The 53800-nt window shown below is 61.3% G+C and carries 57 protein-coding genes and 1 tRNA gene (2 of these 58 only partly in view); 25 read left to right on the forward strand and 33 right to left on the reverse strand.

Annotation, left to right across the window (positions count from 1 at the left end; genetic code table 11):
* The 4 genes from AEYBE204_RS32510 to AEYBE204_RS32525 all read right to left on the reverse strand — a co-directional run.
* Positions 1 to 47, reverse strand: partial view of a Thivi_2564 family membrane protein gene (locus AEYBE204_RS32510; protein WP_023462753.1) — the 5' portion only. The gene continues 142 nt to the left of window position 1, outside the view; the window shows 47 of its 189 coding nt (coding positions 1-47); it begins with the start codon at positions 45 to 47; its stop codon lies off the left edge, out of view.
* A gap of 116 nt (positions 48 to 163) precedes the next feature.
* The gene (locus tag AEYBE204_RS32515) at positions 164 to 2290 is read right to left on the reverse strand and encodes a bifunctional diguanylate cyclase/phosphodiesterase (RefSeq protein ID WP_023462754.1); all 2127 of its coding nucleotides are present in this window, start codon (positions 2288 to 2290) and stop codon (positions 164 to 166) included.
* 172 nt (positions 2291 to 2462) lie between these two features.
* Entirely contained in the window at positions 2463 to 3089 is a 627-nt protein-coding gene (locus AEYBE204_RS32520; protein WP_023462755.1) for a histidine phosphatase family protein, read from the reverse strand.
* A gap of 126 nt (positions 3090 to 3215) precedes the next feature.
* Positions 3216 to 3647, reverse strand: a complete 432-nt coding sequence (locus AEYBE204_RS32525; RefSeq protein ID WP_023462756.1) for an HIT family protein — start codon at positions 3645 to 3647, stop codon at positions 3216 to 3218.
* Between the two features lie 71 nt (positions 3648 to 3718).
* Here AEYBE204_RS32525 and crcB point away from each other — a divergent pair, with 71 nt between their 5' ends.
* The 4 genes from crcB (at position 3719) to AEYBE204_RS32545 (ending at position 6712) form a co-directional block, all read left to right on the forward strand.
* Positions 3719 to 4087, forward strand: coding sequence for a fluoride efflux transporter CrcB (gene crcB / locus AEYBE204_RS32530; RefSeq protein ID WP_023462757.1), 369 nt, complete (start codon positions 3719 to 3721; stop codon positions 4085 to 4087).
* Positions 4088 to 4096: 9 nt separating this feature from the next.
* Complete coding sequence (locus tag AEYBE204_RS32535; protein ID WP_023462758.1) at positions 4097 to 5107, forward strand: RluA family pseudouridine synthase; 1011 nt, start codon at positions 4097 to 4099, stop codon at positions 5105 to 5107.
* A gap of 41 nt (positions 5108 to 5148) precedes the next feature.
* Complete coding sequence (locus AEYBE204_RS32540; RefSeq protein ID WP_023462759.1) at positions 5149 to 5859, forward strand: HAD-IA family hydrolase; 711 nt, start codon at positions 5149 to 5151, stop codon at positions 5857 to 5859.
* A 106-nt stretch (positions 5860 to 5965) separates the two neighbouring features.
* A complete protein-coding gene (locus tag AEYBE204_RS32545; protein WP_023462760.1) occupies positions 5966 to 6712 on the forward strand; it encodes an ATP12 family chaperone protein in 747 nt (248 codons plus the stop codon).
* Between the two features lie 137 nt (positions 6713 to 6849).
* Here the strand turns inward: AEYBE204_RS32545 and AEYBE204_RS40370 are convergent, their stop codons facing one another.
* From AEYBE204_RS40370 to AEYBE204_RS32555, 3 genes are all read right to left on the reverse strand, one after another.
* Positions 6850 to 7200, reverse strand: a complete 351-nt coding sequence (locus AEYBE204_RS40370) for a hypothetical protein (RefSeq protein ID WP_155908400.1) — start codon at positions 7198 to 7200, stop codon at positions 6850 to 6852.
* A gap of 31 nt (positions 7201 to 7231) precedes the next feature.
* Positions 7232 to 8371: a GNAT family N-acetyltransferase gene (locus AEYBE204_RS32550; protein WP_031230881.1), complete on the reverse strand. Its 1140-nt coding sequence runs from the start codon at positions 8369 to 8371 to the stop codon at positions 7232 to 7234.
* Between the two features lie 165 nt (positions 8372 to 8536).
* A complete protein-coding gene (locus tag AEYBE204_RS32555; RefSeq protein WP_023462762.1) occupies positions 8537 to 8998 on the reverse strand; it encodes a RidA family protein in 462 nt (153 codons plus the stop codon).
* Positions 8999 to 9251: 253 nt separating this feature from the next.
* On the opposite strand from AEYBE204_RS32555, the gene AEYBE204_RS32560 reads away from it, so the two are divergent.
* Both AEYBE204_RS32560 and AEYBE204_RS32565 read left to right on the forward strand, forming a co-directional pair.
* Entirely contained in the window at positions 9252 to 9620 is a 369-nt protein-coding gene (locus AEYBE204_RS32560) for a response regulator (RefSeq protein WP_023462763.1), read from the forward strand.
* Between the two features lie 19 nt (positions 9621 to 9639).
* Positions 9640 to 11004, forward strand: a complete 1365-nt coding sequence (locus AEYBE204_RS32565) for a PleD family two-component system response regulator (RefSeq protein WP_023462764.1) — start codon at positions 9640 to 9642, stop codon at positions 11002 to 11004.
* A 38-nt stretch (positions 11005 to 11042) separates the two neighbouring features.
* On the opposite strand, the gene AEYBE204_RS32570 is transcribed toward AEYBE204_RS32565, so the two are convergent.
* From AEYBE204_RS32570 to topA, 7 genes are all read right to left on the reverse strand, one after another.
* Positions 11043 to 11588, reverse strand: a complete 546-nt coding sequence (locus AEYBE204_RS32570; RefSeq protein WP_023462765.1) for a hypothetical protein — start codon at positions 11586 to 11588, stop codon at positions 11043 to 11045.
* Between the two features lie 156 nt (positions 11589 to 11744).
* Positions 11745 to 11912, reverse strand: a complete 168-nt coding sequence (gene rpmG, locus AEYBE204_RS32575) for a 50S ribosomal protein L33 (RefSeq protein ID WP_004620056.1) — start codon at positions 11910 to 11912, stop codon at positions 11745 to 11747.
* Between the two features lie 239 nt (positions 11913 to 12151).
* Positions 12152 to 12634: a DUF4385 domain-containing protein gene (locus AEYBE204_RS32580; RefSeq protein WP_023462767.1), complete on the reverse strand. Its 483-nt coding sequence runs from the start codon at positions 12632 to 12634 to the stop codon at positions 12152 to 12154.
* A 282-nt stretch (positions 12635 to 12916) separates the two neighbouring features.
* Positions 12917 to 15307, reverse strand: a complete 2391-nt coding sequence (gene rnr, locus AEYBE204_RS32585) for a ribonuclease R (RefSeq protein WP_023462768.1) — start codon at positions 15305 to 15307, stop codon at positions 12917 to 12919.
* Between the two features lie 73 nt (positions 15308 to 15380).
* Entirely contained in the window at positions 15381 to 15941 is a 561-nt protein-coding gene (locus AEYBE204_RS32590) for a hypothetical protein (protein WP_023462769.1), read from the reverse strand.
* 106 nt (positions 15942 to 16047) lie between these two features.
* Positions 16048 to 16485, reverse strand: coding sequence for an endonuclease domain-containing protein (locus AEYBE204_RS32595; protein WP_369751898.1), 438 nt, complete (start codon positions 16483 to 16485; stop codon positions 16048 to 16050).
* A 27-nt stretch (positions 16486 to 16512) separates the two neighbouring features.
* Positions 16513 to 19158: a type I DNA topoisomerase gene (gene topA / locus AEYBE204_RS32600; RefSeq protein WP_023462771.1), complete on the reverse strand. Its 2646-nt coding sequence runs from the start codon at positions 19156 to 19158 to the stop codon at positions 16513 to 16515.
* A 188-nt stretch (positions 19159 to 19346) separates the two neighbouring features.
* Between topA and AEYBE204_RS32605 the strand changes: the two genes are divergently transcribed.
* Together AEYBE204_RS32605 and AEYBE204_RS32610 are read left to right on the forward strand one after the other, a co-directional pair.
* A complete protein-coding gene (locus AEYBE204_RS32605) occupies positions 19347 to 19538 on the forward strand; it encodes a hypothetical protein (protein ID WP_155908402.1) in 192 nt (63 codons plus the stop codon).
* Between the two features lie 52 nt (positions 19539 to 19590).
* Entirely contained in the window at positions 19591 to 19977 is a 387-nt protein-coding gene (locus tag AEYBE204_RS32610) for a hypothetical protein (protein WP_023462773.1), read from the forward strand.
* A gap of 4 nt (positions 19978 to 19981) precedes the next feature.
* On the opposite strand, the gene dprA is transcribed toward AEYBE204_RS32610, so the two are convergent.
* The 8 genes from dprA to ruvX all read right to left on the reverse strand — a co-directional run bounded on the left by dprA (position 19982) and on the right by ruvX (position 29287).
* Entirely contained in the window at positions 19982 to 21130 is a 1149-nt protein-coding gene (gene dprA, locus AEYBE204_RS32615; RefSeq protein ID WP_023462774.1) for a DNA-processing protein DprA, read from the reverse strand.
* Positions 21131 to 21769, reverse strand: coding sequence for a glycerol-3-phosphate 1-O-acyltransferase PlsY (plsY, locus tag AEYBE204_RS32620; RefSeq protein ID WP_023462775.1), 639 nt, complete (start codon positions 21767 to 21769; stop codon positions 21131 to 21133).
* A 13-nt stretch (positions 21770 to 21782) separates the two neighbouring features.
* Positions 21783 to 23081 (reverse strand): dihydroorotase, encoded by a 1299-nt coding sequence (pyrC, locus tag AEYBE204_RS32625; protein ID WP_023462776.1) that lies wholly within the window; start codon positions 23079 to 23081, stop codon positions 21783 to 21785.
* Positions 23082 to 23322: 241 nt separating this feature from the next.
* Positions 23323 to 24318: an aspartate carbamoyltransferase catalytic subunit gene (locus AEYBE204_RS32630; protein WP_023462777.1), complete on the reverse strand. Its 996-nt coding sequence runs from the start codon at positions 24316 to 24318 to the stop codon at positions 23323 to 23325.
* Positions 24319 to 24359: 41 nt separating this feature from the next.
* Positions 24360 to 26513 carry a family 16 glycoside hydrolase gene (locus AEYBE204_RS32635; RefSeq protein ID WP_081724705.1) on the reverse strand — a complete coding sequence of 718 codons (2154 nt, stop codon included), beginning with the start codon at positions 26511 to 26513 and terminating at the stop codon, positions 24360 to 24362.
* Between the two features lie 122 nt (positions 26514 to 26635).
* The gene (locus tag AEYBE204_RS32640) at positions 26636 to 27679 is read right to left on the reverse strand and encodes an NAD(P)-dependent alcohol dehydrogenase (protein WP_023462779.1); all 1044 of its coding nucleotides are present in this window, start codon (positions 27677 to 27679) and stop codon (positions 26636 to 26638) included.
* Between the two features lie 86 nt (positions 27680 to 27765).
* Positions 27766 to 28704: an AEC family transporter gene (locus tag AEYBE204_RS32645; protein WP_023462780.1), complete on the reverse strand. Its 939-nt coding sequence runs from the start codon at positions 28702 to 28704 to the stop codon at positions 27766 to 27768.
* Between the two features lie 112 nt (positions 28705 to 28816).
* Complete coding sequence (gene ruvX, locus AEYBE204_RS32650) at positions 28817 to 29287, reverse strand: Holliday junction resolvase RuvX (RefSeq protein ID WP_023462781.1); 471 nt, start codon at positions 29285 to 29287, stop codon at positions 28817 to 28819.
* 113 nt (positions 29288 to 29400) lie between these two features.
* On the opposite strand from ruvX, the gene AEYBE204_RS0120455 reads away from it, so the two are divergent.
* The 7 genes from AEYBE204_RS0120455 (at position 29401) to AEYBE204_RS32680 (ending at position 34327) form a co-directional block, all read left to right on the forward strand.
* A complete protein-coding gene (locus AEYBE204_RS0120455; RefSeq protein WP_023462782.1) occupies positions 29401 to 30270 on the forward strand; it encodes a class I SAM-dependent methyltransferase in 870 nt (289 codons plus the stop codon).
* Positions 30271 to 30715: 445 nt separating this feature from the next.
* On the forward strand, positions 30716 to 31090 hold the full coding sequence (locus AEYBE204_RS32655) for a UrcA family protein (RefSeq protein WP_023462783.1): 375 nt from the start codon (positions 30716 to 30718) through the stop codon (positions 31088 to 31090).
* A gap of 157 nt (positions 31091 to 31247) precedes the next feature.
* A complete protein-coding gene (gatC, locus tag AEYBE204_RS32660) occupies positions 31248 to 31535 on the forward strand; it encodes an Asp-tRNA(Asn)/Glu-tRNA(Gln) amidotransferase subunit GatC (RefSeq protein WP_023462784.1) in 288 nt (95 codons plus the stop codon).
* An 18-nt stretch (positions 31536 to 31553) separates the two neighbouring features.
* Entirely contained in the window at positions 31554 to 33038 is a 1485-nt protein-coding gene (gene gatA / locus AEYBE204_RS32665) for an Asp-tRNA(Asn)/Glu-tRNA(Gln) amidotransferase subunit GatA (RefSeq protein WP_023462785.1), read from the forward strand.
* 71 nt (positions 33039 to 33109) lie between these two features.
* On the forward strand, positions 33110 to 33451 hold the full coding sequence (locus tag AEYBE204_RS32670) for a hypothetical protein (protein ID WP_023462786.1): 342 nt from the start codon (positions 33110 to 33112) through the stop codon (positions 33449 to 33451).
* A complete protein-coding gene (locus tag AEYBE204_RS32675) occupies positions 33448 to 33771 on the forward strand; it encodes a hypothetical protein (protein ID WP_023462787.1) in 324 nt (107 codons plus the stop codon). Before AEYBE204_RS32670 ends, AEYBE204_RS32675 begins: the two co-directional genes overlap by 4 nt.
* Before the next feature lie 235 nt (positions 33772 to 34006).
* Positions 34007 to 34327 (forward strand): hypothetical protein, encoded by a 321-nt coding sequence (locus AEYBE204_RS32680; protein WP_023462788.1) that lies wholly within the window; start codon positions 34007 to 34009, stop codon positions 34325 to 34327.
* A 140-nt stretch (positions 34328 to 34467) separates the two neighbouring features.
* Here AEYBE204_RS32680 and AEYBE204_RS32685 read toward each other — a convergent pair whose 3' ends face one another.
* On the reverse strand, positions 34468 to 37509 hold the full coding sequence (locus AEYBE204_RS32685) for a TonB-dependent receptor (RefSeq protein ID WP_023462789.1): 3042 nt from the start codon (positions 37507 to 37509) through the stop codon (positions 34468 to 34470).
* 348 nt (positions 37510 to 37857) lie between these two features.
* On the opposite strand from AEYBE204_RS32685, the gene AEYBE204_RS32690 reads away from it, so the two are divergent.
* The 5 genes from AEYBE204_RS32690 (at position 37858) to AEYBE204_RS32710 (ending at position 42747) form a co-directional block, all read left to right on the forward strand.
* Positions 37858 to 39846 carry an OPT family oligopeptide transporter gene (locus AEYBE204_RS32690; protein WP_023462790.1) on the forward strand — a complete coding sequence of 663 codons (1989 nt, stop codon included), beginning with the start codon at positions 37858 to 37860 and terminating at the stop codon, positions 39844 to 39846.
* A gap of 23 nt (positions 39847 to 39869) precedes the next feature.
* Entirely contained in the window at positions 39870 to 40463 is a 594-nt protein-coding gene (locus AEYBE204_RS32695; RefSeq protein WP_023462791.1) for a TetR/AcrR family transcriptional regulator, read from the forward strand.
* 236 nt (positions 40464 to 40699) lie between these two features.
* Complete coding sequence (locus tag AEYBE204_RS32700) at positions 40700 to 41074, forward strand: DUF1801 domain-containing protein (RefSeq protein WP_023462792.1); 375 nt, start codon at positions 40700 to 40702, stop codon at positions 41072 to 41074.
* A gap of 80 nt (positions 41075 to 41154) precedes the next feature.
* On the forward strand, positions 41155 to 41574 hold the full coding sequence (locus tag AEYBE204_RS32705) for a RidA family protein (RefSeq protein ID WP_023462793.1): 420 nt from the start codon (positions 41155 to 41157) through the stop codon (positions 41572 to 41574).
* 48 nt (positions 41575 to 41622) lie between these two features.
* Positions 41623 to 42747, forward strand: coding sequence for a serine hydrolase (locus AEYBE204_RS32710; RefSeq protein ID WP_235068206.1), 1125 nt, complete (start codon positions 41623 to 41625; stop codon positions 42745 to 42747).
* A 144-nt stretch (positions 42748 to 42891) separates the two neighbouring features.
* Here AEYBE204_RS32710 and AEYBE204_RS32715 read toward each other — a convergent pair whose 3' ends face one another.
* From AEYBE204_RS32715 to AEYBE204_RS32735, 5 genes are all read right to left on the reverse strand, one after another.
* The gene (locus AEYBE204_RS32715) at positions 42892 to 43536 is read right to left on the reverse strand and encodes a helix-turn-helix transcriptional regulator (RefSeq protein ID WP_023462795.1); all 645 of its coding nucleotides are present in this window, start codon (positions 43534 to 43536) and stop codon (positions 42892 to 42894) included.
* A gap of 57 nt (positions 43537 to 43593) precedes the next feature.
* Positions 43594 to 44019, reverse strand: coding sequence for a hypothetical protein (locus tag AEYBE204_RS32720; RefSeq protein WP_023462796.1), 426 nt, complete (start codon positions 44017 to 44019; stop codon positions 43594 to 43596).
* Positions 44020 to 44096: 77 nt separating this feature from the next.
* Entirely contained in the window at positions 44097 to 44459 is a 363-nt protein-coding gene (locus AEYBE204_RS32725; protein ID WP_023462797.1) for a hypothetical protein, read from the reverse strand.
* A 142-nt stretch (positions 44460 to 44601) separates the two neighbouring features.
* Positions 44602 to 45015, reverse strand: coding sequence for a PaaI family thioesterase (locus AEYBE204_RS32730; RefSeq protein WP_023462798.1), 414 nt, complete (start codon positions 45013 to 45015; stop codon positions 44602 to 44604).
* On the reverse strand, positions 45015 to 45464 hold the full coding sequence (locus AEYBE204_RS32735) for a PaaI family thioesterase (protein WP_023462799.1): 450 nt from the start codon (positions 45462 to 45464) through the stop codon (positions 45015 to 45017). The genes AEYBE204_RS32730 and AEYBE204_RS32735 overlap by 1 nt, the downstream gene beginning before the upstream one ends.
* 249 nt (positions 45465 to 45713) lie before the next feature.
* Between AEYBE204_RS32735 and queC the strand changes: the two genes are divergently transcribed.
* Complete coding sequence (gene queC, locus AEYBE204_RS32740) at positions 45714 to 46448, forward strand: 7-cyano-7-deazaguanine synthase QueC (protein WP_023462800.1); 735 nt, start codon at positions 45714 to 45716, stop codon at positions 46446 to 46448.
* Positions 46445 to 47095: a 7-carboxy-7-deazaguanine synthase gene (gene queE, locus AEYBE204_RS32745; RefSeq protein ID WP_031230897.1), complete on the forward strand. Its 651-nt coding sequence runs from the start codon at positions 46445 to 46447 to the stop codon at positions 47093 to 47095. Before queC ends, queE begins: the two co-directional genes overlap by 4 nt.
* Before the next feature lie 53 nt (positions 47096 to 47148).
* On the opposite strand, the gene AEYBE204_RS32750 is transcribed toward queE, so the two are convergent.
* On the reverse strand, positions 47149 to 48156 hold the full coding sequence (locus AEYBE204_RS32750) for a Ppx/GppA phosphatase family protein (protein WP_023462802.1): 1008 nt from the start codon (positions 48154 to 48156) through the stop codon (positions 47149 to 47151).
* Positions 48157 to 48668: 512 nt separating this feature from the next.
* Between AEYBE204_RS32750 and hspQ the strand changes: the two genes are divergently transcribed.
* Entirely contained in the window at positions 48669 to 49067 is a 399-nt protein-coding gene (hspQ, locus tag AEYBE204_RS0120460; protein WP_023462803.1) for a heat shock protein HspQ, read from the forward strand.
* 219 nt (positions 49068 to 49286) lie between these two features.
* On the opposite strand, the gene AEYBE204_RS32755 is transcribed toward hspQ, so the two are convergent.
* Positions 49287 to 49363, reverse strand: a tRNA-Lys gene (locus AEYBE204_RS32755).
* Between the two features lie 148 nt (positions 49364 to 49511).
* On the opposite strand from AEYBE204_RS32755, the gene AEYBE204_RS32760 reads away from it, so the two are divergent.
* A complete protein-coding gene (locus AEYBE204_RS32760; RefSeq protein ID WP_023462804.1) occupies positions 49512 to 50216 on the forward strand; it encodes a hypothetical protein in 705 nt (234 codons plus the stop codon).
* A gap of 15 nt (positions 50217 to 50231) precedes the next feature.
* Here the strand turns inward: AEYBE204_RS32760 and tgt are convergent, their stop codons facing one another.
* Positions 50232 to 51353, reverse strand: a complete 1122-nt coding sequence (gene tgt / locus AEYBE204_RS32765) for a tRNA guanosine(34) transglycosylase Tgt (RefSeq protein ID WP_023462805.1) — start codon at positions 51351 to 51353, stop codon at positions 50232 to 50234.
* Positions 51354 to 51390: 37 nt separating this feature from the next.
* Positions 51391 to 51900, reverse strand: a complete 510-nt coding sequence (locus AEYBE204_RS32770) for a GNAT family N-acetyltransferase (RefSeq protein WP_023462806.1) — start codon at positions 51898 to 51900, stop codon at positions 51391 to 51393.
* 57 nt (positions 51901 to 51957) lie between these two features.
* Here AEYBE204_RS32770 and AEYBE204_RS32775 point away from each other — a divergent pair, with 57 nt between their 5' ends.
* Entirely contained in the window at positions 51958 to 53088 is a 1131-nt protein-coding gene (locus tag AEYBE204_RS32775; protein WP_023462807.1) for a pyridoxal phosphate-dependent aminotransferase, read from the forward strand.
* Between the two features lie 104 nt (positions 53089 to 53192).
* Here AEYBE204_RS32775 and queA read toward each other — a convergent pair whose 3' ends face one another.
* Positions 53193 to 53800: the 3' portion of a tRNA preQ1(34) S-adenosylmethionine ribosyltransferase-isomerase QueA gene (gene queA, locus AEYBE204_RS32780; RefSeq protein ID WP_023462808.1), read on the reverse strand. 436 nt of this gene lie beyond the right edge of the window; only the last 608 of its 1044 coding nucleotides appear in the window; its start codon lies off the right edge, out of view; the stop codon is at positions 53193 to 53195.

A 53800-nucleotide genomic window follows, 5' to 3' on the forward strand; every position in this document is an offset into this window, starting at 1 on the left:
AGGACACCGACGACGATCAAGATGACGACGAGCGAGATAAGAGACATGACAGGTTCCTTTTGAGATTACTCAGAATTTGGAACTAATGTCGCCTGTCGGTCGGGGGTTTTAAATGCAGGGTTCGGCGCTAAAAAATAAATAAGCGGTGGCGTTTATCCGGCCATTACGCGCATTTCGGCAGGGCATAGGCCTCGATGCCGGGGGCGGGGCGACCGATCAGGTAGCCTTGCGCCTCGCGGCAGTTCATGGCCTTGAGCGTGTCGAGTTGGGCCGGGGTTTCGACGCCTTCGGCGGTGATTTCGACGCCCAGTGAGCGGGCCATTTCGGTGATGGCGCGGATGATCGAGGTGGCGTTGCGGTCGTGCGGCAGGTCGCGGACGAAGGACTGGTCGATCTTGATCTTGTCGAAGGGGAAGGTCCGCAGATAGGACAGGGACGAATAGCCGGTCCCAAAGTCGTCCATGGCGATGCGCACGCCCATGTCCTTTATCTGGTTGAGGACTTTCAGGTTGTGGGTCTCATCGGCCAGCAGCACGCTTTCGGTGATTTCAAGCTCCAACCGGCGCGCATCGAGGCCGGTGGCTTTCAGCGTCTTGCGCACCAGACCCGGCAACGAGCCGTGGCGGAATTGCAGCGGCGAGATATTGACGGCGACGCGCCACGGCTGCGGCCACAAGGCGGCTTGGCGACAGGCTTCACGCAGCACCCATTCACCGAGAGCGCCGATCAGGCCGCAGTCCTCGGCCAGGGGGATGAAGACGGCGGGCGAGACCATGCCGGTGAACGGGTGGTGCCAGCGCAGCAGGGCTTCGAAGGAGACGATATCGCCGCTGTCGAGATTGAGCAGGGGCTGGAAATAGAGCTGAAACTGGCCTTCGGTCAGGGCGGTCTTGAGGTCGCGCTCCATCTCGACGCGGGCCTGAAGCTGCTCGTCCATCTCGGCGCGGTAATAGCACCAGCCGTTGCGGCCGTCGCCCTTGACGCGATACAGCGCCATGTCGGCGCGCGACAGCAGGCTGTGGGCGTCGACGCCGTCGTCAGGTGCCAGCGCGATGCCGACGCTGAGGCCGATATCGAGGCGGGCGTCCTTGACGGTGAACGGGTCTTTGACCGCGTCGATCAGGCGTTCGGCGAGGTACTGGGCGTCTTCGGGGTGATTGATATTCTGGATGATGGCGAATTCGTCGCCACCCATACGGGCGATGAAGTCGCCCTTGCGCAGGCACAGTTGCAGGCGCTCGGTGACCTGACATAAAAGCGCGTCGCCGGTCAGATGGCCGTGGGAATCGTTGACGGCCTTGAAACGGTCGAGGTCGAGGCAGAGGAGGGCGATCTTGTGGCCCTGCCGCTGGACGCGGGCGAGGGCCTTGTCGATTTCGGTGGCATAGAGTGCGCGGTTGGCCAACCCGGTCAGCGGGTCGAAATGCGCCAGTTGCGCGATCTGCGCCTGAGCGTGTTTCTGCTCAGTGAGGTCGATGCCCAGCGTCAGGATGGCGTCGGCTTCGCCTTCCGGGGTGCGCAGGACGGTCTTTTTGAGCTGGACGACGCGCTCGCCGCAGCCGTTATAGATAGCTTCTTCCTCGATCATCACGGCCTCGGCGCTGTCGAGCGCGCGGCGGTCGGAACGGGCGAACTGCGCCGCCTGATCCGGGGCGAAGATGTCGTGGCTGGTCTTGCCGATCACCGCGGCGCTGGTGACGCCCAGCATGGTTTCGCCGGCGGGATTGATCAGGCGGATTTTGGAATCGTGCGCGCCCTTGACCAGCACCATGGCAGGGATGGTCTGGATGATAGTGTTGAGGAAGGTCTGGTGGCGTTGCGACTCGGCGCTGACGCGGATCAGGTCGGCCATCATGTCGCGCTGCTGGGTCAGGGTGTCCTGAAGGTCCTGACTGATCGCCTTCATGATCGACAGGGTGGTGCCGACGCCTTCGTAGCGCCCGTCGCGGGTGACGATGAAGCCGCGCATCAGTTCCGACGGATGGTCGGCGAGGCTGGCCTGCGTAAAGTCGCGCAATGGCGTCGCGACATCGACCGTCAGGGGGGCGGCGTCCATCATGGTCGTGACGGGCTTGGCGCCGAACAGGGCGCGTCCGTACTCGGCGGCCATTTTAAGATTAAAGTCGTGGCGTTCCATCAGGCCAAGGACGCGGCCCTGCGCATCGGCGACGGCGACAACCATCAGGTCGGGCTGGTCGCGGAATAAATCGTAGAGTTGTGAGTTGGTAAAGGACGGCAGAACAGGGTCTATGCGATCCGTTACATCCGATATCGTGGAAACGTTCTGCATAACGGTAGTCCAGTTTATCATAAAACCTTCACAAAACTCAACATCGGCACAATTCTGGCACCGTTATTGGATTTATAGGCGATTTTCCTGAATCGACGCTTAATGCGGGCCGTTTTATACTCAAATAATACTTTGATCCGTAAGCGGAAAATGGTACGAATTTGTAACGTCGTTATATGCGGCCCATCGTCGTCGGGCCTTTGAAGAAGGCACCGTGCAGGGGCTGGTTGTCGGGATCGAGCCCGGTCATGGTCCACACCTCGCCGGTCTTTTCGTAACGAACCGGGCAGGCATTGGGGCTTGAATACATCTCGCCCAGATAAATCCGGGCGATGGCGCGGAACGGGATACCGTGGCAGACGAACAGGCAGGTCTCGCCCTTGCCGCAGTGGTCTTCGATGGCGGCTTTCACGCGCTCGATGACGACGGGCAGGCGCTCGGCATTGTGGGGGTAGTGCTTGCCGTCGATATCGAGGTCCGGGTTCATGTGTTCCAGCATGTCGCGGCGCTGGGTTTCGACCTCGTCGATGGTCAGGCCTTCGAACAGGCCGAAATGCCGTTCGGTCAGGCGCGGATCGGTGACGACGGGCACGTTCAGGGTCTCGGCGACGATGCTGGCGGTCTCATAGGCGCGGACGAGGGGGCTGGCGAGGATCTGCGTGATGCCCTGATCGGCGAGGAAAAACGCCGCCAGACGTGCCTGATCGCGACCGGTCTCATTGAGCGGGATGTCGGTCGATCCCTGAAGCCGCATCTGGGCATTCCAGTCGGTTTGGCCGTGGCGAAGAACGTAGAACATTTGATTCTCCCCCTCTCCCCTGCGGGGAGAGGGCTGGGGTGAGGGGGCTCTTGCAGGTCGTGGGGTTTCCCCCTCACCCGGCCCTTTGGGCCACCCTCTCCCCACGGGGGAGAGGGGAAGAATGTTTTAAAGCGCCGCTTTAATTCTCGCTGCGGTTTCCAGAAGATCGCTCATCGCCGCCATTTCGCCCGACGCGTGTCCCTTCAGCTTGCCGGCGTCCCAGCAGGGGATGATATGAAAATGCAGGTGAAACACGGTCTGACCCGCCGTTTCGCCGTTGAACTGCGCGATGCGGATGCCGTCGGGCTCCAGCGTGTCGTTGACCGCGCGGGCTATGCGCTGGGTTTGATGGATCAGGTTCTGCAAATGCTCGGACGGAATGTCGAACAGGTTGCGCGCCTTGACCTTGGGGATAACCAGCGTATGGCCCTTCGACTGCGGGAAGGCGTCCATGAAGCTGAGGACGCGCGCATCCTCGTACACCTTGGCGCAGGGAATGTCGCCGCTGAGGATCTTGGCGAAGATATTCTTGCTGTCGTACTCACCGATAAGGCTCATGACCGGTCCTCGATTCTTTAGACTCTATCTTATCGCTTTAATTATACAGCCAATACAGGTAAAGAGCGGCGATGTTCAATCTTTTGCTGGTCATGATCGGCGGTGCGGCGGGCTCAGGCCTCCGCTACGGCCTGTCGCGCGTTTTGCCGACGCAGTCGTGGCCATGGCACACCTTCGCCGCCAATCTGGTGGGCGGGCTCCTGATGGGGCTGTTGATGGGGTGGCTGTGGTCGCGGGGAGGCGATGAGAAGCTCCGTCTGCTGCTGGGTGTCGGTGTACTCGGCGGCTTCACCACCTTTTCGAGCTATTCGCTTGAAGTCGTGCAGATGCTGGAGCGCCGCGACTACGGTATGGCGGCCCTCTATGCTATCGGTTCTGCCGTTGCCGCTATTTTCGCCGTCATGATCGGTTTGTATATCGTCCGGAAAATCGCCGGATAAGAAGGTAAAATGAGTAAGGAAGTCAAAACCCTCTACGTCGCCGAAGGCGAAGATGGTGTCCGCGTCGATCGCTTCTTCAAGCGCCGCTGGCCGCACATCAACCACGTGCAGCTCAACAAGCTGCTGCGGTCGGGTCAGGTGCGCGTCGACGGGTCGCGCGCCAAGGCCGACACGCGACTGGTCGCCGGTCAGACCGTGCGCGTGCCGCCGTTGCCGGACGCGCCGACCGAGGATCAGCAAAAGCGCGAGCGCGCCGAACTGTCGCCGCAGGAAATCCGCTACGCCAAGTCGCTGGTCCTCTACGAAGACGAGGACGTGATCGCCATCAACAAGCCGTCGGGCCTGGCCGTTCAGGGCGGGACCAAAACGAAAAATCATATCGACCGGCTCTTGTCGGCGTGGGGTGAGGGGCTGGAGCGCCCGCGTCTGGTTCACCGTCTCGACCGCGACACGTCGGGCGTGTTGCTGCTCGGCAAGTCGCCGTCGGCGGCGGCGCGTCTGGCCGGAGCGTTTGCCAAGCGCAAGGCTTACAAGACCTACTGGGCGCTGGTCGCCGGGACGCCGGACCCCAAGGAAGGCGTCATCGACGTGCCGTTGATCAAGAAGGGCTTCAACGACCGCGAAATCGTCATGCCCGCCGATCCTAAAGAACCGGGTGCCGAAGCCGCCGAGACCGAATATGTGACGATCTCGCGCGCTGCGCACCGGCTGGCCTGGATGGCTTTGCGGCCGCATACGGGCCGTACGCACCAACTGCGCGCCCACATGCAGGCCATCGGTCATTGTATCCTTGGTGACCCGAAGTACAGCGACGACCTCAGCCGTCCGCTGTCCGAAGGGCTGGGCCTGCAACTGCATCACCGCCGCATCGAGCTGCCGCACCCCAGCCACGGGACGCTGATCGTCGAAGCGCCGCTCGATCCGGTCATCGCAGCGGGCTTCGAGCGCTATGGCTTCGACGAGCACGAGGCCTCGCCGGAACCGTTCCGTAAGGTGCAGAAGAGTTCCAAGAGGTATTGAGCCATATGCCGAAAAGTGGGAACCGGTTTTCGGCGCCAGATATGGCGACCAGAACCAATTTGCGTCTGGCTGTATTTGACGTAGACGGCACGTTGGTCGACAGCCGCGCCTCGATCCACCGCGCGGCGGTGGAAGGGGCCAAGGCGATCAATATTGATCCGCCGAACTATGACGAGGTGCGCTCGATCGTCGGCCTGTCGCTGTTCGAGGCCTTGCAGGCCATGCGGCCGGAGCTCGATCCGGAAACCGTGGCGGCCTATACGCGCGAGTTCCAGAATGCGTTCCTGACCTTTCACGCCGATCCGGACTTCACCGAGGCGTTGTATGCCGGGGCGCACGAGACTCTGCTGCGGCTGAAGAACGACAACTGGCTGATCGGCATGGCGACGGGCAATTCGCGTAGGGGCGTGACACGGATCGTCGATCGCCACGGCTGGAAGGATATTTTCGACGTGACCTTCTGCGCAGATGACGGGCCGTCCAAGCCGCATCCGCACATGCTTCAGTGCAATCTGACGGCGCTGGGGGTGGGGACGCATCAGGCGGTGATGATCGGCGACGCCACGCACGATATCCGCATGGCGCGCACCGCGCAGGTCCATGCTATCGGCGTGTCGTGGGGTTTTCATACGGTGGAAGAGCTTCAGGACGCCGGGGCGCATGAAATCGTGCATGATTTCAAGGCACTGGAACGGTCTCTTGAAGCGTTTTCCATTAACTCCCTCGCCCCTGTGGGGAGAGGGTTGGGGTGAGGGGGCTGCTTCGGTGGCTGTTACTCCCCCTCACCCGGCGCTAACGCGCCACCCTCTCCCCCCAAGAATCAAAAATGGGGGCGAGGGGATTGTTGCGAGATATTTAATGACCTACAAAGCCGAAGCCCCGTCCAAACGCACCGATCAGGTCGGTCATAAGCCCAAGCGCTTCTGGACCACGGTAGAGATCGCCGCCGCGCCGGGTGGGTACGGCGTCAATCTCGATGGCCGTCCGGTGAAGACCCCGCTGGGTCAGGTGCTGGTCCTGCCGAATTTCGCGCTGGCGGCCTTGGTCGGGCGCGAATGGGAAGCCGTCGAGGACTATGTCGAGTTCACGTCGATGCCCCTGACGCGACTGGGCTTCGCGGCTATGGATCACATGGAAACCGGCCTCGACGCTGCTCTGGCCGAGGCCGCACGCTTTTCCGAGACCGATCTGGTGTGCTATCCGGCGGACTATCCTCAGGCCCTGATCGAGCGCGAAGCCGCCGCGTGGCAGCCGGTCGTCGCGTGGAGCAAGGTCGAACTGGGTCTTGAATTCGTTCAGCAAAAGACCCTGATCCATCAGCCGCAACCGGCGGCGACCATTGAAGGCGTTCAATCATTGATAAGCAACGCCGATGTCTATACGCGCGCCGGTTTGCTGGTCGCCATTCCGCTGTTAGGCTCGGTCGTTCTGGCGCTCGCTCTGTGGAAGGGCCGTCTTACGGGTGAGGCGGCGTTCGAAGCCTCGCGCGTTGGCGAAGCGTTCCAGATGGAAACCTGGGGCGACGATGCCGAAGCCGTTCAGCGCGCGGCCAACCAGAAGACGCAGGCGCAAAGCCTTGAGGCGTGGTTTAAGGCGTTAGTCTAAGCGCATGCCAAAAAGTGGGCACCGGTTTTTGGGTAAAATGCGCGACAAAGACAAGTTACTCGCCTCCCACACGAACCGTTACAATAAATAATATCAATTGTGACCGGCAGGGGGCTATCTCGCAGGTGCAAAATTTGCTATGACAGCGTTGTCAGAACGATGAAGCGCCAAACACTTTCAATCCGGTTCTCGCGGCTGACCCCTGAAAACTCTTTGTTTGTGGAGATATGACAATGGAAAAGATGATCGAAAAATTCATGGCCGCCTTGCTGGCCTTCGGTTTCGCGCCCTCGTCGGCGTCGAACTAAATCGCCTCTGTAAGCGTAGAAAGAACCAAGACTATGACCTTCCTGACCAACCTGTTCGCCAATGTGATCGTCGCCTGGGCCCGCGCCCACCGCCTGCCGGTCGCTTAGTTTGACGCGCACCTGTTTCCGAAAACCGTTATACACTTTTCGGGGTACGCTTGCCGCGACCAAAACTACCAAAAACGCCGCCGGTTCATCCCGGCGGCTTTTTTCATGCCTTTTTGAACGGTGAGGCTTCGACCTCCAGCATCTGCATCTGTTCCATCACCGCCATGCGTTCCTGCAACAGATAGCGCTCGACCGGGGCGCGCAGGCCAGCGTCGCGAATATGATGCGCCGAATAGACCGGGTGGGGCAGGTAGCCACGCGAAATCTTATGCTCGCCCTGGGTGCCCGCCTCGACGCGTTTCAAACCGTGCGCGATGGCGTAGTCGATGGCCTGATAATAGCAGACCTCGAAATGCAGGAACGGCACCTCGACGGTCGCGCCCCATTGGCGGCCATAGAGCGTATCACCGCTGACATAGTTGATCGCGCCCGCCACCGCCTCATCGCCATCGTAGGCAAAAACCAGTACGATACGCGCACGCATCCGCTGGGTGATAAGCGAGAAAAACTCGCGCGTCAGATAGGGCGAGCCCCATTTGCGGTCGTAGGTATTTTCGATGAAGGCGTGCATCTGGTCGAGATGCGCTTCGGTGATGTCGTCGCCGGTAATGACGCGCAGGTCGAGTGCGGCATGCACGTCGCGGCGCTCGCGACGGATTACCTTGCGCCGGTTGGCGGACAGGGCGCCAAGGAAATCGTCGAAGGTCGCGTAGCCGTTATTGTCCCACCAGAATTGCTGATCCTGACGTAACAAAAGACCCTGTTCACCCATTTCTTCCCATTCTTCGGCGGTGGGGAAGTTGATATGCAGTGATGACAGGCCGTTAGTGTCGGTGAGGTCCACGGCGGCGCGGATCAGGGCGCGGCGTATCTCAGGATCGGGCGATAGCAACCGCGCGCCCGTGACGGGCGTGAACGGCGCGGCGGACAGCAGTTTCGGGTAATAGCGCCCGCCTGCACGTTCATAGGCCTGCGCCCAGCTATGGTCGAAGACGTATTCGCCCATCGAATGCAGCTTGAGATACAGCGGCATGACGCCCCGGATCGTGCCGGTGTCGTCGCTTAAGGAGAGGTGATGCGGCAACCAGCCGGACGCTTCGCCAACGCAATCGGTCTGTTCAAGCGTTTCGAGAAAGGCGTGCGAATTGAAGGGATTGTCGTCGCCTTTTAAACCATCCCAGACGGTGGCGTCGATCTCCGAGATCGAACGGTGCAGGGCGACGGTCAGAGTGGGCATGGACATGCGCCTAATCTAGGCGGTCTCATGTAAGATGCAAGAAAGTATAGAACACGGAAAGCACGGAAAGCACGGAAAGAAGGAAAACACGGATAATGAGCGATCAGGTCTCAGGCTACATCCGTGCTTTCTCTCTTTCCGTGTTTTTCTGTGTTAAAACCTTTTAACCCCTCACGCCACTTCGATCACGGCGTCGATTTCGACGGCAAAACCGAGCGGGATTTTGTAAATCCCGACCGCCGAACGGGCGTGGCGACCGGCGTCGCCCAACACCTCGACCATCAGGTCCGAGCAGCCGTTGACGACCTGCGGGATGGCGTAGAAGTCCGGCCCCGCCTGCACGAAGGCGCCCAGCTTGACGACGCGCACGACGTTGTCGAGGTCGCCACCGGCCGCCGCCTTCATCTGCGCCAGCAGGTTGATGCCGCAGACGCGCGCCGCTTCGGTGGCTTCTTCCGGGCTGACGTCGACGCCGACCGTGCCCTTGAAGCGGCCCGAACCGTCGTTCGACAACTGACCCGAAATATGGACCGTGTTACCGCTGCGCACGAAGGGCACGTAGTTGGCGACGGGGGCGGTCGGCACGGGCAGGGTGATGCCCAATTCGGCCAGACGGGCTTCGGTTTTCGACATGTCAGGGACTCCTTCAAATCAGATGCCCGCTTATAACGAAAAAGCGCCGTCTTTCAAACGCACCTGTGCATGACCATATGCGTTAAGGCAAAAACCGACCATCTTTACCTTTTGTTACCTTCCCTTTCACCTCGGCTTAAGACAGTTCCGCTAAGGTCAACGGTCATATAGTCCGACACCGCCGCGAATCGCGGACCGCCGGGCGACCCCGCCGTAGTCCCCATAAGGCACGACCGCATTGGATACCCTGGTAATGACCGCAAAGAAGGTCCTCATCGTCGAGGACAACGAATTGAACATGAAGCTGTTTCATGACCTGCTCGATGCGCAGGGTTATGACACGCTACAGACCGGGGAAGGGCTCTCCGCGCTGGCCCTGGCGCGCAAGCATCGCCCGGACCTGATCCTCATGGATATTCAGTTGCCCGAAATTTCCGGCCTCGAAGTCACCAAGTGGCTGAAAGAGGACGATGAGCTGTCGCACATCCCGGTCATTGCGGTGACGGCCTTCGCCATGAAGGGCGACGAGGAGCGTATCCGCGAAGGCGGTTGCGAGGCCTATATCTCGAAGCCGATTTCGGTCTCGCACTTTCTCGAAACCGTCAGACGGTATCTCGCGTAGGTTTGGTAAGGGGGATTAGATGAGCGCCAAGATTCTGGTCGTCGACGATATCCCGGCCAATGTCCGCCTGTTGCAGGCCAAACTGGAGGCCGACTATTACGAGGTGATCGTCGCCCATTCGGGTCATGAGGCGCTGGAACTTGCCGTCAACGATCCGCCGGACCTGATCCTGCTCGACGTCATGATGCCGGAGCTGGACGGCTACGCCGTCACGCGGCAGCTTAAAGAGCATCCGACGACCCGCCATATTCCGATTATTCTCGTCACCGCCCTTGATGGTCGCGAAGACCGCCTGTCGGGGCTTGAGGCCGGGGCCGACGACTTCCTGACCAAGCCGGTCGACGACGTGATCCTGTTCGCGCGTCTGAAGGCGCTGGTGCGGCTCAAGCAGATGTTCGACGAATTGCGTCAGCGCGAGGCCTCAAGTCGCCGCATGGGCCTGTTCGACGCGGCGCAGCTTCAGCGCCAGGTCACCGCTACCGGCAACGTCCTGATCATCGACGACAATCCGAAACAGGCCGAGCGCCTGATGCACGCTCTGGGCGCCACGCACCGTTGCGCCTACGAGACCGACCCGCAGAAGGCGCTGAAAATCGCCGCCGGACGTGTCGATCTGCTGGTGCTGAATCTGACCGTGCGCGCGTTCGACGCCCTGCGCTTCGTGGCGCAACTGCGTTCCAGCGAGGCGACGCGGCAGACGCCCGTGCTGGGGATTTTCAACGCCGACGACCGCCCGGTCCTGCTCAAGGCGCTGGAACTCGGCGTCAACGACGTGCTGCCCAAGCCCGTCGATTCGCTGGAGCTGATCGCGCGCGCGCGGACGCAGATTCGCCGCAAGCGTTATGCCGATTTCCTGCGCACAAGCCTCGACAAGTCGCTGGAGCTGGCGGTCACCGACCCTCTGACCGGGCTGAACAACCGCCGTTACATGGATATGCAACTGGCGCAACTCATGCGCCGGCACCTGAAAACGGACGAGGACGTTTCGGTCCTGCTGCTCGATATCGATCATTTCAAGCGCGTCAATGACGGCTTCGGCCACGATGCCGGCGACGAGGTGCTCAGAGAGTTCGCAGGTCGGTTGGGGATCAATGTCCGCGCCATCGACATGCCGTGCCGTATGGGTGGCGAAGAGTTCGTGGTCATCATGCCGGACACCGACTCCGCCGACGCGCAGGTTATCGCCGAACGCGTCAGGTCCAATGTCGCCGCCGCGCCGTTCGCGCTGGCCGACGGGCGCACGCTGGACGTGACCGTCAGTGTCGGCGTGGCGACCCTGACGGGGCTGGGCGACTCGATCGAGGCCATGCTGAAGCGCGCCGACGAAGCGGTTTACGAGGCCAAGCGCGCCGGCCGCAACAAGGTCGTGCTGAGAGCGGCCTGATCGGGGGCGGCATGAGGTGCCGATCAGGCCACCCCGGGTTATGAGCAGCTAAACACGATTTTGCTGTCCCCGAGGATAGACTTTTTCACCAGCGTGATCCGGCTGTTCATCAGCGCTTCTGAAGCTTCAATCAGCTTTTGCGACGAAGCCATGATGGCCGGTGGATTTTTCGCCGCATCGGCTTTTTGGGCATAGCCAATGGCGCTCTTGAGGTCGCCACAGTATTTCTTGTCCTTTTTACCGGAACTGTAGGCGCGGCGCAGATTGTCGGCCCCCAGACAGAAACGCTGCTGAGCGGTCTGAGCCCAGACCGGCATGTTCTTGCCGCCATAGCGGATATGCTCGCCGCTGATGCCGCTGCAGGCTGTTTTCAAAGCGCTGAAATAGGCGTTGCCTGCGGCTTCGCTGGCGTCCAGGTCGTCCGATGTGGGGACGTTCTGGGTGGCGGCATTGAAAAGTGACAGGTTGCGCTCGGTCCAGACACGGGCGCTTTCGTCGCCGAATTCGGCGGCATGAAGCGGGGCCGCCGCCATGAGGGCGCACAGGGCGGTTGCATAGACGGTCAGATGATGTGGCTTTGGCATGGTATCCCCGCAGAATTAAGAACGATGATATCCATTAATGGGAGAGCCGGAAGGCGTCAGCTTACAAATATTGTAAGGGGGGCAGGCAGGCATAGAAAAACCGCGCCCAGCGAACCGGGCGCGGTTTTCTAGACTCTCATAAAGCGAGACGTGATCTTACTTGATCTTGCCTTCGCGGAATTCGACGTGCTTGCGCACGACCGGATCGTACTTCTTCAGTACCATCTTTTCGGTCTTGGTACGGGCGTTCTTCTTGGTGACGTAGAAGAAGCCGGTGTCCGCCGTCGAGTTCAGGCGGATCTTGATGGAGGCTGGCTTTGCCATGGTTTAAAACCCTCAAACGGTTGGTCAGCGGACGATTGAGGAAACCCAGCGCCGCAAAAATATTCAGAGCGGCGGAAAATACGCATCTGCGCCCGGAAGTCAATGGCCGAATCCGAATTTCATCCCAAATAGACGCGAAACCTTGCGGTTAGACGACCTGCCCGGGGCGAGGCTCGGTGTTGGCGGTGTCATAACCGCTTTGGATCGTCATGGCGAGCGCATTTGCGCGAATCGTCAGCCTATCCATAGGCCTTTTTCCACTCCGCTTTCAGGCGCGCATAGTCGGGATGGTCTTCCGCCTCGCGCCAGGCAATGTAAAATATTTTCGCGCTTTCGGCCTTTTGCGGGTCGCCGGTGCCGCGATCCAATTGAGCATAATTGCGGTCTTTGTCGTACTTGCGTCCGCCTTTGTAGTTGGCGTAACGCCGCGCGCGCGTGAAGCCCATTTGCAGGAACTTGCGCGCCATGTCGGCACCGACGAAGTCCTCGGCCTTCAAATAGGCGAGGAACATGGCCGTCAAACGCTCAGAGCTTTCGCGGGCTATTTCCGGCGTTTTGAAGCGCCAGTGCGGGGTCATCTGGCTCTTATAGGGTTCGACGATCAACACACCCTGTTCGCCACGCCCGACGCGATAGGCTTCGGGGTGTTCGCAGTAATCGACATCGGGTCGCCACGGATAGGCGGCCTTGTCGAAGTTGAGATAGGACGGGTGTTGGCTCATGCGAACGATTGTCGCCGCACGGGGATAAGGATGCGATGGTAAGCGCGGGCTGAGTTCGCAAAGGCTGAACGTCGTTTTCTTATACCTCCCCAACTTGTTGGGGAGGGGGACCGCACGAGATGACCAAAGGTCAGCGAGATGCGGTGGTGGGGGCTTGCGCTGTCGTAGTAGCGCATAGAGGGGCCAGCAGATTCGGGCGCAGATTCTACGCGAGCCCCCCACCGTCTCGCTGCCTACGGCATCGATCCACCTCCCCCAGTAAACTGGGGGAGTAGAAAAGGGTTACCGCCGCTTGCCCTTCTTAGCCTTCGACTTCTCGGTGACGCCTTTCTGGCGTGGTTTTTCGCCCGGTTTGCGCGAACCTCCGCCCGGTCCGTTGCGGGGTGCAGGCTTGCCGCCCCGGCTCGATTCGACGCGCGAGCGCACCCCCAGCCTGACGCGCGGGGCATTGGGATCGGGCGGCGAGGCCTCGGAGATCGCCTTGAAGACCAGCCCGCCGGTCATCGGCATGGCCTCCAGCAGCTCGACCTCGATCAGCCGGCCCAGCGGCCAGCGCTTGCCGGTCCGTTCGCCGACCAGCGCGTGGGCCGTGTCGTCGTGGATATAGTAGTCGTCGCGCAAGGAGGACGCCGGAATGATGCCGTCGGCGCCGGTCTCGGTCAGCTTGACGAACATGCCGAAGCGCGTGACGCCGACGATACGACCCTCGAAGGTTGCGCCGACCTTGTCCTCGAGGAACGACGCCACGTAGCGTTCGATGGCTTCGCGTTCGGCCTGCATCGAGCGGCGCTCGGTCGCCGTGATGTGCTCGGCGGTGTCGGCCATGGTCTTGACCTCGTAGTCGGTCAGGCCGTCGTCGCCCAGCTTCAGCGCCCGGATCAGCGCCCGGTGGACGATCAGATCGGCATAACGGCGGATCGGCGAGGTAAAGTGCGCATAGCGGTCGAGATTGAGCCCGAAGTGACCGAAATTTTCGGCGCTGTAATGGGCCTGCATCTGGGTGCGCAGGACGACCTCGTTGATGATATCGAAGTGCGGCCCGTCCTTCTGCTTGTTGAGAAGCTGGTTGAAGCGTTCGGTGCGCGGCGGCTCGCCCTTGTTCCACGGCAGCCCGATGGTCGACAGGAAGTCGGCCAGATTGCCGACTTTTTCGAGACTGGGCTGTTCGTGGACGCGGTAGATCAGCGGCGTCTTTTGTTTTTCCAAAGTCTCGGCGGCGGAGACGTTGGCCTGAATCATCATTTCTTCGATCAGCTTGTGCGCTTCTAACGAGACGCGCGGCGTGATGGCGACGACATTGCCGTCGGCGTCCAGTTGCACCTTGCGCTCGACCGAGGTGATTTGCAGCGGCTGACGATCGTTGCGCCCGCGCAGCAGGCAGGCGTGCGCCGCCCACAGGGGCTTGAGCAGGGTCTCAAGGATGGGGCCGGTCGTATCGTCCGGCGTACCGTCGATGGCGGCTTGGGCCTGTTCGTAAGACAGTTTCGCCGCCGAACGCATCAGGCCGCGCACGAAGCTGTGGCTGATTTTCTTGCCATCGGCATTGAACACCATGCGCACGGCCAGAGTCGCGCGGTTCTCGCCTTCCTGAAGCGAGCAAAGCCCCGACGACAGGACGTGCGGCAGCATCGGTTCGACGCGGTCGGGGAAATAGGTCGAATTGCCCTTGTCGCGCGCGTCGCGGTCAAGCGACGAGTTCGACTTCACATAGTGGGCGACGTCGGCAATGGCGACCCAGACGACGTGGCCGCCGGGATTGGCCTCGTCTTCGTCGGCATGGGCATAGACGGCGTCGTCGTGGTCCTTCGCGTCGGACGGGTCGATGGTGATCAGCGGCAGGTCGCGCAGATCCTTGCGCCCTTTGAGGTCCGGGGCGACGGCGTTCTTCGCCTCGTCCTCGGTCGAAGAGGCGAACCCGACTTTTAGGCCGTGCGCGTGGATGGCCATGATCGAGGCGATGCGCGGCGAGTCTTCCTTGCCGATGACCTCGACCAGTTTGGCTGGCTTGGGGCCGAAGCGGTGCGCCCCCCCTTGCGGGGCGGCGATGACCACGTCGCCGTCTTCGAGCGCGTCGATGGCCCCGGCGACCAGCGTGTAGCTGTCCTTGGCCTTGCGATCGACGCTTTCAAGGCGAATTTCACGCCCGGCCTTGCCTTTTTTCGAGATTCGCACGACGCCGACCAGCTTCGACGCGCCCTGATCGAGCACCTTGACCAGATGGGCGATCCATTCGTCATTGACGTGCTCGAAACGCACATAGAGGCGGTCGCCGACGGTCGGCGGCGTCTGGGCGACGGTGCGTTTCAGCGGCGCGAGGCGGGCCAGAGGCGGCTTGTGTTTCAGCTTCGGGTCATCGGCTTTCCCCCACTTGACCCACAGGTCGCCGTCGACATCGCGTTCCACGACCTCAGCGACTCCGGTTTCGGGCAAGGTGCCGACCGCGCCGAACGTCTTGCGTCCGCTCTTGTTCAGCTTGCCCGATTCGCTCAGCAGTTTGAGTTTCTGGCGCAGGGCGCGGCGCTCGTCGCCCTTGAGACCGAACTGCCGCGCCAGATCGTTGACGTCCAGCTCGCGGGCGGTGCGCAGCACCTCCAGCAGGGTGTCGTCGTCGGGGAGGCCCTGAAAGGAACCATTGGCGCGGGGGGTACGGGGCAGCTTCGGCGTTCGTGTCATGAATCAGAGTGTAAAGCGTTTGCCGTCACGGGGCCACGATTAGTTGCGGACCTCGATCATCCCTCTCCCCGTTTTACGGGGAGAGGGATGGGCGCGGGCCTGCGAGGCTGAGGGGCATCTTTCCTTGTGCGGCCTGCCCCTCATCCGGCCTATCGGCCACCTTCTCCCCGTTTTGCCTGCCGGCGAGGCCGGGGAGAAGGGAATCACAACCTGTTGCCTCAGCCTGTCTTGCCGCCAGATAATCCTCCAGCGGTCGCCCGGTACGCTGTTCGATCAGTATACGCGCCAGCTTGGGTTCATTGCGCAACATCTCGTCGTCGCGCATCGCTTCGCGGCGCTTGCACAGCGTGGTGTGTTCGGCTCGACGTACCGTGTCGGCCTCGGCGCGTTGCAGGGCCTCGGTATGTTGATAAACCTCAAGCCTGGCTTTCGCCGCCGCGGCCTCCGACGCGTCGGCGCGGGCATAGAGCCGTTCGATACGATCCCCGATGCGTACGGCGCGTTCGATGTCCGGCAAGATTTCCGGATCGGGCAGCTTTTCCGCACAGGCCAGCATCCGATCGGCGAAGGCGCGTAACCGCGCCCGGCGTTCTTCGGGGGTGAACTGTTCTTTTGTGCGATCGACCTGTGACATGCGCCTATGATGCGCGCAGTTTTCGGGGCCGGGGATAAGTTCGATTCTCCTCCCTGTGCGCGGCATGGGGAGGTGGCGCGCCGAAGGCGTGACGGAGGGGGATAACTCAGGTCTTTGTCACGCGCCCAAACGCTAATCGGTACACGCCTTCCGCTATTTCGTCGGCGTCCCGCATGATTTCGAACGCCGGTATGCGGTAGGTGTGAATGCCGTGTGCGAGTAACCACGCATCGCGGCTTAAATCGCGTTCTCGTCGGTCGTCGGTTGTGTGTTCGACACCATCGACTTCGATAGCCAGCTTAGCCTCAGCACAATAGAAATCGAGAACATAAGGCCCGATTGGATGTTGACGTCGGAAAGACAGATTGCCGCGAGCCCTCGACCGTAAGCGCAGCCACAGACGGACTTCCGGCGGCGACATTTCCTGACGTAGTTTCCTGGCGAACTGGTGTTTGCGGGGCGGTTTCATAACCGCAAGCGTAGCGTGTGATTTCGCTCGGCGCCATCCCCCTCCGTCAGCCCTGTCGGGCTGCCACCTCCCCATGCCTATGGCACAGGTAGGAGGGACGGTTTAGGCTTCGGTCTTGGCCTTTGCGGGTGCTTTTTTCACAGGGGCTTTCTTTGCGGCGGTGGTCGCCTTTTTCGCGGCGGGCTTTTTAGCCGTGGTGGTTTTCGGGGCCGCCTTCTTGGCCGGGGCCTTTTTCGCGCCCGCTTTCACGCCGCCCTTGGCTGCGATCAACTCCAACGCCAGTTCCAGCGTTACGTCTTCGGGTTGAACGTCCTTCGGGATGGTCGCATTGACCTTGCCACATTTGACGTAGGGTCCGTAACGACCGGCCATGACCTGAATCGGATCGCCCGATTCCGGATGCGCGCCCAGCTCTTTCAACGGTGCGACGGCCGAGGCCTTACCCTTACCATTGGCGCGCTTTTCGGCCAGCAGGACCACCGCGCGATTGAGCCCGACCTCGAAGATATCCTCGAAGCTGGTCAGGTTGGCATAGGTCTTGTTGTGCTCGATGAACGGCCCGAAACGGCCCAGAGCGGCGACGATGGGCTTGCCGTCTTCGGGGTGCAGACCGACTTCGCGCGGCATGGACAACAGCTTCAGCGCGCGCTCAAGGTCGATCGACGCCGGGGGCCACGCCTTCGGCAGGGACGAGCGCTTCGGCTTGTCCTCTTTCGATTCGGCTTCGCCCAGTTGCACGTAGGGCCCGAAACGACCGATCTTCAGCGCCACGACCTTGCCGGTTTCCGGATCGGTGCCCAGTTCGCGGTCGCCCGCCGCACCGCCGTCTTCGGAGGTGTTTTCGGGATTGCCGACCGGGCGCGTATATTTGCATTCGGGGTAGTTCGAGCAGCCGATAAAGGCCCCGAAACGCGAGGTTTTCAGGCTCAGCAGGCCTTCCGAGCACGACGGGCAGGCGCGCGGATTGGAGCCATCGCCCTTGTCCGGGAAGATGTGCGGCCCAAGCGACTCGTTCAGGCGATCCAGCACTTCCGAGACACGGAATTCGGCGATTTCCCCGGCCTTGGCGTTGAAGGCGTCCCAGAATTCGCGCAGCAGCGCCTTCCAGTTCAATTCGCCCGCCGAAACCAGATCGAGCTTTTCTTCGAGATCGGCGGTGAAATCGTACTGCACGTAGCGCGAGAAGAACTGATCGAGGAAGGCGGTGACCAGACGGCCCTTGTCTTCGGGGATAAAGCGGTTCTTGTCCATGCGGACGTAATCGCGGTCGCGCAGCACGGTCAGGACCGAGGCGTAGGTCGAGGGGCGACCGATGCCCAGTTCTTCCATGCGCTTGACCAGCGAGGCTTCGGAATAGCGCGGTGGCGGCTCGGTGAAGTGCTGGGCCGGTTTGATGTCGTGAACATCGACCAGGGTGCCCGTGCGCAGCATGGGCAGGCGGCCGCCGTCCTCGTCCGTCTCGTCGTCCTTGCCTTCTTCGTAGAGCGCCAGATAGCCGTCGAAGGTGATGACCTGACCGGTGGCGCGCAGGCCGATGGCCTTATCCTGATTGAGCAGGTCGATGGTCGTCTTCTCGACGCGGGCGGCCTCCATCTGCGACGCCATGGTCCGCTTCCAGATCAGCTCGTACAGACGCGCCTGATCGCCGTCGAGGCGCAGGGTCTCCGGGCGGCGATAAAGCGAGGTCGGGCGGATGGCTTCGTGGGCTTCCTGCGCGTTCTTGGCCTTGACCTTGTAGTGGCGCGGTTCACCCGGCACGTAGGGCGCGCCGAAGCGTTCGCCGATCACCTTGCGGATTTCGGCGATGGCCTGCGGCTCGATATAGACGCCGTCGGTCCGCATATAGGTGATCAGGCCGGTCGTTTCGCCGCCGATATCGACGCCTTCGTACAGCTTCTGCGCCGTCTGCATGGTACGCTGGGCGTTGAAGCCGAGCTTGCGCGAGGCTTCCTGTTGCAGGGTGGAGGTGGTGAAGGGCGGCGGCGGCGTGCGCTTGCCGGGCTTCTGCTCGACCGATTCGACGGCGAACTTCGACAGCGAGATCGCCTTGCGGGCGTCCTCGGCCTTGTCGGCGTTGTTGAGGTCGAACTTGGCCAGTTTCTTGCCGTTGAGCAGGTTCAGGCGCGCGGTGAACGGCGGCGAATTGGCCGAGACCTCGGCATCGACGGTCCAGTATTCTTCGGTCTTGAACTTCTCGATCTCAAGCTCGCGGTCCACGACGATCTTGAGCGCCACCGACTGCACACGTCCGGCGGAACGTGCGCCGGGCAGCTTGCGCCACAGCACCGGCGACAGGGTGAAGCCGACGAGATAGTCCAGCGCCCGGCGGGCCAGATAGGCCTCGACCAGTTCCATGTCGATCTGACGCGGGGCGGCCATGGCCTCCTGGACGGCGGACTTGGTGATGGCGTTGAAGGTGACGCGCTCGACGACCTTTTCCGTCAGCACCTTCTTTTTGTTTAGCACTTCGAGGACGTGCCACGAAATGGCCTCGCCTTCGCGGTCGGGGTCGGTCGCGAGGATAACGCGGTCGGACTTTTTCGCGGCGTCGGCGATGTCGCTCAGGCGCTTACTCGCCTTGGCGTCGACTTCCCAGCTCATGGCGAAGTCTTCGTCGGGCTTCACCGACCCATCCTTCGACGGCAGGTCGCGCACGTGGCCGTAGGAGGCCAGCACGATATAATCCTTGCCGAGATATTTGTTGATGGTTTTGGCCTTGGCCGGGCTTTCGACGATGACGAGGTTCATGAGGTCTTTAATAGGGACAAAGCTGAGAAGATCAACACAGATTGCAAGCGGCTGAGCGGTATTTCGCGCAACGGTCGCGGTGAACATGGGCTGCGTCCCCGAACATGTCAACGCAGAGGCGAATTTCTCAATTGCAACTCATGGTTAAATTGTTATTATATTCGTCTATTGCGTTTAGTGGGGCAAGCATGAGCGATATTCCTGAGACCGAGACCAGCAAAGGCTGTAATCCACCGATCGACGCGGCAATACACCGTGAGGGGGTGCTGAACTATATAGGCGAGATGGCGGTGGAGTTGTCGGTTCTGGCCGAACAGATCGGTAATCCGGCCCTCAGGGACGCCCTGCGCAAGATATATAAGAAGACGCGCGGGGTTTGAGGCTAGCCGCGCGTGTGATAAGATTCCTGCCTCAATCGAAGGCGGGGGCGCTATGCGTTTAAAGATTGCATGTCTGGCTTTGGTCCTGTCGTTTGCGCCGGTCACAAGCCTTGCGCAACAAGACATCCCGATCAGCGCTTTCGAAGGCCCGCCGCTTTCGGTTAGCGAAATGAAGGCCGCGATCGATTATATCGAGGCCCGTGTCGTCATGCCGGAAGACGCCGAGTCGAAGGAGAAGTACGGGCGTTATTATGCTCAGGAAAAAGGTATAGTTTACAGTGTCTATGCACGCCTCTATCCTGACAGAAGATGGAAACCGGGCGTACACATAGTTGCCAACTACGCAGACCTGCCGATAATCCTCGACGGCGGGTGTGATTTTATCGATATAATCTATGTCCCGTCAAAGCGGGCATTGGGTGTGGACTGTCACGGCTGACTATTTATGCCCTGACATATTGCCCATCGTTCGTGGTGACGATCAGGCCCGCAATCTCCAATTCGCCCAAGGCCGCGAAGCCGATGTGCACCGGGGCGTTGGCCAGCCGCAACAGGTCTTCGCGCGGGGCGGGGACGTGGCTGATCAGGCCGAGCAGCCGGTCGCGCAGGGAATCGACCGCCTTATCCATATCCATATCGTGCAGGGGCGTCACCGCGTGTAACGGCACGGTTGCCGGTGCGGGCTCGAACAGCGACATCTGCCCGTCCAGCGTCCGGATCACGTCTTCGGCGGTCTCGCACAGGGTCGCGCCCTGGCGGATCAGGTCGTTAGGACCACGGCAGCGCGGATCGAGCGGCGAACCCGGCACGGCGAAGACCTCGCGGCCCTGTTCGTTGGCCAGTCGCGAGGTGATCAGCGAACCCGAGCGCAGTTCGGCCTCGACGACAATGGTGCCCATCGTCAGGCCGCTGATCAGGCGGTTGCGGCGGGGGAAGTCTCCGGCACGGGCGCGATAGCCGACCGGGCTTTCCGACACCAGCGCGCCATAGGCCTTGATCGATTGGTAGAGGTCGGCATTGTCGGGCGGATAGATGTCGTCGACCCCGCCGCCGAGTACCGCTGCGGTGCCGGTCTTGAGGCTGCCCGCATGGGCCTGCGTGTCGATCCCGCGCGCCAGACCCGACACGACGAAAAAGCCCGCTTCGCCGAGGTCTTTGGCGAGGGTGTGCGCGATGCGGCTGCCGGCGGCGGAGGCATTGCGCGCGCCGACGATGGCGATGGCGCGGGTAGGGAAGGCGGCTTGTGAGCCCAGCACCCACAGGACCGGCGGCGCGGCGGTAATTTCCGCCAATAATTTAGGATAGGCCGGATCGCCCAGCACGATCAGACGCGCACCGGCGGCGGTGCCGCGCGCGATCTCGGCCTCCACGGCGTCGCGACTGGCCGGTTGCAGCGCGCCGCCTGCACGTTTCGCGATGACGGGGAGGGCCTCGATGGCCTTAAGCGCGCTGCCGAAGCGCAGGATCAATTGATGGAAATTGACCGGTCCGATGCGGTGGGTGCGCGCCAGTTGCAGCCGCGCCAAGCGTTCGGCCTCATCGGTGCAGGGCGGTATGCGTCCGAAATGCTCCTGATCCCCCCGGTCGAGCATCTAGGCTTCGGCGCTCTTTTTCTTGCCGATTTTCGGTTCCTCGCCCTTGAGCAAACGGCGGATATTGTCGCGGTGGCGGACATAGATCAGCACCGCCATGAACAGGGCCATGACGATAAAGGCGTGCGGCTGATCGAACACCATCGCCAGCGGCGCGATCAGGGCCGCCGCGACCAGCGCGCTCAACGACGAGATGCGGAAGATAAACGCCGTCAGCAACCACGTCCCGGCGGCGAGAAGCCCCATCGGCCAGGCGGCGGCGAACAGGGTGCCGAGGAACGTCGCCACGCCCTTGCCGCCCTTGAAGCGCAACCATACCGGGAACAGGTGACCGAGGAACGCCGCCCCGCCCGCCAAAGCCATGCCGACCTGACGCGTGGCCTGATCGAGGCTCAAAAGAAGTGCGAAGGCCAGACCGACGGCGGCGGCACCCTTGCCGGTGTCGCCCAGAAAGGTGATCAGCGCCAGATCCTTACGGCCCGTTCTTAAGACATTGGTCGCGCCGATATTGCCCGAACCGACCTCGCGGATATTGATCCCGGCCAGTTTCGTGGTCAGGACGCCGAACGGGATCGAGCCCAGCAGATAACCGCCGAGGGCCGACAGGGCATAGATGGTCCACGCGGGAAGGGCGGTCATGGGGAGCAGAATCCTAAGCGCTTTGGTAAACGATTCGACCGTCTACCAGTGTCAGCTCCACCTTGCCCTGCAACGTGCGGTTTTCAAAGGGGGAGTTCTTCGATTTTGACAAGATGTCTCTTTCGCGCAATGAAAACGGCGCATCGATATCGACGAGGATAAGGTCGGCAGGGGCCCCGACGGCCAGACGCCCGGCATCGAGCCCGATCAGGGCCGCCGGATTGTGGGTCACCGTGCGCAGCAGGTCGATCAGCGGGATCTCGCGGTCGTGGTGCAGGCCGATCAGGGCGGGCAGCAGGGTTTGCAAGCCGATCGCCCCGGGTTCGGCTTCGCTGAACGGGCGGCGCTTGTCCTCGGCGGGTAGGGGCGTGTGGTTCGACACCACAACGTCGATCACCCCGTCGGCCAGCGCATCGACCAGCGCCGAGCGGTCGTCTTCGGAGCGCAACGGCGGGTCGAGGCGGTAGAAGGTGCGGTAATCGCCGATGTCGATCTCGTTGAACACCAGATGGTTGATCGAGGTCGAGGCATAGACGTCGAGGCCTCTGGCCTTGGCCTGTTTGATGGCCTTGACCGACCCGGCGGTGGTGATCTGATCGACCAGAAGCCGCGCGCCGGTCAGTTCGACCAGCGCGAGATCGCGTTCCAGCGCGATGCGTTCCGACAGCGCCGATACGCCCGACAAACCCATGCGCGCGGCCATTTCGCCGGAGGTGGCGACCGCCCCGTCCGACAGCCACGGCTCTTTGGGCCGGTGCGCGATCAGGGCGTTGAACCCGTTGGCGTAGGCCAGCACGCGGGCCAGCACCTTGGAATTGACGATCGGGTGTTCGACATCGGTGAAATAGACCGCGCCGGATTCCGACATCAGGCCGATCTCGGCCATCTGCTTGCCGTTGTGGCCCTTGGTGGCGGCGCCTGCCGGGTAGACGTGGACCAGTTCGATGTCGCGGGCGCGACGCAGGATGAAGTCGACCATGGCCGGTTCGTCGATCACCGGGTCGGTGTCGGGCTGAACGACCATGCTTGTCACGCCCCCGGCGGCGGCGGCGCGCGAGGCGGATTTGAGGGTTTCCTTGGGCTCGGCGCCGGGTTCGCCGGTCTTGACGCGCAGGTCGATCAGGCCCGGACAGACGACATTACCGTCGCAGTCGATGACCTTCATGTCGGCGGAGCCCGACGGCAGGTGCGCCGTGTGCAGGACTTCGGCGATCAGGCCCTCGGCGATGATCAGGCTGCCCGGGCCGTCGTAGCCGCTGGCCGGGTCGATCAGACGGGCGTTCACAAGGGCGATGGCTTGGGATTGTTTCATGATTGTATGCCCTCGGTTCCTACTCCCCCGGCGTGCCGGGGGAGGTGGCTGCAAGCGAAGCGAAGCAGACGGAGGGGGGCTCGCTCACGATGGTTCACCCTCTGCGCGTTGAACGTGAAGCGCTGGCCCCCACCACCACATCTCACTTGCTTCGCAAGCTCGTGCGGTCCCATCGCTTGCGAAAGCTGTACTTTCGCTGGCGCTATACCCCAACAAGTTGGGGAGGTATAAGAAAGGAGACTCATCGGTCGGTCTCCAGACGCGCCGCAAGGCTGGCCAGCACGGCCATGCGCGCGGCGACGCCCATCTCGACCTGATCCTGAATGAGCGAGATCGAGAGGTCGTCGGCGATTTCCGAGTCGATTTCGACGCCGCGGTTCATCGGGCCGGGGTGCATGACGCGCACATCCTTGGCCGCCACGGCCAGCTTTTCGCGGTCGAGCCCGAAATAGCGGAAATATTCGCGCGTCGAGGGGATAAAGGCCCCGTCCATGCGTTCAAGCTGAAGGCGCAGCATCATCACCACATTGGCCCCGGCAATACCTTCGCGCATGTCGTGATAGACCTCGACGCCCCACTGATCGGCATCGCCGGGAATGAGCGTCGGCGGCCCGACGAGGCGCACATTGGCCCCCATCGCATTGAGCAGGATGACGTTCGAGCGCGCCACGCGCGAATGCGCCACGTCGCCGCAGATGGCCACGGTGAGGCTGTCCACGTGCCCGAAGGCGCGGCGGATCGACAACATGTCGAGCAGGGCCTGGGTCGGGTGCTGATGCTGACCGTCCCCGGCATTGATGACGCTGCATCCGACCTTCTGCGCCAGAAGCTCGGCCGCACCCGACGCCGAATGGCGCACCACCAGCAGATCGGGTTTCATGGCGTTGAGCGTCACCGCCGTGTCGATCAGGGTCTCACCCTTGGCGACGCTGGACGTGCGCGGGTTCATATTGACCGTGTCGGCCCCAAGGCGTTTGCCGGCCAGTTCGAACGACGACATGGTCCGCGTCGAGTTCTCGAAGAACAGATTGACTTGCGTCCGGCCTTTGAGCAGGTCGAGCTTCTTGTTGGTGCGCCGGTTGAGATCGACGAAGACATCGGCCAGATCGAGCAGGGCCAGAATGTCGGGCGGATCGAGATCCTGCGCGGCATTGAAGTGGCGCTTGGGGAAGGCGAACAGGCGCGACTGGATCATCTCCAGCAGGACCTGCGGATCGGTGGCGGCGATGCGTGTCATAAAGCCGTGCTATAGCCGACGACTCGGGTCGAGGGAAGGGGCTATCCGCCCTTCGCGTAGATCGCGGTTTGACGGGCCTGTGCCATGGCCGGTTTAGGCGTTTTGCCCTTCACCCGGTTGATCAGCACATTGTCGAAGTAGGGGCGGCTGACGCGCGTCTTGTCCTGCCCGGCCAGAAGCCCCGCCATGCCCTTGTCATAAAGCGCGTTGGTGGCCGTCACCGCCGCCTTGCCGTCGATCAGGCCGGTGATCGTCTGGCCTTCGAAGCGCAGGGTCAGTCGGTGCCATTGACCGGCACGGGCCTTGACCTTTGCCGTACCGAACACCAGTTCACCGCCGTCGCCTTCGAACTTGCCGGCCGCAATCAGGCGCTGCTGCTCGGCGTCGCCGACGACCTCCTTCGGGTTTTTCTTGCCGCGAATGGCGATCAGCCGGACGTCACCGCTGTCCTTCAGTTCGAGATAATAGCCCTTGGGGATGAAGCCGTAGCCGGTGCCGACATGGGTGATGCGGCCCATGACGCCCGCCGTATCGCCTTCCGTAAGCCAGACATCGGCGCTGATTTCATAGTCGGTCCATGCCGCGTCGCCGAGGATCGTATAGGGTTGCCAGTCCGGAGCCCACGAAATGGTCGGTACGGGTACGACCTGACGCAGGCACTGGCCTTTTGTGTCCGGGCGGGCCGTCAGTTCGAACGCCCCGGCGATATCGGCGGTATAACGCGGCAGGTAGCCGTGCGCCCGGGCGTCGTAACCGTCGAAGGTCTCAAGATAGGGGAAGGGGAAGGGCTGCGAAGCCGGGATGTCGGCAAAGCTGCCCTTCTGTTGCCCCGTCGTGGTCGACAGCGAATAGATGGCGTCGGGCTCCAGCGTCAGGCTGACCACGCCATTATGCGGCTGGAGATCGGGCTGGCGGATGAACTGCACTTTGGTGTCGCTTTTCCACACGCAGAGGGGCTGCGACGACAGGCCGTTCCCGATGAACAGGCTAAGGGTTTGCGGTCCCTTCGCGCCCTTGGTCTCGATGATGACGCTGTAGTCTTCGCCGGGGGATTTCAGCGTCACATAGGAGCCGCCCTGAGGCAGCTCGCCACTGCCGCCGTTGAGATAGGTCCAGCCGATTTCGCTGAACTGGCCATAGTGCGCATAGCCCCACAAGGCCTCGCGGACGCGGTAGTGGCCGCTCCACGGCTCCCAGGCCAGCACGGTGGCCGGGTCTTCGGGGTAAGGCTCGGTCGGATAGACCCCGGCGATATCGTACCAGTTGACGACCTTGGTCGCGCCGCTTTCGATGAAATTCTGGTTGAACGCCTTGACGATGCCGATCGTGCAGTCGAACCCTTTGAGGTAGACGTGGTCCTCGGTGTTCCAGATCGGCTTGCCCATTTGCTCGGCCGCCGCGATGACCTCGGGTGTATTTTTGAAGTTGGTGAAGGTGTGGGCACTGATGATGTCGATCGAATCGCGCAGTTCCTTGTCGTTCAGCAGATCCGGTACGAAGTCTAGCTTGTCTTTGGGCCAGTTGTCGAAGGCGTGCAGTTTCACCTTTTCGAAGCCGCGCGTCATCAGGCCCTTTTTCAGCGCCTTGGCAAAGCCGTAGCTGACGCCCTTTTCGTTGCGCACACCGATGGCGTCGAATTCTAGGCCATGAACGGTGCGCAGGCCCTCAAGCCATTTGATGTAATAGTCGACCGCATCCTGAGAGAAAAATTCGACATTGCCGTTCTTGCCGATCTTGTCGAAATGCTCTCCGGCATCGCCGATCCAGCCGGGTGCGCTCCACGCCGTGCCGTCGAGGCTGAGTTTCGGGTTGCGCTTTTTGGCCTCCTTCAGAATCCACCACATGTAGCCGCGCCCGTAATTCAGGTCGTCGCGGGTGTGCATGTGGCTGAGCATGGAGCCTTGCGTCGAATTGCCGTCGCCGGGGATTTCGACCAGCAGGGCGCTGACCGAGGCGCCGAATTTCGGTTTGTAGAGCAGGTCGAGGATTTGCGACCGCTGTGGTTCCGGATAATCCTTGAGCAGGACCGAGGTCGCGCCGCCGCCATTGACCACGCCGATGCCGTCGAAGCGCTTGCCGCCCGCCGTGCCGTCCAGCCTGACCGTGTGCGTCGCGGTTTGCGCTGTGGCCTTGCCGGAGGCGAACAAAGCGACCGACGCGGTCGCCAGCAAATAGAATCGCCGGGATAGTGACATGGTTTCCTCCAAAGCGTTCTCTGTGACGCTTAGAATTATATTATAAATTTTTCGAATGAGGGCCAGATAAAAAAGCCCGGTCACGCGTGACCGGGCTGACGTGCTTCACTACGGTTGGCGAGTTATTTCAACGACGCGATGTCGATGACGAAGCGGTAGCGGACGTCCGATTTGATGACGCGCTCATAGGCTTCGTTGATGTTCTGGATGTCGATCAGTTCGATATCCGAGACGATGTTGTGCGCGCCGCAGAAGTCGAGCATTTCCTGCGTTTCCTTGATCGAGCCGATGCTGGAGCCCGCCAGCGACCGGCGGCCCATGATCAGCGAGAAGGCGTGGACCGGGATCGGATTTTCAGGGATGCCGACCAGAACCATGGTGCCGTCGATCTTGAGCAGGCCCAGATAGGCGTTCCAGTCGATCGGTGCGGACACCGTATTGATGATCAGGTCGAACGACCCGGCCAGGGTCTTGAACGTTTCGGCGTCGTTGGTGGCGTAGTAGTGGTCGGCCCCCAGCGCCAGCGCGTCGTCCTTCTTGGCCAGAGACTGGCTGAGGACCGTGACTTCGGCGCCCAGCGCGTGGGCCAGCTTGACGCCCATATGACCGAGGCCGCCGAGGCCGACGATGGCGACCTTCTTGCCCGGACCGGCGTTCCAATGTTTCAGCGGCGACCACAGGGTGATCCCGGCGCACAGGAGCGGGGCCGCGCCATCCAGCGGCAGGTGCTCCGGCACCTTAAGGACATAGCCTTCCTTGACGACGATATGGTCGGAATAGCCGCCATAGGTGGGCAGGCCGTCGCGGTCGCGGCCATTATAGGTGACGACGATCTCGTCGACGCGGTATTGTTCGGTATCCACATCGCGGGTCTGGCAATGGATGCACGAATCGACGAAGCAGCCGACTCCGACCGCGTCGCCTTCCTTGAATTTGGTGACCTTTGCGCCGACTTCGCGAACGCGGCCGACGATTTCGTGGCCGGGGACCTGAGGATAGATGCCGGGGAACCACTCGTCGCGGACCTGATGGATGTCGGAGTGGCAAACGCCGCTGTAGAGGATGTCGATCACGACATCGTCTTCGTTCGGGGCGCGGCGTTCAAACGTAAAGGGTTCGAGCGGGGCTTTGGGTTCAAGCGCCGCATAGGCTTTCGCGAGTGTCATGGGGGAGTACCTCTCTCTGATAGGTCCACCGCATATAGGGTGGGAATGTTGCCGTGCCAGAGAAGGTGTCGCGATTTCTGTTGAAACTACACCAGATGGTATAACCACAGCAAAATCGGCAGGGTGATCAGGCTTAGCGTCGTCGTGAGGGCGACAATCCCGGCCATCAAGGGCGCGTCACCGCCCATGTGGCGGGCCTGCACATAGGCGACGGCGGCGCACGGGGCCGCCCCGCAGCACAGCGCCACGCCCTGCGCCAGATGGTCGCCGCCGAACAGCCGGCACAGGCCCCAGCTGATCAGCGGCACGACGGCGATCTTGAACATCGACACGGCGGTGACGAGGTAGGGCTTGCTGCGGATATAGGTGAAGTTGAGCCCGGCTCCGGCCAGAATAAGTCCGGTCGGGATCGCGGCGTCGCCCAGCATCTTGAGGTCTTTTTCGATGAAGGCGACCGGATTGACCTTGAGGAAGTTGAGCGCCAGCCCGATCAGGCACGACAGGAAGATCGGATTGGTGAACAGTCGCGCCAGCAGCGCCCGGACCGAGCGGTCGTTGGTGCCGCCTTCTGGCTCCCCCCAGCGCGCCAGAACGAGGATCGAGGCCATGTTGCTCAAGGGGATGAGCGCGCTCATGGCGACGGCGGCGAGGCTCACCGCGTCCGGCCCGAAGATCGCGGTAGCGATCGGCAGGAAGACGAACGAATTGAAACGCATCAGGCCCTGAAAGACGCTGGTATAGGTGGGGCCCGACAGGTGCAGGATCGGCTTGAGGCCGAAACCGATGGCGGCGGAAATAAAGAACGATACGGTCACGGCGAGGCTGATCGGCCCGGCGGACAGGCCCGACAGATCGGCGTGCCAGATCGCCGGGATCAGAAAGCCCGGATAGAAGACATAGACGGCGATGCGCTCGATGGGCCCCCACACCGACGGCGCGAGAAAGCCGGACACCTTAAGGATATAGCCCAGCGCAATCAGCAGAAAGACCGGCAGGATGCCGTTGATAAACAGGTCCGGGCTCATTTATTTCGCTCACGGTTAGTCCGCTGCGCGGACACCTCCCAAATTTCCAAAATATTGGGGGCGGCGAACGGTCGCCGGGGCCCGCTTGGGCCCTGTAGGGCGCGAAAATGGTTCATTGCGCGCCCCTGATCCGGTCCAAGGCGCCCTGTAATATATAGGCGGCGGCGGAACGGTCGATGACCTCGGCGCGCTTGGCGCGGGTCAGGTTGACCTCCTCGATCAGGAAGCGGTTCATCACCGACGACGACCAGCGCTCGTCCCAGAAGGTGATGGGGATATCGCGCAGACGCAGCAGATTGCGGGCGAAAGCGCGCACCGACTGACAGCGCGGCCCCTCGGTGCCGTCCATATTGACCGGCAGGCCGATGACCATGCCCGACGCCTCGCGCCGCTCCATGAGCGCGAACAGGCGCTCGGCTTCCAGCGTGAACTTCGACTTTTTGATCAACTCCAGCGGCGAGGCGATGCTCAGACCGATGTCGCTGACGGCGACGCCGATGGTTTTTTCGCCGTGGTCGAGCCCCAACAGACCGGTGCGCGGCGGCAGGACGGATTTGAGATCGGTAATATCGAGAATGGCCATGATGTGCGGTTTGGCTTTTTTCAGGCGGCCGAGTCAAGCTTTTGCCACAGGCGTTGTCTTGCCATACCCATTCAAGCCGTATTAATAGGTGCACCGCATCATAAAGAGATCATATGGGCCGCATCGATCAGTACTGGGCAATGCTCAAGCAAAAAGGCACATTTCGATCGGCAGCGTCCGTCCTGCGTCGTCTCGGCCTTATAAGGCATGGCTTTCGCGCCTATGAGCATATTGTGGCGGCCAAGGAAGTGTGGGGGCAAAAGCGTGACCCCGCCCAAGAGGTCGCGGACGGCTTGCCATTGCCGCCGCCCGATATGCGGGTGATGGTCGCTGGGACGCAACATGTCGGCTGGTTCCTGAGCTTCGGCGCCACGATGCTGGAAACGATCCGCGATACCGTCGCCTCACGCGGCGCCGCCGTCGAAACCTTTGATGAAATACTGGATTTCGGCTGCGGCTGCGGGCGGGTGTTGCGGCATTGGCCCAAGCTTATTGATGCGCACGGCTCAAGCCTCAAAGTCAGTGGTACGGACTATAATCCGCGTCTGTACGACTGGTGTCGGCGCAATCTGCCCTTTGCCGGTCTTTCGCTGAACAAGGCCGCGCCTCCGCTGGGTTATGCCGATGATCGTTTCGATCTTATCTACTCGATTTCGGTGTTTACCCATCTGGCCGCGGACCTTCAGGTGGCATGGATGCGGGAACTCCATCGGATATGCAAGCCGGGGGGCTATGTGCTGGTCACGACGCATGGCGACAGCTTTCGCGCCGGGCTTAACGACGTTGAGGGGGCGGCTTACGATCGCGGTGAGCTGGTTTTACGGTTCGAAGAGGCCAGCGGCATGAATCTGTGCAATGCCTTTCACCCCGATGCCTATGTACGCGAGGTTTTGTCGCGCGGTTTCAGCGTCGAGGTCTTTGTTGGTGTTGGTGAGCGGGACGGCATCTATCAGGATATCTGGCTGCTGCGTAAAAACGCGTAAGACGCGCCGGATTTTCATCTCCCTGCCAATGACCTGATCCCTGGCGCGACCGCGCGGTGGGCCTAGAGTCGTTCGACACTGCCGGACTCTCCACATTCATATCCGGTAAGGCCGGCGCGCCTGTCTGCGCGCACCGGCTAATCCGTTGCGTCTGAGGGGGACATAGCATCAGGGTGCGGCTTTTCTTTGCAAGATGAACTTTAAGTAATGATGACAGATTTTTAATTTTCAAAAAGTGTTGATTCGCAAGGTGTGGCGCGAATTTTAATTTCTTCAGAAACGTTTTAAATTTCTGTCACAAAGTAAACTAAATTTAATTCATGAAACGAAGTTAATGTCTGTCCAAGATTTAATAATAAACCGTTCGCAATTGCCGAAACGTTTGTGTATTTGTTTATTCATGAGTTCAGTTACTGTCATCAATTTGAAATACGGAGAAACCCCCATGTTGAATGCCAAGCTTACCGCCGCGCTTATTGCCCTGTCGCTGGTCACCGCCGGGACCGTCGCTCACGCCGAAACGCCCTTCGTCGCGGCCAATGTGTCGCTGAAAAACGTCGACTTCAGCAACCCGGACGAGGTGAACGGCGCCTATAACCGCCTGCGCCGCACGGCAGCCTATGTCTGCGACTCCCGCACCCACGGTCGTGCCAATGGCGTCAACGACGTCGATTGCGCTGCCATGGCGCTCGATCAGGCGGTGATCGACGCCGGTCAGCCGGCCCTGTCGCTGCATCACGCCGAACGTCTGGGCGCGCAAAAGGCGATCATGGCCAAGGCCAAGCTGGCCGAAGACAAGAAGCAATACGCCGCCAAGTAAAGGCGCTGTAAAGGTCATTGTAGTCACGGCGCGCCGGTCATTCGGTGCGCCGTTTCTGTTTAATGGACATGTCAACTTCGTCGTTTCGAGGACGTTTGCCCTTGCCAATTCGGCGCGCGCTCGCTAACCGGAGAACCTGATAATAAGGAGTCTCCGCATGGCCATCGACGTGGCAACCGTGCGCAAGGTCGCGAGCCTGTCGCGCCTGCGTGAATCCGACGAGCGGCTGGAAAGCCTCGCCGGGGAACTGAACGGCATTCTGGGCTGGATCGAGCAGCTCAACGAGGTCGATGTGTCGGGCGTCCAGCCCATGACCTCGTGCATCGAGATGACCCAACCCCTGCGCGACGACGTCGTCACCGACGGCGATAAGGTCGCCGATGTGGTGAAAAACGCCCCGAAGACCGTCGATGGTTTCTTCATCGTGCCAAAAGTCGTAGAATAGGGGGGTGGTGGAGTAGTCATGACCGATCTGACCAAACTGACGCTCAAGGGCGCGCTCGACGGCCTGACGTCGAAGCAAATCTCCTCGACCGAACTGACCGAGGCCTTTATCGGCGCCATCGAGACCGCCAATCCGGCGCTCAACGCCTATGTCCTGACGACCTTCGACAAGGCGCGGGGCATGGCGGCCGAGTCGGACCGCCGCATCGCGTCGGGTGAGGCGCGCGCGCTGGAAGGCGCGCCGCTGGGGATCAAGGATCTGTTCTGCACCAAGGACGTGCGCACGACGGCCTGTTCAGGCATCCTCGACACCTTCATCCCGCCGTACGAATCGACCGTCACCCAGAACCTGTGGGACGACGGCGCGGTCATGCTGGGCAAGCTCAATATGGACGAGTTCGCCATGGGCTCGTCGAACGAGACCTCGCACTGGGGCCCGGTGACCAATCCGTGGAAGTCGAACGCCTCGAACGCCGCCCTGACGCCGGGCGGGTCTTCGGGCGGTTCGGCTTCGGCGGTCGCCGCCGACCTCTGTCTGGCCGCCACGGCGTCGGATACCGGCGGTTCGATCCGTCAGCCCGCCGCCTTCACCGGCACGGTCGGGATCAAGCCGACCTATGGCCGCGCCTCGCGCTTCGGCATGGTGGCGTTTGCCTCGTCGCTCGATCAGGCCGGTCCGATCACCAAGACCGTCGAAGACGCGGCGATCATGCTGCAATCCATGTGTTCCTACGACACGAAGGATTCGACTTCGCTTAAGGTCGATCTGCCGGACTTTGCGTCGTTCGTGGGGAAGTCGGTCAAGGGCCTGCGCATCGGCATCCCCGACGAGTACCGCCTCGACGGCATCCCGGCGGAAATCGACGCGCTGTGGGAGCAGGGGATCGCCTGGCTGAAAGACGCCGGGGCCGAGATCGTCCGTATCTCTCTGCCCAATACCAAATACGCCCTGCCGTGCTACTATATCGTCGCCCCGGCGGAGGCCTCGTCGAACCTCGCGCGCTATGACGGGATGCGCTTCGGTCACCGCACCGAGGCCGCGACCGGCCTGACCGACACCTACGAGCTGTCGCGCTCGGAAGGCTTCGGCAAGGAGGTCAAGCGCCGCATCATGATCGGTACCTACGTCCTGTCGGCGGGGTTCTACGACGCCTATTACGTCAAGGCGCTCAAGGTTCGCCGCCGCATCGCCGAGGATTTCACCAATGCGTTCAATAGCTGCGACGTCATCCTGACGCCCGCCACACCGTCGAGCGCGTTCGAACTGGGCGACACGGCCAAGGCCGCCGACCCGGTCGCTATGTATCTCAACGACGTGTTCACCGTGACGACGAACCTGGCCGGTCTGCCCGGTCTGTCGGTCCCGGCGGGTCTCGATTCGAAGGGTTTGCCGCTGGGCTTGCAGGTTATCGGTAAGGCACTGGACGAAGGCACGACGCTCGCGATCGCCGCCGTTCTGGAAAAGGCCGCGGGCTTCACGCACAAGCCGTCGAAGTGGTGGTAGTCCCCCTGTTCGCGGGATGATCAGTCGCTGGAATAATGATACGCCTCCGGTAGCAACCGGAGGCGTTTTTCATGCGTACAGCCCTATTCGCGGTCGTTCTGACGATGCCTTTCACGGCTGCCGCCGCGCCGACTCAAGTCGAGAAGGTATCCTACGCGCCGTTTTGCGGCGCGATCTATATGCGCGATATCAAGGAAAAGCCCGGCACGCCGCGCTCGGAAAAGTCCGGTAAGGGCTATACGGCGGCGTGGGAATTTTACAAGGTCAACAGCGGCAAGCGCGAAATTCCAGCCTATACCGACATGACCGTCGCCGCGAAGGGGCTGGATGAAAACCTCAAACAGGCGGGTATGACCGCCGATGAACTGCGCACGCTGTGCGACGGCCTGTTCCTGACGGGACCGGCATCATGAGTGCGGCCCTCATTCTGGTCGTGGCGCTCGCGGCAACTCAACCGAACGCAAAAACCGATGAAATGATCGATAAAAGCGGGACTTGCTACAATGTCTTCACGCGCGGGCTGATCGATCAGGCCGATGCGGCCACGCGCGACCGGCTGGTCGGTTTGCAAACCAAGGCGCGCGCGGCCCACGCTCAGGCGACCGGCAAAACCGGTGAGGCCCTGACGGTGTCGCTCAGCGAATGGGATGGCAGGTTGAGGGAAAAAATGAAGACTGGCCTCAGTCTCGATCAGTATCTGATGATCTGCACCCGCGTTTTTGGCGCGCCGTGAATATTTAGCCACGGATGAACACGGATGATGTCTGCAATGCAGACATCTGCACGGATATTCTTTTCAGTTCTGAACTTTGGTGTTGCTCTGAACATCCGTGTTCGCCGCGCATAGCGCGGCATCCGTGCCTTATCCGTGGCCAATTCTTAAACTACACACACCTGAGGGGCGAAGCGTATAGGCAAGGCATCCCAACCGGCCTATGTTGCCCGCCATAGATAAAGGTGAGGCGCAAATGCTGGTAACGGTGCAGGACATGATTGCGTGGGGGCTTCTGGTGCTGCCGCTGATCGTCATCGCCTGGGCCGCCGTCTGGCATGCCGAGGCTGTGGCCGAGCGCAACCGCCATGAACGCTATCAGCGCTTCTACGCCATCATGCAGCAACTGGGTCGCGACGACACCTCGTGGGCCGAGAAGATGGCCGCGGCCTACGAACTTAGACAGTACAAGGATTACCGCCATATTATCGGTAAGATCTTCGAGGACGGCAAGCTGCGCGAAGAGGGGGCTCAGGCCGCGCTTCAGGCCGAGCTGAAAGATCTGTCGAAAAGCTGATCACGCAGGACGACGACTACGGCCGCCACAGCTATGCCCCAAAGGCAAAGGCCCCATAACAAAAATGTCCCCCGCTTTTAGGGCGAGGGACAGGTTCCGGATCAATAGGTGGCCGGTGCGTGAACACAGGCCCGTTAAGCCTAGTACTTATAGGTCAGACCGACCGTGACCGTGCGACCGATACGCGTCTCGAACAAAGTGTCCTGACGGTTGGAGTCGATATAGAGCTGGTTCTGCTCATCGGTCAGGTTCTGGGCTTCGACCGAGAACTTCAGCTTGTCCGTGATCTGGTACGAGGCCGAAGCGTCGACGAAGGTCGTTTCACCGTTGCCTTGCAGATCGCTGCCCGCCGAGGCCGGAATGCCGCGGATATATTTGCCGCGATAAGAGGCCGTGGTGCGGAAGCTGAACTTGTCGTTTTCCCAGTAGAGCGTACCCGACGCCGAATCGCGCGACAGGTTGGTCAGGTCGTTGGTTGTCGAGGTCAGGGGCGTCCCGGTCACCGAGGTGGTCAGGATGTAATTGATCTCGGACGTGATGTGCGTGTAGTTGGCCAGCACGCCGAAATTGCCCCAGAAGCCCGGCAGGAAGTCGAGATCGGCCTGAACGTTAAGTTCGATACCCTTCAACGGACCGCCCGGCGTATTGACGAAGCGCGCCACGTTGAACAGGTCGGTGGCCGACGCGTTGCTGGCGTTGTTGACCAGCAGTTCCAGCGGCAGGCCGAGCTGGTTATACGGCAGTTGCTGGTTGATGCGTTGGACGAAGGTCTTGATGTCCTTGTAGAAATAGGCCACCGAGACCAGCGAGCCCGGGCGGAAGTACCACTCCAGACCAGCGTCGAAGGTCGTGGCGCGGATCGGATCGAGATACGGGTTGTTGATCGTTCCCGTGCGGGTGGTGAAGGTCACGCCGCTGGAGGGGATCAGGTTGCCCAGTTCAGGACGTGACATGACCTTGGCGGCCGAGAAGCGCGCCAGAAGGTCGGGGTTCAGTTCGAAGACCACGTTGGCCGAGGGCAGCCAGTCGTGATACTCGCGCTCGACCTCGTTACGCAGGCCGCGCGTCGGATATTGCGATCCCGCCGGGGCGGTGACCGGGATATAGCCGACGGCGAACTGTTGCGTTTGTACCGAACGCACGCCGATATCGCCGCGCACCGGGATCGGCAGCAGGTTGTCGTAGTTGAACTCGGCCATGATATAGGTGCTCTTGACCGTTTCGGTGATCTGCGACTTGCCGGCGCCGCACTCGATGCCGCAATACTGGAACGAGTCGAACTTGAAGGCTTCGCGCCACTTGGCCGAATCGATAGCTACCCAGCTCGATGGCGCACCGTGGCCCCACAGGTCGTTGAGACCGGTGATCTGCTTGGTGATGCTGGCGAGCGTCACACCGGTCGGCAGGGCGGTGACGGCGACCTGGGACGGGATCAGGCTGAGGGTGTGGCTGTTGAAGTCGTTCTTGCGGTACTGCACACCGAATTTGACGGTGATCTCAGAGGTCAGGTCGTACTTGCCGTCGAGATTGACCGTTTCTATATCGGTCTTGTTCCATTGCGGCTTGCCCTGAACCGAGAAGCCGCCCAGAACCGTGCCGTCGGCCGCCGTCGGCGCGTAGGCAAAGTTGGCCGGGTTCGATACATCGAAGCCGAAATTGATCACCGGCGTGGTGTCGCCGCCACGATAGTCGATCGAGAAGTTATCGACATCGATGGCGTCGATGAAGGTTTGCAGGCGCATCGGACCGTCCCAGGTCGAGGACGACTTGCCGAGGAAGCCGGTAACCTCGAAGCGGTCGCTGAAGCGGTGGCGGGCGTTCAGATTGACCTGGGTGAATTCCGAAGTGAAGACGTCGACCAGACCTTCGGAACGCACGTCCATGCCGTCGAAGAGACCATAAAGCAGCGAGCCGTTCGCCTTGAACTGCACGTCCTTGACCGAGACCATCGGCTGACCGTTATTGCCGATGTTGCGCGCCAGAGACAGGCCGGCGATATAGTTGTCGCGGCGTTCGACGTCGTACTTCGAATAGAGAACATCGAGCGAGACGTCGGTATTGGCGTCCGGCTTCCACTGGAAGGTCAGGCTGCCGCCCAGACGTTCGGTGTCCTGTTCCGAATTGACGTAGCGCGGTATGCGCGGGAAGAAAGCACCCGACCCCGGCGTGGTCAGGGCGTCGGCACGGCGCAGATTGTAGATGGTATTATAGGCGGCGATGGTGCCGGTGCGCGGGTTGTTGGTCGAACAGTTGGTTGCCGTCGCCCCCTTGGCGGCGCTTTCCGCCGGATCGGGGCTGACGGTCTTGCCACCGGTCGGTGACGTCCAGCCGATGGGCGTACAGAAGGGTTCGATTTCACGCTGGGTGACACCGTTGACGACGACCGGGTTGCCATTGGCATCGCGCACGATGGCGCTGTAGCCGTTAGTGTTCGACGACAGAATATCCACCGCGGAATAGCCGACTTCGCGGACATGCTTCTTCTGATAGGTCAGGGTGCCGAGAACACCGAACTTGCCGTCGCCGAACTTTTTGGAAGCCAGCAGGGTCAGGCGCGGATCGGTCTTTTCGGCCAGTTCGTTATAGACGCCCTTGGCCGAGAAGCTGAACACCTGATCCTGACGGTAGTCGAAGGGTTTCGGCGCGCGCAGGTCGACGGTGGCACCCAGAGAGCCTTCCTCGACATCGGCAGACGCCGTCTTGCGGGCGGCCAGCGACGAGAAGATTTCCGACGGGAAGACGTTGAAGTCGAAGCTGCGGCCGTTATTGCCGGCACCATAGATATCCGCCGAGCCCGATTGCGCCGCGCCTTCCATACCGTTCAGGCGGACGCGCGTATATTGGGCACCCAGACCGCGCACCGAGATGTTGCGACCTTCGCCGCCGTCGCCGCGCGACAGGGTGACGCCGGGGATGCGCTGCATCGATTCGGCGAGGTTGGAGTCGGGGAACTTGCCGATATCTTCGGCCAGAATCGAGTCGACGGTGGCGGCGCTGGTCTTCTTGACGTTCAGCGCGCTCTTCAGCGAGCCGCGAAAGCCTTTGACGACGACGGTTTCGATATCTTCCGCCGGGGCGGCTTCCTGCGCGAAGGCGGGCGCGGCAACGAACAGCAGGGCGGCGACAAGCGCCGACGAGCGCAGGAGGCGATCCTTGCGCACGGACGTGATATAGGGGGTCATCCCGATTTTCCTCTTTAATGCACCCACTTGCGGGGTGGTGATCCTGTTTTACGCTTCGATCTTGCGGGTGATCGATATTGCTTATTCCCCTTAAGGTCCGGCGTATGACTGCCGAATCCGTCCGGCCATTCGTTGTGAATTGTGTCCGGATCGTCATAGGCTAGGTCAATTTATGTTATGATTAAAGCGAAAAAGTTTCGCTCACGTCGGATGTGACGATCAAAGCCGACAAGTGTTGCATTTCGGCGATTGATCGTGATCTGTAACTTTCTGCGAATTACGGAATAATTCGGTTGTCACGCGGCGTGGCTTGGGCAAGATGCGGGGACAATCGTTTCCGGAGTTCCGATGAGCCCGTCCCGTTCCGCCTATTCTGGCCCCCAATCCGAGATCACCGTTCGCGGTGTGATCCTCGGTATCGTCATCACGCTGGTCTTCACGGCCGCGCAGGTCTATCTGGGATTGAAAGTCGGGCTGACCTTCGCCACCTCGATCCCGGCGGCGGTCATTTCGATGGCGCTGTTGCGCGCGTTCAAGACGGCAACCATTCAGGAAAACAATATCGTCCAGACCATTGCCTCGGCGGCGGGGACGCTGGCCTCGGTCATCTTCGTCCTGCCGGGATTGCTGATGATCGGCTGGTGGTCGGGCGTACCGTTCTTCCCGACCTTTGCCGCTTGCGCCATCGGCGGCATTCTGGGGGTCATGTACACCATTCCGCTACGCCGGGCTCTGGTCTCGCAATCGACCCTGCCATACCCGGAAGGCGTCGCCGCCGCCGAGGTGCTCAAGGTCGGCACGTCGTCACGCGAAGGGGCCAATGAAGGCAAGGCCGGTCTGTGGGCCGTCATTCTGGGGAGTATAGCCTCGGCGGTCTATGCGGCTCTGGCCGCCGCCAAGGCGCTGGCCGGGGAAATCGCGGCCTTTTTCAAGGTCGGCACCGGCGCAACGGGTATCGCGGGTGCCAGTTCTCTGGCCCTGATCGGCGCCGGACACCTGATGGGGATCACAGTCGGCGTTGCCATGCTGGTCGGGCTGATCATCGCGTGGGGGGCGGCGGTGCCGATCCTGACCAATCTTATTCCGGCGGTCGACGGTGCGTCGCTGGCCGAACACGCGGGCAAGGTATGGAGCACCAAAGTCCGTTTTCTCGGCGCGGGCGCCATCGGTGCGGCGGCGATCTGGACCCTGTCCAAACTGATCGTGCCGGTGTGGGGCGGGCTGATGTCGGCCCTGGAGGCGTCGCGCGCTGCTAAAAGCGGCGGTGAGGGTCTGCCGCGTGAAGAGCAGGACATCCCGGTCGCCATCGTCGGTCTTGTCGTGCTTATTTCGCTCGTCCCGGCGGGCTGGTTGCTGGCGCATTTCGCCGGAACCGGTGTGCTGGCGTCGCTGGCCCTGCCGCTGGCCGTTGCGGGCGTCATCTATATCGCGCTGGCCGGGCTTCTGGCCGCCGCCGTCTGCGGTTACATGGCAGGCCTGATCGGCTCGTCGAACTCGCCCGTGTCGGGCATTGCCATCCTGACCGTTCTGGGGGCGTCGCTGCTGGTCGGTGTCATCGGCCACAACGTCATCGGCCCCGACGCCGGTCAGGCGCTGGTGGCCTTCGCCCTGTTCGTCACGACGGTGGTGCTGGCCGTTGCGGTGGTCGGCAACGACAATCTTCAGGATCTCAAGACCGGACAACTGGTGGGTGCGACACCGTGGAAGCAGCAGGTCGCGCTGGTGATCGGCGTGCTGGCCGGGTCCGTGGTCATCCCGCCGGTCCTCGATCTGCTCAACCGCGCCTATGGTTTTGCCGGTGCGCCGCACGCCAATGCCATCGCGTCCGACCCGCTGGCCGCGCCTCAGGCGACGCTGATTTCGACCCTGTCGAAAGGCGTGATCGGCGGCGATCTCGACTGGGGTTTGCTGGGTGTCGGCGCCCTGATCGGCGCGGCGCTGGTCATTATCGACATCGTCATTCGCAAGGCATCGAAAGAACGCCTGAGCCTGCCGCCGCTGGGCGTCGGTCTGGCCATCTATCTGCCGTCGGCGGTGACCGCGCCGGTCGTGCTCGGTGCCTTTGCCGGCTGGATATTCGAGCGCCTGAACCGCGGCAAGCCGTGGGGCGAAGCCGCCGGTCGACTGGGCGTGTTGATCGCGTCCGGCTTCATCGTCGGCGAAAGCCTGTTCAATGTGGCTCTGGCGGCGATCATCGTCCTCAGCGGCAACGGCGCGCCTCTGGCCATTCCCACGCCGCTGGGCGAAGAACCGCAGATGCTGATTGCGCTGGTTCTGGCTGTTGTCGGGGTTGCGGGGCTCTATGGCTGGTGCCGCCGGTCGGCCCAGAAAATATGACGGTCCAAAAGACGGCCTGAACGATGATGACCCCCAGTGCCGCCTTGCTCGATCGCGTCCAGACGGCGTTTCTTGAGCACGGCTACCAGAACCTGTCGATGGTAACCCTGGCCGAGGTGTGCGGATTTACGCGGCGCTCGCTGTACAACTACTTTTCCAACAAGGAGGAGGCGTTTCAGGCGATGTTCCGGCAGCACAATGTCGATCTGATCGCGCGGGCCATGAATACAGGGCAATATCTGCGCGACGACGGCGCCAGTGTTCTGGATATCCTGTCGGCGGTGCTGGACGTACGCTATGGTGATACCTGGCGGTTGATCCAGCCATCGCCGCACGCTCTGGAAATCAAGGGGACGGTGTTTCGTCTGTGTACCGGGATCATGATCCAGCTGGCTGTTGATTTTCAGGCGCGTCTGGCCGGGTTGATCGAGATGCTGGCGGCGGCGGGACAGCTCAGCCTCAAGCGCGACTACGGTGCCGCCGAACTGGCCCAGATGCTGGCCGACGCCGCGCGCGGCGTCAATCAGGTCTATCCGGCCCTGCCTCTGGATCAGTTGTCGGGGCAGTACCGTCGTATCTGCCGCGCCATTTTGTACGGTTATCTGGACGAGGCCTGACATTTCTCAAAAGCAAGCGTTTTGAGAAAATTTTACGCTTGCAAGTCGTATCAAACCGGGCATATTGTGCGGCGCACATTGGGGGGCAAAACGGGGGAACTTCCGGCCACCGACTTCCGGTGCTTTTGCCGTCATCCTATTGGACGGGCCGGTTTTTATTAGGTTTTTCATTTAATTAGCGCCCCGGCTTGCAAAGGCCGGGGCGTCTTTTATGGTAAATGCCCGGAGGGACCCACATGACGACGCCGGATAGCTATATGGACGGGCTCAAACATCCTGAAAAACCTCTGATCGAGGCATTGTGCGGGGTCGTGCGGGCGCTCGATCCGCAGGTCGTCGAGATCGTCAAATGGAACGCACCCAGCTTCGTCTATGACGGCAAGGATTTCGCGACGCTGCATTTGCGCGCCAAACGCGGAATCGGCCTGATCCTGCATACGGGCGTCAAGGCGAAGGACCACAGCGGCTTTGCGCCCATCGACGATCCGCAGGGTCTGCTGAAATGGCTGGCGGCGGACCGGGCGATGATCAGTTTCGACAGCCTGGAGACACTGAAAGCCGGTGAAGCCGTCTTGACGGCCATTTTGCGCCAATGGCTGACGCGGCTCTAAGCCTTCAAAAATGCGTCAAGCCGCTTTGCAAATGGTATCGGGCGTGATCAAATCGACTGGACAAGATTGGAGTGCCTGAAATGAGCCTGTCTGACATCCCTGTAAAACCCGTCCACGCCGATGGCGCGACCTATTATATGCATCCGCATCCGCGCTCGCCGTTTTCGGAAGCGGTGCAGGTCGGCGGCGTGATGTACCTGTCGGCCATGATCGGGCTGGACGGGCAAGGGCGTCTGGTTGATGGATTCGAGCCGCAGGTGCGCCAGATCATGAGCAATTCGCAGGCGATCCTGAAGCGCTACGGACTGGGGCTTGAACACGTCTTCAAGACGACGGTCATGCTCAAGGACATGACGCACTGGAGCGCCTTCAATCGTATCTACAAGCCCTATTTTCATCCGACGCGCCTGCCGGTGCGCACGGCCTTCGGGGTGAGCGATCTGGCCTACGGCGCCGAGGTCGAATTGGAATTTCAGGCGTTCGTGCCGCACGGCGGATAATCGGAATAGAGCAGGGGTAATATGCGCGCGTGGTTTATCAGTGGGGTCATGACCCTTTTGCCGATGATGGTCGTGGCGCAGGGCTTGCCCGCTCCGGCGGCGATCGATGCCGAGGTGCGTCAGGCGATGGCCACCACCGGGGCCAAGGGGCTGGCTATTGCGGTCATCGACGACGGCAAGGTCGACTATGTTCAGGCCTATGGGGTGCGCAACGTCAAGGGCGACCCGCTCACCGTCGATACGGTCATGTACGGGGCTTCGCTGACCAAGTCCGTCTTTGGTTACCTTGTCATGCAGCAGGTCGAAAAGAAGACGATGGCGCTTGATGCGTCCATCGCCGACTATCTGCCGCAACCGCTGACCAGCTACCATACGCCCGACATCATCAACCGCTACGCCGACTGGTCGGGGCTGGACGCGCGCTGGCGCAAGTTGACGCCGCGCATCCTGCTCAATCACGGTTCGGGGTTCTCGAATTTCGGTTTTCTGGAGCCTGACGGGAAGCTGAAATTCCACTTCGATCCGGGAACGCGCTACGCCTATTCCGGCGACGGGCTGATTACTCTGCAATTCGTGATGGAGACAGGGCTCGGTATCGATGTGGGCCAGGCCGCGAACGCTGTGTTCATGAAGCTGGGCATGAAACGCACCAGTCTGATCTGGCGCAGCGATTTCGCCACCAATCTTGCCGACGGCTGGGATGCTGAGGGCAAGGTCGAACCGCATGACGAGCGTTCCAAGGTGCGGGCGGCGGGATCTATGGACACTACCATCACCGATTTCGCAGCCTTCGCGGCGGCCTATGTGCGGGGCGACGGTCTGAGTCCCGCGGGCCGCGCCGAGCTGGTCCGCCCGCAATTGCCGATCACCACGAAGTCGCAGTTCAATTCATTGCAGGCCGAACTGCCAATTGATCAGCGGCGTAAGGATCTGGCTGCCGGTCTGGGGGTGATCGTTTTCGAGGGACCGCAAGGCCGCGGCTTTTACAAGGGCGGCCATAACGATACGACCGGCAACACATGGGTTTGTGTCGATAAATCAAAGCGTTGCGTGGTTATTCTGTCGAACGACGTGCGCGCGGAAAAGGCGTTTCCGAGGTTGGTCAAATTCGTCCTTGGCGATACAGGTGTACCCTACGATTGGGAGTACGGATTCACGCCGGTTCAGCCTTAGCACGGATCGTTATGGGGTTTGGGGTCTCAGACCCCACAAAGCATTATCTTTTCAAATAGAAAATCCCGTCAATGGATTGACGGGATTTTCTATTTGATAGGCAAGACTTGGGGCCGCAGGCCCCAAACCCCATAACGATCCTTGCTATTGGCTGGCCCAGACGATCCGCGCGATCCACGCTACCTGCGCCCGTTCCAGCACCCGATTGGCAAAGCTGGGGTTGATCGAGCGCAGTTCCACCTGCAACGCCGTCTGACGCACCAGTTCCTTGGCCATGACCTCATCGTCGGTGGTGCGCACCACCACCCGATCGCCGCGCCTCAGGTTCTGGGTGTGCGGATCGACGATGATCCGGTCGCCGTCGCGATACAGCGGCAGCATGGAATCGCCTGAGATTTCCAGCGCATAGAGCCCGCTTTCGCCCGCCGGCAAAGCGATTTCGTCCCAGCCCTGACCAACGGGAAACCCCGCATCGTCGAACAGACCGTCATTGCCGGCCTGGGCGAAGCCGATCAAAGGCACACCGGTCTGAATGCGCCGGTTTTCGGTAAGGGCGGCGAAGTCCGAAAAGCTGAGCGACGTTGCGTCGAGCAATTTGGCGAGGCTTTCGGTCGAAGGCCAGCGTGGCCGTGCGGCGCCCGCATCGTTCTCAGCCAACGACACGCGTTTGGATTTGTTGAAGCTGGTGGGGTCGAGCCCGGCCAGACGCGCCAGACCCGAAGGCGTCGTATCGAGCCTTTGCGCCAGCGCATCGATGGCGCTCCAGATGTCGGCATGAGACAGGGGCATTTGGCTACGGGCTTAGGAATATTGACGCATATTGAATGGATAAATAGGAAAATCAACCTATTTTTGGGATTTAAGTCCTTTTCGCCGCTTTCGCGCGATAAAAGCGCCAGTGACGATTGCCAAGAGCACAACGTACCCCGAAAGGGTCATGGCGGTGTAATAGGCCCAGCCCTGAATGCGCGGATCGCTTAGACGCACGATCGGAATCATCACGGCGATGAGTTGAAAACCAAGCGCCCATACGGGCCAGGGATGCGGCGATTTCCAGCATAGGGCTACCAAGGCAATTAAAAGAGCGCCGTCTAACCCTGGGTTGATTCCTGGAGCCGTCAAGCCCACATAGTAGAGTCCGGCCTGCAAGCCGAAGGTGGTGAGATAGGCCGCGCCCCCCAGTCTTTCGCGCGGTCCTCCGATAAGCAACGCCGTCAGGCACCCCGTCAGCACCAGAACCAGCGATATCTGGCTCAGCAAAGTCCCCAACATGTGCTGCAATCCCCTTCCTAACCCCGACCGGTACAGTTTTAAGGGCAGGAAGGGGAAAGCTCAAGCGCGATGGCGGATTAGGCCGCCTGTTCCGGAGTGACGAGACGGCCGGTCGGGCCGTCCTTATCGTCTTTTTCCGGCTTGTCGTTGATCGGCACCACGGCCGACGGCGAAAGGCCGACCTGAGTCTGCACCTGACGTAGCGCCGCGTGGGCGGCGCTCATATGCTCCTGCGCATCACGCAGGGCGATCATCGCTTCCAGAGTATGTTTATGGACGTCGGCGCCGATGATGGCCGACATATTGATCGCGCGACGCGACGTGACATAGGTTTCGATCAGGTGCGCCGCTTCGGTCAGGGCGGTGTCGATCGCCTCTTCCGAGGCGTGAAGTTGCGCGGTCAGGGCGCGGGCGACGTTGATCTTCTTTTCTTTAGACATGAATGGTCCCCTAATATCAAAAGATGTAACGTTACAAATAAAACGCATAACGTGCATATAGGAATGCATGCAATCTTACGGCGCGCAACAGGAAAATGCGCCCATTGGTAAGTTTTTATTCCTTTGCAATCTTAAGGCGTATTCAGCCGATCAGGAAATGTGCCTGAAGCGTGGCGATGGGCTGTTCCCTCATCTCCTGCCAGGCCCATACCTCGACATTGGCAATGGTGCGGCCGACGCGGTTGATTCGCGCCCGCGCATAGGTGTCGATCGGCTTGCCGGGACGCAGGTACTGAATATTGACATCGACGGGCTTGGGGATGTGGTCGAAGTTCTCGAAGACCGATAATTGCGCCGTGGCGGTCAGTTCCAGAAAGGCGCCTAGCGATCCGCCGTGCAGGGCCGGCAGCATGGGGTTGCCGATCAGATGCGGAGAAAACGGCATATGCGTGGTCAGCTCATTGCCGGCCAGCTCCAGACGCAGGTCAAGAAACCGCGCGAAGGGAATGACTTTGAACAGGTCTTCCGGCCCGGAGATCATCATGTCGGCGATCATCAGTGTATCTCCCGCGCCTTGAGGCTGGGGTGCGAGATGATGAAGGCCGACTGCGCCGCCGCCACGGGATCGTCCATGCGCTCGTCATAGGCGAAGCCGCGCACGAAGCCGACCGTATGGGTCAGGCGGTAGCATCGGGCCGTCACGATCAGGTCGCGATCGGGGACTGCGGGACGCATATAGTCGATGCGCAGGTCGAGCGTGGCGATGGGTTTGAACTCATCCAGCGCATCCCACACCGACATGCCGCAGGCGTGATCGAGAACGGCGGTGACGACGCCGCCTGCAATGACGCGGGTATGAGGATCGCCGACCAGATCGTCGCGGTAGGGCAGGCACAGACTGACGCCTTCGGGCGTGCAACCCACATAATAGGCGCCGATGGCCTTCATGTAGGGGATATTGTCGACAAGCAGATTGAAGCTTTCGTGGAACGGCCTGTGTGACATTAAATACGCCTTCGCCCTGTAGAATATTGTTCTTATGGAATTATTTTTGCTGGTTAAACGCCCGCCCGTCGATCGATTTGGCCGCACCATGACGCAAATTGACTCTTTCGTCAAAAAGAATGATGACGCCATCCGACGCTAAGCCGTCACAAAATCCTTGCAAATTTAACGAAACCGTTTCTTTACAAGCGATCCCGGCCCTCCCATCTGCCGGTCATAGTCCTTCCTGCCGACGAAAGTTTCCGCGCCATGTCCGATCCCGTATCCTCCCTTGAGGCCGTGCCTGCCGAACGTTCGGCCCTGGTGCTGTTTTCCGGCGGGCAGGATTCGACGGCCTGTCTGGCGTGGGCGCTGACGCAGTTCGACCGCGTGGAGACCGTGGGCTTCGATTACGGGCAACGCCACCATATCGAGATGGAGACGCGGACCAAGGTACTGGCGCGCATGCGCCGCGAATACGTCCCCGCGCAGACGAAGCTGGGCGAAGATCATGTCGTCGACCTGAAAGGCTTCGGACGCGTGGCGGAATCGTCTCTGACGCGCGATCAGGAAATCAAGATGGGCGAGCGCGGTTTGCCCAATTCCTTCGTGCCGGGGCGAAATCTGGCCTTCTTCGTCTATGCAGCGGCGGTGGCCGATCGGCGTGGGATCGACCATCTGGTCGGCGGCATGTGTGAAACGGATTTTTCCGGCTATCCTGATTGCCGCAAGGATACGCTCGATGCCATGGAGCGCGTGCTTAATCTCGGCATCGAGCGGCCCTATATCATCGACACGCCGCTGATGTACCTGACCAAGGCCGAGACCTGGGCCATGACGCACGATCTGGGCGGCGACGCTCTGGTCGAGGTCGTGCTGGAGGAGACCCACACCTGCTATATGGGCGAGCGCGGTGAGCGCCATGTGTGGGGCTATGGTTGCGGCACCTGTCCGGCGTGCGAACTGCGCGCCAACGGGTTCGAACAATGGCGCGCCGCCAAATGACCTACAGTTTCAAAGAAATATTCCTGACTCTTCAGGGCGAGGGCGGTCAGGCAGGCCGCGTGGCAGTCTTTGCACGCTTCGCCGGGTGCAACCTGTGGAGCGGGCGTGAACAGGACCGCGTCACCGCGGCCTGTACGTTTTGCGACACCGATTTCGTCGGCACGGACGGCGAAAATGGCGGCAAGTTCACTACGCCCGACGCCGTGGTTGCGGCGCTGGATGCGCAATGGGGTAGCATCGATACGACGGAAAAGTCGGTGGTCTTCACCGGCGGCGAGCCGCTGTTGCAACTGGACGCGCCGCTGATTGCCGCGGTCAAGGCGGCGGGCTATTTCATCGCGGTGGAGTCCAACGGCACAGTGCGCGCACCGGCGGGTATCGACTGGTTGTGCATCTCGCCCAAGGGCGAGAACCGCGTTCACCAAACCTCGGGTCAGGAATTGAAGCTGGTCTGGCCGCAGGACAATGTCGATCCGGCGGAGTTCACGGATATGGCCTTCGAGCGCTTCTATCTGCAAGCCAAAGATCCGCTCGATCAGGACCCGGCGGTTCGGGCCCTGCATACGCAGAAGGTCATCGACTACTGCCTGACCCACCCGCAATGGCGGATGAGTGTCCAGACGCACAAGATGGTCGGGCTTAAATAAGCGAGCGCATTCCAAAAAGTGTGAAGCGGTTTTTGGAATCAAATGCGCGATAATTAATTAGTCGATGCTGCCGAGCGCCCACCGCGCGACCGGCGGCGACGGCGCGTCTTCTTTTTGACCATCGACAGCAGCAGGCCTTCGCGCAGGCCGCGGTCGGCGACGCGCAGACGGTCGCACGGCCACAGGTTCTGCACGGCCTCAAGAATAGCCGCTCCGGCCAGCACCAGATCGGCGCGATCCTTGCCGATACAGGGTTCGCCTTCACGCCCCGATTGCCCCAGACTGAGCAGGCGGTCGATAACGGCGCGGCACTGGTCGTGGCTCATCCACAGGCCGTCGACCTTGGAGCGGTCGTAACGTTCCAGCCCCAGATGCATACCGGCCAGCGAGGTAATGGCGCCGGACGTGCCGACGATATAGGCGTCCTGTGCGTCGAAATGCGGGCGCAGGGATTCGGGGCCTTTGAAATCCTGAATGGCGGCCTGCACGTCGGCGACCATGCTGTCGAACCATACCTGCTTGTCGCCGGTGGCGGGTTCCGGGAAGCGTTCGGCCAGATTGACCACGCCCTTGGGGATCGAAATCCAGTGTTGCGGCTTGGGCGCGCCGCGCGTCGCCGACAGGCCGTGCGCGCCGTTGCGGCCCGATTTCGGCGCAGGGGCTTCCAGCGACAGCCAGGAAATCTCGGTCGAGCCGCCACCGACATCCATCACAATGGCCGCCTTGGCGTCGCCTTCGAGCAGCGAGGCGCAGCCGACGACCGACAGACGCGCTTCTTCTTCCGGCGGGATAATGGTCAGCTTGAGGCCGGTTTCCTGTTCGACACGACGAATGAAGTCGGGGCCGTTCTTGGCGATGCGGCAGGCCTGGGTGGCAACGGCGCGTATCTTGACCACCTGACGGCGGCCGACCTTTTCGGCGCACAGTTTCAAAGCCGCCAGGGCGCGATCGATGGCGCGGTCGCTCAAACGACCGCTCTGGCTGAGGCCTTCGCCCAGACGGACGATGCGCGAAAAGGCTTCAACGATGCGGAATTGCCCATTGTGCCACGCCGCGATCATCAGGCGGCAATTATTGGTCCCAAGGTCGAGGGCGGCGTAAAGCGGCGCCTGATCGAGGCCCGTATCGTGGCGCGCCGGTGGACGCGTGCTCCGGGACTCCGGTTTTACGGAATCTGGCCTTGTACGGGACTCCGATGGCCCGCCGGTCCCCCGCCGGGGCGGAGGGCCCTTTTTTGAGGGAGCCTGACGCATGGCTCGTACCCCGCTATATCGATGTGAGGATGAGGCGGTCAAAATGAGCGCGTCATCAAGTTGTCATCACCCTAAATCGCATTCCCCGTTACGCAAAGCGCTTTTGTGTTAATTTCGAAAGCGACCTTCGCGCGTTTCTAAGCGACGCGATATTGTGGCCGAAAACCGTTTCACACTTTTGGCTTCTCCGAACTTCGTTTCGGCATATCGCTGTGCATGAAAAGCGGGTTCGGCGAACAACTGCCGGGAGAAGGGGCGAGGCGGGGCTAAAAAGTCGGGCTACAGATTGGGGCGAACCGATTCCAATCGCGGGGGGCCAGATGACCGATCATTCCGATCCATTGCATAAGTCGCTACCCGATCTGGAGGGCGGTGACTGGGGGGCTCAGGCGCTTGATCGCTGCGCCAAATTTGGCATCGGACAACTGGTCACGCATCGTCTGTTCGATTTTCGTGGCGTGGTCTTCGACGTCGATCCGGAATTTTCCAATACCGAAGAATGGTGGCTGGCCATTCCGGAATCCGTGCGCCCACAAAAGGATCAGCCCTTTTACCACCTGTTGGCCGAAAATGGTGAAAGCTGTTATGTCGCTTATGCGTCCGAGGGTAATCTATGCGCCGACGAGACGGGAGAACCTCTGCGTCACCCGCAAACCGGCCTGATCTTCGACCGCTTCGAGAACGGGCGCTACCTGCCCAAGGCCAGACTTGCCAATTAGCCTGTCTGGGTATTCTGGCTAATTGAACGTCGTTCGTCATAAAGCGAAATCATTCGTGGGTGGGCGTTCATAAACGCGCCGCAATTTTGCCGTGGTGCGCGGTCTTCCTATGCGCGAAAATCGTTTGCGTTCAGCGCGCTTACATCTGCGGTTCATAATGGGAATTTTATGGTTAGGCATCAGATAAGCATAAAAAAAGCTCACCAATTCTGGAAGAATTGGTGAGCCCGCTGGGACTCGAACCCAGGACCCTCTGATTAAAAGTCAGATGCTCTAGCCGGCTGAGCTACGGGCTCATCAACCTCACGAACAACGCCGCAAGCGGTGGCGTTCGGTGGGGACTTCATAGTGGGGACTTTTTGTTTTCGCAAGCGCAAGCTTTCAGTTTTATGTGTAGTTCTGTAGATAAATGGCTTACAGGTGCCGAGTGGAGGGGTTGAGACAATGAATTTCTGGCGGTTGACGCTGATGGCAGGCGGTGTGGTGTGTCTGATGGCGCCCCTGAGCGCCTGCGCGGGCCGGTCCGAAAAGCTCGAAGTCGTCGAATCCCGCGCCGTCGATGCCGATGGTCGCTCCGACGACGAATCCATAAGCAAGGTGGCCCGCAAGAGCGCGTCCGATGTCGGTGACGGTTTCGGCGACGCCATTACCGCGCCGCTCGTCGATCTCAACCTCAAACGCAAGGCCATTCCGCCGGTTCTCATCAAGGCGATGAAGAATACGTATGATCTGGCCGGAATGGACCGCTGTGAGGCGATTGCCGGTGAAGTCGCGCTGCTGGACGACGTGCTGGGGGCCGACTTCGACGAAGCGCCGGGGCCTGAGCGCAGCATGAAGGAAAAAGGTGGCAAGGCGGCGTCCGACGCCACCCTGACCGCCGTGCGCTCGGCGGCGACCGATTTCATCCCTATGCGCGGTCTGGTGCGCAAGATGACCGGTGCCGAACGTCATCAGAAAGATATGGACCGCGCCCTGGCCGCCGGTCATGTGCGCCGCGCCTATCTGAAAGGTGTCGGCATGAACAAGAACTGTGCACCGCCGGCGGCGCCGTCGTGGTTCGTGCCGAAGCAGATTCGGGTCACTGTCGAGGAACTTCCCGACACGCCGGAGCCCAAGCCGCTGCCGCCGGTGATCAAAAAGAAGAAGTAAGGGAAGGGCGCTTTTTTAAGCGCCCTTTTTCACATGCGTTTCGTGGAACCCTTTGCGGAAGGCGGCGAATTCGCCCGCCGCGATGGCCGCGCGCATCCGGATCATCAGGGCCTGAAAGAAGGCGATGTTGTGCCACGAGAGCAGCATCTGACCGAGGATTTCCTCGGCCTTGAACAGGTGGTGCAGATAGGCCTTGGAATAGTCGCGGCTGGCCGGACAATCGCTTGTGGCGTCGAGCGGCGTATCGTCCTCGGCGAAGCGGGCGTTCTTGATATTGAGCGGGCCTTCCCAGGTCCACACCTGACCGTGACGGCCCGACCGCGTCGGCAGGACGCAGTCGAACATGTCGACGCCGCGCGCCACGCCTTCGACCAGGTCGATCGGTTTGCCGACCCCCATCAGATAGCGTGGACGCTCCCACGGCAGCAATGGAGCGCAGTAGTCGAGCGTGTCGCACATGGCTTCGTGGCCTTCACCGACAGCCAGGCCGCCGATGGCGTAACCGTCGAAACCGATATCGAGCAAACGATCCGTCGATTCCCGGCGCAAGGCTTCAAACGTCGATCCCTGCTGGATGCCGAACAGGGCCTGACGGTCGCGCTGCCCGAAAGCAGCTTTCGAACGCTGCCCCCAGCGCGCCGACAATTGCAGGGCCTTTTGCGCACGGGCCTCTTCGGCGGGCCACGACACGCATTCGTCAAGCTGCATGACGATGTCGGAGCCCAAAAGGTCGGCCTGAATCTCCATCGAGCGTTCCGGCGACAGGATGTGGCGCGAGCCGTCGATATGGCTCTGGAAGGTGACGGCCTCTTCGGTGACCTTGGAAATCTGGGACAGGCTCATCACCTGAAACCCGCCGGAATCGGTCAGGATCGGACCATCCCAGCCCATGAACTTGTGCAGCCCGCCCAGACGCTTCACGCGCTCGGCGGTCGGGCGCAGCATCAGATGGTAGGTATTGCCGAGGATGATCTTGGCGTGACTCTGACGGACCATGTCGAGCGTCAGGGCCTTGACGGTGGCGGCGGTGCCGACCGGCATGAAGATGGGGGTCGGGATGTCGCCGCGAGGGGTTTTCAGGACGCCGGTACGGGCCTGACCCTCATGGGCAGTGATTTCAAAGGGGAATGCGGACATCGCGGCGTCATACAGATATCGGACGCCGGGGTAAAGTCTATCGTGCAAACCGCTCGTACATGGTGACATTATGACCTTTGTAGATCGCATCGCCGAAAGCGGCGTAACCCAGTGCAGCGGCGACCTTTTGCGACGGCGTATTGATCGGATCGATGATGCAGACGGTACGTTGGGGTCGGTTGGCGTCGAACCAGCCGTGCGCCGCCGTGACGGCTTCCAGCGCATAGCCCTGGCCCTGAACCGACGGCATCAAGGCCCAGGCGGCTTCGGGAAAGGGATCGAAGGCGTCGCCCAGACCGCGATGAAAATCGGCCAGACCGGTCTCGCCGATGAACTGGCCACTCGCCTTGTCGATAATGGCAAACAGGCCCCAGCCGAAGGCGCTCCAGTGGCCGTGATAGCGCAGCAGGCGGTGCCATACGTCCTCGCGCGATTGCGGGCTGATGCCGGACAGGCGGAAAAACGCCGGATCGCCGAACATGGCGGTCATGCCCTCATAGTCTTCGAGTATGTGTGGGCGTAGGATCAGGCGGTCGGTTTCGATCATGCCGAAAACTAAAACGGATTACTGACGCAGCACAAGGGTTCAGGCTATAAGCACCGCATGACCGCCAATATCGCACCCTTTTATGCCATCGAAATCAGCCGTATGGCCCACGCCTTGAAAGCTGAGGGGCGCTCGATCATCCATATGGAGTTCGGCCAGCCCTCGACCGGCGCACCCAGGGCCGCCATCGCCACCGCGCATGAGGTGCTCGACTCGGACGGTATGGGCTATTGGGAAAGCACGCCGCTGAAGGCGCGTCTGGCGCAATATTACCGCGACAGTTACGGCGTCGAGGTCGCGCCGGAGCGGTTCATCCTGACCTGCGGCGCATCGCCCGCGCTGGTGCTGGCCCTGACGTCGAGTTTCGCGCCGGGCGCACGGGTAGCTCTGGCGCGGCCAGGTTACGTCGCCTATCGCAATACGCTCAAGGCCCTGCATATGGAGGCGGTGGAAATCCCGTGCGGGCCGGAGGTGCGCTTTCAACTGACCGCCAAGGCGCTGGCGGCGCTCGATCCGGAACCGGACGGGGTGATTATCGCCAGCCCGGCCAACCCGACCGGCACTATCATTGCGGCGGACGAGTTAGGCGCCATCGCCGAGGTCTGCCGCGAACGGAATATCCGCATCGTGTCGGACGAAATCTATCATGGTTTGAGCTATGGCGAACCGGCGCGGTCGATGCTGGAATATGCACCCGACGCCCTGATCGTCAGCAGTTTCTCCAAATATTTCAGCATGGTCGGCTGGCGTCTGGGCTGGTTGCTGGTAGCCGAAGCGCATCTGGATACTGCGCGGGCCTATGTCGGCAATCTGTTCCTGACCGCGCCATCCCTGAGCCAGCATGCCGGTCTGGTGGCGCTGGACAGTAGGGACGAACTGGAAGGCCATGTCGAGACCTATCGCCGGAACCGGCATTTGCTGCTCGACGCCTTGCCGGAACTGGGTCTGACGACGATCGCACCGCCGGACGGAGCCTTTTACGTCTATGCCGATATCGGGCATCTGACCGGTGACAGTCTGCAATTCTGCAAGGATCTGCTGAACGAAACGGGCGTGGCAACCGCGCCGGGGATCGACTTCGATCCGGTCGAGGGGCGGCACTTTATCCGCTTCAGTTTTGCCGTCTCGAGGCCGGAGATCGAAGAGGCGGTGAGGCGTATGATTCCTTGGTTCAAAGCCAAAGGGTAAAGACGCAGGGGTCGCAGACCCCTGCACCCCGAAACCGGGCGCACAACATCGACAATTCTAGCGCGAATAGGTAAGGGGTGAAGGGGGCTGCGCCCCCTTCGGACTTATCTTGACGTGTTCGTCAGCAAGCACGCGTCGCCATAGGAGAAGAACCGGTATCCGGTCTCGATGGCGTGATCGTAGGCCGACTTCATCCGTTCCGTCCCCGCAAAGGCGCAGACCAGCATAAACAGGGTCGATTTCGGCAGGTGGAAGTTGGTCAGCAACACGTCGGCGGAATTGACGCGCACACCCGGCGTAATGAAGATCGAGGTCTCCGCCGCGAACGGGTGGATGACGCCCTGATCGTCGCAGGCGCTTTCGAGCAGGCGCAAGGCGGTGGTGCCGACGCAGATCAGCCGCCCGCCGGCCTGACGCACGGCATTGATGCGCGCGGCGGAGTCGGCGGTAATGATGCCGAATTCGGCGTGCATCTTGTGCTCGTCTGTGTCCTCGACCTTGACCGGCAGAAAGGTGCCCGCGCCGACGTGCAGGGTGATTTCCTCGGTCAAAACGCCCTTGGCGCGGATCGTCTCCAGCAGTTCCGGCGTGAAGTGCAGGCCCGCCGTGGGCGCGGCGACCGAGCCTTCGTCGCGGGCGAAGACGGTCTGGTAGTCGGTCAGATCCTGCGCGTCTTCGGCGCGTTTGGAGCGGATATAGGGGGGCAGGGGCA

The sequence above is a fragment of the Asticcacaulis sp. YBE204 genome (genome assembly GCF_000495855.1).
Classification (GTDB): Bacteria; Pseudomonadota; Alphaproteobacteria; order Caulobacterales; family Caulobacteraceae; genus Asticcacaulis.

Excerpts from the sequence above, each read along its gene's own strand:
- AEYBE204_RS32515 (WP_023462754.1), bottom strand. The coding sequence starts at position 2,290 with ATGCAGAACGTTTCCACGATATCGGATGTAACGGATCGCATAGACCCT.
- AEYBE204_RS32520 (WP_023462755.1), bottom strand. The coding sequence starts at position 3,089 with ATGTTCTACGTTCTTCGCCACGGCCAAACCGACTGGAATGCCCAGATG.
- AEYBE204_RS32525 (WP_023462756.1), bottom strand. The coding sequence starts at position 3,647 with ATGAGCCTTATCGGTGAGTACGACAGCAAGAATATCTTCGCCAAGATC.
- crcB (WP_023462757.1), top strand. The coding sequence starts at position 3,719 with ATGTTCAATCTTTTGCTGGTCATGATCGGCGGTGCGGCGGGCTCAGGC.
- AEYBE204_RS32535 (WP_023462758.1), top strand. The coding sequence starts at position 4,097 with ATGAGTAAGGAAGTCAAAACCCTCTACGTCGCCGAAGGCGAAGATGGT.
- AEYBE204_RS32540 (WP_023462759.1), top strand. The coding sequence starts at position 5,149 with ATGGCGACCAGAACCAATTTGCGTCTGGCTGTATTTGACGTAGACGGC.
- AEYBE204_RS32545 (WP_023462760.1), top strand. The coding sequence starts at position 5,966 with ATGACCTACAAAGCCGAAGCCCCGTCCAAACGCACCGATCAGGTCGGT.
- AEYBE204_RS32550 (WP_031230881.1), bottom strand. The coding sequence starts at position 8,371 with ATGTCCATGCCCACTCTGACCGTCGCCCTGCACCGTTCGATCTCGGAG.
- AEYBE204_RS32555 (WP_023462762.1), bottom strand. The coding sequence starts at position 8,998 with ATGTCGAAAACCGAAGCCCGTCTGGCCGAATTGGGCATCACCCTGCCC.
- AEYBE204_RS32560 (WP_023462763.1), top strand. The coding sequence starts at position 9,252 with ATGACCGCAAAGAAGGTCCTCATCGTCGAGGACAACGAATTGAACATG.
- AEYBE204_RS32565 (WP_023462764.1), top strand. The coding sequence starts at position 9,640 with ATGAGCGCCAAGATTCTGGTCGTCGACGATATCCCGGCCAATGTCCGC.
- AEYBE204_RS32570 (WP_023462765.1), bottom strand. The coding sequence starts at position 11,588 with ATGCCAAAGCCACATCATCTGACCGTCTATGCAACCGCCCTGTGCGCC.
- rpmG (WP_004620056.1), bottom strand. The coding sequence starts at position 11,912 with ATGGCAAAGCCAGCCTCCATCAAGATCCGCCTGAACTCGACGGCGGAC.
- AEYBE204_RS32580 (WP_023462767.1), bottom strand. The coding sequence starts at position 12,634 with ATGAGCCAACACCCGTCCTATCTCAACTTCGACAAGGCCGCCTATCCG.
- rnr (WP_023462768.1), bottom strand. The coding sequence starts at position 15,307 with ATGACACGAACGCCGAAGCTGCCCCGTACCCCCCGCGCCAATGGTTCC.
- AEYBE204_RS32590 (WP_023462769.1), bottom strand. The coding sequence starts at position 15,941 with ATGTCACAGGTCGATCGCACAAAAGAACAGTTCACCCCCGAAGAACGC.
- AEYBE204_RS32595 (WP_369751898.1), bottom strand. The coding sequence starts at position 16,485 with ATGGGGAGGTGGCAGCCCGACAGGGCTGACGGAGGGGGATGGCGCCGA.
- topA (WP_023462771.1), bottom strand. The coding sequence starts at position 19,158 with ATGAACCTCGTCATCGTCGAAAGCCCGGCCAAGGCCAAAACCATCAAC.
- AEYBE204_RS32605 (WP_155908402.1), top strand. The coding sequence starts at position 19,347 with ATGAGCGATATTCCTGAGACCGAGACCAGCAAAGGCTGTAATCCACCG.
- AEYBE204_RS32610 (WP_023462773.1), top strand. The coding sequence starts at position 19,591 with ATGCGTTTAAAGATTGCATGTCTGGCTTTGGTCCTGTCGTTTGCGCCG.
- dprA (WP_023462774.1), bottom strand. The coding sequence starts at position 21,130 with ATGCTCGACCGGGGGGATCAGGAGCATTTCGGACGCATACCGCCCTGC.
- plsY (WP_023462775.1), bottom strand. The coding sequence starts at position 21,769 with ATGACCGCCCTTCCCGCGTGGACCATCTATGCCCTGTCGGCCCTCGGC.
- pyrC (WP_023462776.1), bottom strand. The coding sequence starts at position 23,081 with ATGAAACAATCCCAAGCCATCGCCCTTGTGAACGCCCGTCTGATCGAC.
- AEYBE204_RS32630 (WP_023462777.1), bottom strand. The coding sequence starts at position 24,318 with ATGACACGCATCGCCGCCACCGATCCGCAGGTCCTGCTGGAGATGATC.
- AEYBE204_RS32635 (WP_081724705.1), bottom strand. The coding sequence starts at position 26,513 with ATGTCACTATCCCGGCGATTCTATTTGCTGGCGACCGCGTCGGTCGCT.
- AEYBE204_RS32640 (WP_023462779.1), bottom strand. The coding sequence starts at position 27,679 with ATGACACTCGCGAAAGCCTATGCGGCGCTTGAACCCAAAGCCCCGCTC.
- AEYBE204_RS32645 (WP_023462780.1), bottom strand. The coding sequence starts at position 28,704 with ATGAGCCCGGACCTGTTTATCAACGGCATCCTGCCGGTCTTTCTGCTG.
- ruvX (WP_023462781.1), bottom strand. The coding sequence starts at position 29,287 with ATGGCCATTCTCGATATTACCGATCTCAAATCCGTCCTGCCGCCGCGC.
- AEYBE204_RS0120455 (WP_023462782.1), top strand. The coding sequence starts at position 29,401 with ATGGGCCGCATCGATCAGTACTGGGCAATGCTCAAGCAAAAAGGCACA.
- AEYBE204_RS32655 (WP_023462783.1), top strand. The coding sequence starts at position 30,716 with ATGTTGAATGCCAAGCTTACCGCCGCGCTTATTGCCCTGTCGCTGGTC.
- gatC (WP_023462784.1), top strand. The coding sequence starts at position 31,248 with ATGGCCATCGACGTGGCAACCGTGCGCAAGGTCGCGAGCCTGTCGCGC.
- gatA (WP_023462785.1), top strand. The coding sequence starts at position 31,554 with ATGACCGATCTGACCAAACTGACGCTCAAGGGCGCGCTCGACGGCCTG.
- AEYBE204_RS32670 (WP_023462786.1), top strand. The coding sequence starts at position 33,110 with ATGCGTACAGCCCTATTCGCGGTCGTTCTGACGATGCCTTTCACGGCT.
- AEYBE204_RS32675 (WP_023462787.1), top strand. The coding sequence starts at position 33,448 with ATGAGTGCGGCCCTCATTCTGGTCGTGGCGCTCGCGGCAACTCAACCG.
- AEYBE204_RS32680 (WP_023462788.1), top strand. The coding sequence starts at position 34,007 with ATGCTGGTAACGGTGCAGGACATGATTGCGTGGGGGCTTCTGGTGCTG.
- AEYBE204_RS32685 (WP_023462789.1), bottom strand. The coding sequence starts at position 37,509 with ATGACCCCCTATATCACGTCCGTGCGCAAGGATCGCCTCCTGCGCTCG.
- AEYBE204_RS32690 (WP_023462790.1), top strand. The coding sequence starts at position 37,858 with ATGAGCCCGTCCCGTTCCGCCTATTCTGGCCCCCAATCCGAGATCACC.
- AEYBE204_RS32695 (WP_023462791.1), top strand. The coding sequence starts at position 39,870 with ATGATGACCCCCAGTGCCGCCTTGCTCGATCGCGTCCAGACGGCGTTT.
- AEYBE204_RS32700 (WP_023462792.1), top strand. The coding sequence starts at position 40,700 with ATGACGACGCCGGATAGCTATATGGACGGGCTCAAACATCCTGAAAAA.
- AEYBE204_RS32705 (WP_023462793.1), top strand. The coding sequence starts at position 41,155 with ATGAGCCTGTCTGACATCCCTGTAAAACCCGTCCACGCCGATGGCGCG.
- AEYBE204_RS32710 (WP_235068206.1), top strand. The coding sequence starts at position 41,623 with ATGACCCTTTTGCCGATGATGGTCGTGGCGCAGGGCTTGCCCGCTCCG.
- AEYBE204_RS32715 (WP_023462795.1), bottom strand. The coding sequence starts at position 43,536 with ATGCCCCTGTCTCATGCCGACATCTGGAGCGCCATCGATGCGCTGGCG.
- AEYBE204_RS32720 (WP_023462796.1), bottom strand. The coding sequence starts at position 44,019 with ATGTTGGGGACTTTGCTGAGCCAGATATCGCTGGTTCTGGTGCTGACG.
- AEYBE204_RS32725 (WP_023462797.1), bottom strand. The coding sequence starts at position 44,459 with ATGTCTAAAGAAAAGAAGATCAACGTCGCCCGCGCCCTGACCGCGCAA.
- AEYBE204_RS32730 (WP_023462798.1), bottom strand. The coding sequence starts at position 45,015 with ATGATCGCCGACATGATGATCTCCGGGCCGGAAGACCTGTTCAAAGTC.
- AEYBE204_RS32735 (WP_023462799.1), bottom strand. The coding sequence starts at position 45,464 with ATGTCACACAGGCCGTTCCACGAAAGCTTCAATCTGCTTGTCGACAAT.
- queC (WP_023462800.1), top strand. The coding sequence starts at position 45,714 with ATGTCCGATCCCGTATCCTCCCTTGAGGCCGTGCCTGCCGAACGTTCG.
- queE (WP_031230897.1), top strand. The coding sequence starts at position 46,445 with ATGACCTACAGTTTCAAAGAAATATTCCTGACTCTTCAGGGCGAGGGC.
- AEYBE204_RS32750 (WP_023462802.1), bottom strand. The coding sequence starts at position 48,156 with ATGATCGCGGCGTGGCACAATGGGCAATTCCGCATCGTTGAAGCCTTT.
- hspQ (WP_023462803.1), top strand. The coding sequence starts at position 48,669 with ATGACCGATCATTCCGATCCATTGCATAAGTCGCTACCCGATCTGGAG.
- AEYBE204_RS32760 (WP_023462804.1), top strand. The coding sequence starts at position 49,512 with ATGAATTTCTGGCGGTTGACGCTGATGGCAGGCGGTGTGGTGTGTCTG.
- tgt (WP_023462805.1), bottom strand. The coding sequence starts at position 51,353 with ATGTCCGCATTCCCCTTTGAAATCACTGCCCATGAGGGTCAGGCCCGT.
- AEYBE204_RS32770 (WP_023462806.1), bottom strand. The coding sequence starts at position 51,900 with ATGATCGAAACCGACCGCCTGATCCTACGCCCACACATACTCGAAGAC.
- AEYBE204_RS32775 (WP_023462807.1), top strand. The coding sequence starts at position 51,958 with ATGACCGCCAATATCGCACCCTTTTATGCCATCGAAATCAGCCGTATG.